Here is a 57,295-nt window from a genome sequence, read left to right as displayed (position 1 = left end):
CCGCGGGTACCGTTGCTCAGCGAATCCGCCATGTAGTAGATGAACTCTTCTTTCAGGGCATCGTTGTTCTGGGCAATCCAGCCGATGCCATCGATGTAGATACCGTCGCCACCCTGGTTGTAGAACTGGGGGTTGATCCAGTCGTAGTACCCTTCCAGATTGCGGATATAGGGGATGTAGGCGCCAGTCTGGGTCAGATAGGGGAACTCCGGCGCCATGGTGATGAGGAAGTTTTTCCCCTGGGCGCGGTAGTGATCCTTGACCAGACGCAGGGCTGCCGGGATCACGGTCTGGTTGTCGGCGGCGGTGATGGCGGCCTGTTCCAGATCGATATCCAGCCCGTCGAAGCCGTAGGTCTCCACCAGACGGATGATCTCGTCGGCAAAGGCCTGCTCCTGACCCTTGCGCAGCTCGATGTGTGCATCGGCACCGCCCAGCGCCAGCAGCACGGCTCGGCCCTGACGGTTCAGCTCGGCGATCTGCTCGATAAACTGGCTTTCGCTCATGCCGATGGCCGGGTCGAGTTTGAAGGTGGGGATGGGATCGCTGCCATAGACCTTCATGAAGGAGACATCGACCACGTTGTATTGCGGGTTGACCTGATCGAGCTTGACGCAGGGGGCGATACCGCCCTTGTAGCCCGAGCCGTCACACCAGTTGTGCCAGTAGCCGACCACTACGCCGGACTGGGGGTTAACCATCGCCTGACCGGCACTGGCGGCATATGCCATGGGGGTGCCCATGCCGAGCAGGCAGCCAAGCAGGGATAATTTGAGTTTGTTCATCGTCTCTCCGTACGGTGCAAATGGGGCGTCGGTTGTGACCGGACGTCCCCGGGGGCAGCCCCGCTGTCATAGGTGTTTTCCCTTAGACCGGTGGCTTTGCGTCGCGCCCTTTCGGGTCACTTTGCCTTTTTCACCCGATTTCTGTGCAGCACAGAGAATCAAGTGACCTGCATGGCAGGTTACCTATGATAGATGCTTGAAAATAAATTAATCAATAGTTGGTTTTGATTCTAATTGACTGAAAAATATTGATAATTTGTTACAGTTACCACATCTTGTCCGTTTCCATGATTGAGCATGACGGCACTTGGCTGGCAGCTGTGGCGCCGGTAAATGGCGGCTTTTTGCCCCTTGAAAGTAGCGATAAGAGCCAAAAAAGGCCCACAGATTCATCCTGTTACTGGCTGTTGATGGCAAAACTGCAGCAACGGCAGAGATCCGGGTCGCAATGGCTGGAAAAGTACAGGGTTGCGGCGGATTCCCGCTTGATTATTGCGTGGCTTGGCCACATGTTAGAAAGCCATACAGAGCTGCTAAAGCGGTCTGTTCAAGACCAAACAAGAGGTAACCGGGATGAATAACCCTTTGCTGACAATGGATTCACTGCCCCCTTTCAGCCAGATCAAGCCGGAGCAGGTTCAGCCTGCCGTGATTCAGGCGATTGCTGACTGCAAGCAGAAGATCAGCGATGTGCTGGCCCAGCGTGATCCCCATACCTGGGATAGCCTGATTGCCCCGCTGGAAGAGGTAAATGACCGCCTGTCACGGATCTGGTCACCGGTCAGCCACCTCAACTCCGTACTCAACAGCGAAGCGCTGCGCGAGGCCCATGACGCCTGCCTGCCGCTGCTCTCCGAATTCCAGACCTATGTCGGTCAACATGAAGGGCTCTATCAGGCCTATCTGGCCCTCTCCCAGAGCGATGATTTCCCGCTGCTCAGCGGCGCCCAGCGCAAGGAGATCCAGAATACCCTGCGTGACTTCCGCCTCTCCGGCATCGGTCTGCCTGCCGAGGCGCAGCAGCGCTACGGCGAAATTCAGGCCCGCCTCTCCGAGCTGGCCTCCCGTTTCAGCAACAACGTGCTGGATGCGACCCAGGGCTGGCACAAGCTGGTGGTTGATGAAGCCGAACTGGCTGGTCTGCCCGAGAGCGTGCGTGCCGCTGCCCGTCAGATGGCTGAACTTAAAGGCAAAGAGGGGTGGCTGTTCACGCTGGATATCCCTTCCTACCTGCCGGTGATGATGTACGCGGACAACCGCGAACTGCGCGCCGAGATGTATGAGGCCTTCACCACCCGCGCCTCCGATCAGGGCCCCAATGCGGGCAAGTGGGACAACTCCGCCATCATGAGCGAGCTGCTCACCCTGCGCCGCGAACTGGCCCAACTGCTGGGCTTTGCCAACTATGCCGAGCTCTCCCTGGCCACCAAGATGGCGGACAAGACCGAACAGGTGGTGAGCTTCCTCACCGATCTGGCGGCCAAATCCCTGCCGCAAGGCAAGGCCGAGCTGGAGGAGATCCGCGCCTTCGCCGCCGAGCAGCATGGTCAGAGCGAGCTGGCCGCCTGGGATCTCGCCTACTACGCCGAGAAGCTCAAACAGCACAAGTTCTCCATCTCCGATGAGCAGCTGCGCCCCTATTTCCCTGCCAACAAGGTGGTGAAAGGGTTGTTCGAAGTGGTCAAGCGGGTGTTCGGCATGAAGGTTCGCGAGCGCCTCGGCATCGACACCTGGCACCCTGACGTGCGCTTCTACGACATCTTCGATGCCGACGACGAGCTGCGCGGTAGCTTCTATCTCGACCTCTATGCCCGCGAGCACAAGCAGGGCGGGGCCTGGATGGATGTTTGTTTGGGTCGTCGCTACCGTCAGGATGGCTCGCTGCAAAAGCCGGTGGCCTACCTGACCTGCAACTTCAACGGTCCGGTGGATGGCAAACCTGCGCTGTTCACCCACAACGAAGTAGTTACCCTGTTCCACGAGTTCGGCCACGGCATTCACCACATGCTGACCCGGGTCGATGTGGCCGGCGTGGCCGGCATCAACGGCGTGGCCTGGGATGCGGTAGAGCTGCCGAGCCAGTTCCTCGAGAACTGGTGCTGGGAGTCCGAAGCACTGGCCTTTATCTCCGGCCACTACGAGACCGGCGAACCGCTGCCAGCCGATCTGCTGGAGAAGATGCTGACCGCCCGCAACTTCCAGGCTGCGATGCAGATGTTGCGCCAGCTGGAGTTCGCCCTGTTTGACTTCCGTCTGCACCAGGAGTTTGATCCGGCCAATCCGGCGCAGCTTCCGGCGCTGCTGGATGAGGTGCGCAGTCAGGTAGCAGTGATGACGCCACCGGCGTTCAACCGCTTCCAGCACAGCTTCTCCCACATCTTCGCGGGCGGCTATGCGGCGGGCTACTACAGCTACAAGTGGGCCGAGGTGCTCTCTGCCGATGCCTTTTCCCGCTTCGAGGAGGAGGGCATCTTCAACCCGGCCACCGGACAATCTTTCCTGAAGAATATTCTGGAGAAGGGGGGCTCGAAGGAGCCGATGGAGCTGTTCCGAGCCTTCCGTGGCCGTGAGCCCAAGGTGGATGCACTGCTGCGACACAGCGGGATCGCTGCCTGAGATTCCTGACCCGCCGCCTGTGTGAGCTTCAAGCAGGTACACTGTTTTGCGGCATAGTGGGATCGAGTCGTGATTTCTGCGACAAAAAGGGACCTTTTGGTCCCTTTTTTCAAGGCTTTTTAATATCTTGCTGATTGCATATTTGCACTGCCCACGGCTCTTCAGTAGAGTCGTGTTCTAACCTTCAAGGAGAGAAAGCCACTTGCCATGAGGCGAGCACTCGATTCCGTCTATCAAATCATCTCCAGTCTGGCTCATTCGAGCGGCCAGGGATATTTCGATACCTTTGTGAGTGAAATCGCCGCTGCTGTGATGGCTGATGTCGTCCTGATCGCCAGCAGGGAATCAAATGCTACCCACCTGACGGTTCAGACCGCCTATCCCTCCTCCCTTGACACCGATGCCCTGACGCTGCCACTGACTGACTCTCCCGATGCCATTACCTGGCAGGAGGGGGAAGCCTGGTTCAGCGATCGTCTGCTTCAGCTCTTTGCCAACGTTCCCCTTGCACAGGAGTGGCAACCTCAGGCCTATGCCGGGATTGTCCTCAGGAATGCAGATGGCGAGACCATAGGTATCTGCGCCCTGCTTTATCGTCAGCCGCAGGCCAATATGAGCAAGGTGATTGGGTTACTCCGGTTGCTGGCTCCGTTGGCGGGTCGTGAGCTGGCGCTGATGCTGCAACGACAGCTGCCCCCCCCTCTGCCTGAACCGTCCCATGCATTGCAGAGCATGCTGTTCCAGGCTCCGGTGGGGATCGGTAAGCTGGATCTGGCTGGCCGTATCCTCTGGGCCAACCCGGCCATCGAGCAGATGCTTGGCTATCCCCTCGACGAGTTGCTGCAGCGATCCATCTCCGACATCAACCATCCCGAGGATTGGCAGGGCAGCCTCGTTTGCTACGAAGAGATCCGCCGTGGCGAGCGCAGCAGTTTCACCCGGGAGAAGCGCTACTTCTGCAAGGGGGGGCAGATCCTGTGGGGGCGGGTAACCGTCACCCTGATCCGTGACAAGCAGCAGCAGCCGGACTACCTGATGGTGCTGCTGGAGAATATCGATCCTCTCAAGCGCCATGCGGAGCAGCTCAAGCTCTCCCACCGGGTCTATGACAATCTCTCCGAGGCGATCCTGGTCTGTGATGCCGATAGCCGCATCATCTCGGTCAATCCGGCCTTCGAGCAGATCACCGGCTACAGCAGTGACGAGGTGCGAGGCCAGCGCCCCAGCCTGCTCAAGTCGGGGCTGCACGATCAGACCTTCTATGCCGACATGTACCACGCGCTGGAGCGGGTGGGGGTATGGCGTGGTGAGGTGTGGAACAAGCGCAAGAATGGCAAGCTCTATCCACAGCAGTTGATGATTAGCACCCTGCGGGAAGGGGGCAGGATCAGCCAGTACATCGCCATCTTCAGCGACCTCTCCCAAACCAAACTGGCCGAGCAGAAGATCGCTGCACAGGCCAACTATGACAACCTCACCAGCCTGCCCAACCGCTGGCTGTTCAGTCGCTGTCTCAGCCGCTTCTGCGAGCGGGGCGAGCGCTTTGCGCTCATGGTGCTCGACCTCAACAACTTCAAGGCGGTCAACAACAGCATGGATCACCATGCCGGTGACGCCCTGTTGCGGGAGGTGTCGGACCGGCTGGTGAGCCGGGTGCGCACCGAGGACCTGGTGGCCCGCATCGGTGGTGACGAGTTCGCCTTTCTGGTGCCAGGCATCGTCACCCGTCGTCAGGCCGAGGTGTTTGCCAAGCAGGTTATCGGTAGCTTTACCCGTCCCTTTATGCTGGCCAACCAGCATCTCTATGTTACGGCAACCGTGGGGATGACCCTCTGCCCCGTCGATGGTAGCGAGAGTGACGAGCTGCTGCGAAACGCCGAACAAGCGTTGTTTGCCGCCAAGCGGCAGGGGCGGTTGATCGGTACCTACTGCTCCTCAATGCGGGAAGAGGTGCGTCAGCGCCACCAGATGCAACAGGATCTGGCGGAGGCGATCAAGCTGGAGCAGTTAACCATGGCCTACCAGCCGATCTGGGACAACCGCAGCGGTCGGGTCGCCAAGCTTGAGGCGCTGGTGCGCTGGTATCACCCCCAGTGGGGACAGGTGTCGCCAGCCGAGTTTATCCCGCTGGCGGAAGAGGCGGGGTTGATTCAGGGGCTGGGTGCGCTGGTGTTGTGGCAATCATGCCGGGATCTGGCTCGGTTGCAGCAGTCCGGCTTCCCTGATCTGCAGATGTCGATTAACCGCTCCACCATGGAGTTCCAGACTATCGACCCTGAGGCGAGCGAGTGGCTCAAGGTGATCCAGCACTTCGGGCTCGATCCTGCCGACATCGTCATCGAAATCACCGAATCTCTGCTGATGGAGAGCAGTGATCAGCACAGGGTGCGGATCGATGCCCTGCGCGAGGCGGGTTGCAAGCTGGCTATCGATGATTTCGGTACCGGCTACTCGGCCCTCAACTATCTGCGCTCTTTCCCGGTGGATCTGGTCAAGATCGACCGCTCTTTTGTGCGCCATATCCCCTTCAACGAGCAGGATCGGATGCTGCTGGACGGCATCATCAACATAGTGCACAACCTCGGTATGCAGGTGGTGATTGAGGGGGTAGAAACCCGCGAGCAACTCAACTTCCTCTGTCAGAAGGGATGTGCCTTCACCCAGGGTTATCTGCTCAGCCGCCCGCTGGCCTATGACGATCTCACCGAATATCTGCAGCTCAATGACAAGGGGATGTTTCTGCAGATCAGTTAGGGGGTTTACTCCTTCGATGTCATCTCTGCCTGCTTCGTTTGCAGTGTCCGGTAATTCTCGCCGAGATAGCGCAGATAGATGCGATCCAGTACCCCTTCATCCAGCATCTGTTGCAGCGCCTTGTTGTAGGCAGGCAACAGGTCTGCTTTCTGCTTGCCAAAACAGAGGTAGAGCGGTGTCGAGTCGATAAAGGGGGTGAGGGGGCGGATCTTGACGTCCTGCTCCCTGGAGAGGATGGGGGCCGAGAAGTAGTCGAGGATGATGAGGTCAACCCGGCTCTTTTCCAGCATCAGTAGCAGCTGTTTGTCGGAGTGAACCTTGATGGGCTCCCAGCCAGTGAAGTTCCTGATCTTGGCCGTGTAGTCATACCCCCTGACCATTCCTACTTTCAGCCCCTTGGCCATCTCCCACGAGAAGTTCTGTAGCGGACTGTCACTGCGCACATAGGCGGCCAGCGGATAGAAGGCGGTAGCAAGATCAGAGTGGTAGCAGCCGGGGAGGGGGGCATTGTCGAGGATGCCATCAGCCAGTTGGGTACTCACATACTGTTCGCAGCGCCCCCACGGCAGTTCGAGCAGGGTTAGGGTCATTCCGAGGCGTCTGGTTGCTTCCTGATGGATCTCCACCGATATCCCTTCCATCAGTTTGCCCTGTTCGGCGTAGGAGAAGGGGGGCCAGTCTACACCGCATACCTTGAGACTGGTGCTGCTCTGGGCGGCAAGCAACAGGGCTATCAGCAGCTGCATGGGATTCTCCGGGATATGAGGGGGGTTGTGGTACACTCGCTTCACTGAACTTAGAACGCATCCAGAGACCATGCAAATCCTCCTCGAAGACCCCGCCAAGGCCGCGCAGGCAGACGCGCTGGCCAGCCAGCTTGGCCAAATCGACCTTCCCCTGTTTGCTCTGGTGTTTACCCCGGAGCGGCTGGAGTTGCGCAAGCTGGATGAGCCCAAGCTGGGGGCCGTCTATGTGGATTTCGTCGAAGGGGCCGTCGCCCATCGCCGCAAATTTGGCGGCGGTCGTGGCCAGTCCATCGCCAAGGCAGTGGGGCTCAAGGCCGGCGCCACACCGACCGTAGTGGATGCCACTGCCGGACTGGGGCGTGATGCCTTCGTTCTGGCTTCTCTTGGTTGCAAGGTGACCCTGATCGAACGCAGCCCTGTGGTAGCCGCCCTGCTGCAGGATGGTCTGGCTCGAGCCGCCGAAGACCCGGAGATTGGCCCCTGGGTGCGCGAGCGGATGCAGTTGCTGCACGGCCCGGCGGTGGAGACCTTGCTAGGGCTAACCGAGCGGCCTGACGTCATCTACCTCGACCCCATGTTCCCCCACAAACAGAAGTCGGCGCTGGTGAAAAAAGAGATGCGGGTGTTTCAGTCGCTGGTGGGGCCGGATCTTGACGCCGATGCCCTGCTGCCGGCGGCGCTGAAGATGGCACAAAAGCGGGTAGTGGTGAAGCGACCGGACTATGCTGGCTGGCTCAATGAGCACAAACCCAGCATGGCTATCGAGACCAAGAGCAACCGCTTTGACGTCTATGTGATGGCGGCGCTGGCGGGATAACGCCGCACGCGAGGGGTAAAAGAAGAGGGCCAACCCGATGGGGTTGGCCCTCTTGCCATCTATTGGCCGTCGGCTGGGGCCGGCGGGGTAAAGCGGATCAGTTTTTCCTCCCCCTGCCAGCTGAGCACCATGGTGACCAGCTCCGCCAGACTGAGCCGTTCGCCACTGTGCAGCAGCAGGTACTCGATCCCTTCTCTGGCCTCGATGGTGCGGATCTTGTCCGCCCACTGACGTCCGTCCCGACTGGTCAGCGCGACCGGCAACTGCCAGCTGGCGGCGATCTCCAGCCAGTCGTAGAGATCGCAACTGATGGGTTGGTAGGTGTTCATGTGCGGGTTGCCCTCTTGTCGCCGGTTACTGGAAATTGATGATGGTGGCGGGCGCCACCACCGCCTGGGCTTTCTGCACCTGTTCCAGTTGCAGCGGGTCGCCAGCCAGCGCCGGATCGTCCTCGTGGCCATTGCAGACCAGCGCCAGATCGTAGCTACCGAGATTAACAAATCCCAACTCGTAACCAAAGCCGCCACCGCTTTGCGGCAACACGGGCGCGCTGGCATAGAAGCCGTTGTCGCTGTCCGCCATGTCGGGGTAGTTGTCGTCACTTCTGGGTTGGTAGAAGTAGACGAAAGCCTTGTCGGTCAGCAGGCCGCCACACAAGCCAGCTGCTACCGTGCCCCTGACGATGGTGACCTGGGTGTTATTCACCAGCCGCACCCCTCTGGGCTTGAGCTTGTAGTACTGCTCGTGGCCGGGCAGCACCATGGCCTGGCGCAGGTCGAACTCGGTGGTGAAGGCGCTGAGGCCGTTTGCTGCGATGGTGAAGGCATCCAGCTTGAGCTCGCTGCTTGGCACTTCCAGCGGCTTGATCCCCCCATCATCCCGTTTGACGTAGGAGTAGGGGGTGCCATTCAGAAATTGGTTGCTGACCTCCCGTCCATCCAGTATCCGCAACCTCATCTGGCTGTAGTCACCGGGCATCACGCTCTGACCGGACAGCAGGAGGCGACTGGCGGATCCTTGATAACTCAGCAGGTCGATGTAGGTGAACTGCGGCCGGTCTGCACTGTCGAGCGGTATCGTCTCGCCGCTCGGGGTGCAGCCATCGTCCTGGGCCGAGGTGAGAAAACTGGCGGTGGTCCAGATCTGTTCGTTGCCGGCGACGGGGTGGATGCTGATGTTGGCGACGGCGATGCAGACCTTGCTGACCGCATCCACCGGGGCGTCGGAGAAGGCCAGCGAGAGCTGGGCTGGTTGTGGTTGGCTATTGCTGTCGCCACCACCGCCGCAGGCGGTGAGCAGGGTGGTCAGTCCGATCAGAGTCAAGGATTTCATGGCGTCCATTCCGGTTGGTTATGAAGACACCCCAACTCTAGTCGAACGTTGGTCATGAAGGGGAGGCTGGGCCCAGACGCAAGGGCGGGATCTGCCCGTCAGCCCAATAACATCAAGGTGCAGGCCTGAGTAGCACCAGTGTTGGCAGCGAAAGAGATTTTCGGAACGCCGGGGCACTGATTGGGCGTGGCCCAATCAGGCTTCCAGCAGGCGGGTGGGCCAGCCCATCTTCTGCTGGCGCTCTACCTCGAGGCGCAGCTCGCTGGCGCGCAGGTAGTGCTCGTCCAGCCACCCCTTGGGCAGGGTCAGGGTCAGTGACTCCTCTTCTGCCTGCAGGGTGAAGCTGGGCACTGTGCCCTGGGTACGGCGCATGCAGAGGATCAGCGCGATGCGCAGGATACGGGCCAGCCGGATCGCCTGACGACCGGTGACGGCACCCTGTTTCTCCAGTGGTTCCAGCTTGAATTCGTCCCGCTGGTTGAACAGCAGGGCCGACAACAGCTTCTTTTGCGCGGGAGTAAAGCCCGGCATGTCGATGTTGTCGATGATGTAGGCGGCGTGTTGCGGCGCCTTCTTGTATTCGATACAGAGGCCGATCTCATGCAGCAGGGCGGCATAACGCAAAATCGGGCGACCGTAGCGTTTGGAGAGTCGCCAGGCCGGTTGCAGCTGGTTGAACGCCTCGACGGCGGTATCGCGCACCCGTTCGGCGTGCTCTTTATCCAGCTGATAGCGGCTGATCAGGCTGTCGGCGGTGCGATCCCGGGCATCACAGTCGTGATTGTTGCCGAGCAGACCGTAGATCAGTCCTTCACGCAGGGCGCCCCCCGCGAGGGTCATGCTCTCGATATCGAGTGTTTCGAAGATGGCGATCAGGATGGCGAGGCCGGAGGGGAACACGGTCAGCCGCTCGGCCGCCAGCCCTTCCAGTTGCAGCCGGTCGAGCTTGCCGCAGGCGATGGCCTGACCCATCAGCTCCTGCAGTTTCGGCAGGGTGACCCGTTCGCTCTTCCCTTGCGCCAGCATGATCTCTTGCAGCGCCTGTACCGTGCCGGAGGCGCCGACACATGTGCGCCAGCCGAGGGCGCGGTAATCTTCTGCCACCTTCTCCAGCACCGCCTTGGCGGCAGCAATCGCCTGCTCGAAACGGGCTTCAGAGAGCTCGCCATCACCGAAGTGATTGTTGAGCCAGGTGACGCAGCCCATGTGCAGGCTGTTGAGCAGTTTTGCTTCGCTATGTTCGCCGATCACCAGTTCGGTACTGGCACCGCCGATGTCGATCACCAGTCGGTTGCCTTCCCCGGCAGAGGTCCAGGAGACCCCTTCATAGATGGTCTTGGCCTCTTCCTCGCCCGAGATGATCTCGATGCTGTGGTTGAGCACCCGTTCCGCTTCGCTGAGGAACTCGTCGACGTTGGTGGCAAGCCGCAAGGTTGCGGTGCCCACCACCCGGATGTTGTCGGCCGGAATGTCCTGCAACTGCTCGGAGAAGAGACGCAGGCAGTCCCAGCCCCGCTCCATGGCGGCACGGCTGAGACGAAATTCCGGATCGAGCCCGGCTGCGAGGCGAACCTTGCGCTTGACCTTGGCGACGGTGCGCAAGGCACCGGCGACCTCGCGCACCACCAGCATATGAAAGCTATTGGAGCCGAGGTCGATAGCGGCATAGAGAGGCGAGTTGTGCAACGGGCCTATCCTTTAGCTTTTGCGCGGCGGACGACGACGGTTGTTGCTGTTGCCACCGCCCTGGCGATCCCGCATGTTGCGGTTCACCGGCTGACGGTTGCGGAACACCCGTTTCGGCGGGGTAACGTCATCCAGCAGCGCTTCGCGATCATATTTGCTGACTGGAATGGCGTGGTGGATGTACTCCTCGATGGCCGGCAGGTTGAAGGCATAGTCTTCACAGGCCAGGCTGATGGAGTGACCGCTCTTGCCGGCACGACCGGTACGACCGATACGGTGTACATAGTCCTCTGCGTCGTCGGGCAGGTCATAGTTGAAGACGTGGGTCACGTCAGGGATGTGCAGACCACGGGCGGCCACGTCGGTGGCGACCAGAATATCGAGCGCACCCTTGGTGAAATCCTCGAGGATCTTCATCCGCTTCTTCTGCGGCACGTCACCGGTCAGCAGACCGACGCGGTGGCCGTCGTTTTCCAGCCAGGCGTGAACGTCTTCACAGACATGCTTGGTGTTGGCGAAGACGATCGCTTTTTCCGGCCACTCCTCTTCCATCAGGGAGAGCAGCAGCAACATCTTGTCTTCATTGGAGGGGTAGAACAGCTCCTCCTTGATCCGCACGCCGGTCATCTGCTCAGGCTCTACCTGCACATGTTCCGGATGGTTCATGTGTTCGTAGGCAAGCTCCTGCACGCGCAGGGAGAGGGTTGCGGAAAACAGCATGCTCAGACGCTCGGTCGCGGGCGGCATGCGGCGGAACAGGAAGCGGATGTCCTTGATGAAGCCCAGATCGAACATGCGATCCGCTTCGTCCAGTACCACGACCTGAATGTTGCTCAGATCGATCACCTTGGACTTGAAGTAGTCGATGATGCGGCCGGTGGTGCCGATCAGGATGTCGACGCCCTGCTCCAGCACGGCCAGCTGCTTGTCGTAACCTTCGCCACCGTAGGCGAGGCCGAGTTTCAGGCCGGTAGAAGCGGCGATGCTGTCGGCATCGTTATAGATCTGTACTGCCAGCTCCCGGGTGGGTGCCATGATGATGGCTCTGGGTTGATTTACCAGACGGGGTTTGGTCAGCGGGTGGGTAAGAAGATAGTTGAAGGTGGCGGCCAGAAAGGCGATGGTTTTGCCGGTGCCTGTCTGAGCCTGACCGGCGAGGTCATGACCTTCTACCAGCAGTGGCAGAGACAGTGCCTGGATGGGCGTGCAATAGTGAAATCCCTTTGATTCCAGACCAGCCAGAACTTCGGGTTCGAGGCCCATTTGGGCGAATTTGTCGGTCGTTAAGTGTGTTTTGCTCATGGCGGTAGGTTATCAGGTTAGGCTTGCAATAATAAACAGGATCATTTCAAATAGGGCAACTATTGCCTTTGTTGATATGTCAATAAAGCCTTAATTACTGACTGGAGTTGGAGATGAGTGACAAGATTGTTCAGCTGAGCGATGCCAGCTTCGAGGCAGATGTAATCAAAGCCGATGGCGCCGTTCTGGTCGACTTCTGGGCCGAGTGGTGTGGTCCGTGCAAGATGATTGCCCCGATCCTGGAAGAAGTTGCCCAAGAGTACGAAGGTCGCGTGACCGTAGCCAAACTGAACATCGACCATAACTCTGATACTCCGCCCAAGTACGGCATTCGTGGTATCCCGACCCTCTTGCTGTTCAAGAATGGCGAAGTGGCAGCGACCAAGGTCGGTGCACTGTCCAAGACTCAGCTGAAAGAGTTCCTGGACGGCAACCTGTAATAATTAAAGAGGAGCGCATTGCAATAATGCGCTCCTTGTGTTTTATCACCTAGACGCTCATCCCGATTGGTGCTAGTTTATCGCTCGTTTGCTAACCTTTTTGCCTGACTCTTTGCTAACCACAGCCTGGCAATCAAATCCGATCAGCATCAATCCAGCAGACTGTCTCCTCATTTCAATCCTTGCTTACAGACTTTCACCACTATGAATCTGACTGAATTAAAGAACACTCCTGTGTCCGAGCTGGTCAAGCTTGGCGAATCCATGGGGTTGGAAAATCTGGCTCGGGCGCACAAGAAAGATATTATTTTTGCAATCCTCAAGGCGCACGCCAAGGGTGGTGAAGATATCTTTGGCGACGGTGTGCTGGAAATCCTGACCGATGGTTTCGGCTTCCTGCGCAGTGCAGACGGCTCCTATCTGGCAGGCCCTGACGATATCTACGTCTCCCCGAGCCAGATCCGCCGCTTCAACCTGCGTACCGGCGATACCATCTCCGGCAAGATCCGGCCACCGAAAGAGGGCGAACGCTACTTCGCACTGCTCAAGGTCAATGAGGTCAACTACGACCGTCCGGAAAACTCCCGCAACAAGATCCTGTTTGAAAACCTTACCCCCCTGCATGCCAACGAACGTCTGCGCATGGAACGGGGTAATGGCTCTACCGAAGATATCACCGCCCGTGTACTGGACCTGGCTTCCCCCATCGGTAAAGGCCAGCGTGGCCTGATCGTGGCGCCGCCCAAGGCCGGTAAGACCATGCTGCTGCAGAACATCGCCCAGAGCATCGCCTACAACCACCCGGACTGTGAACTGATCGTTCTGCTGATCGACGAGCGTCCGGAAGAGGTGACCGAGATGCAGCGGATGGTGAAAGGTGAAGTGATCGCTTCCACCTTTGACGAGCCTGCTTCCCGTCACGTTCAGGTTGCCGAAATGGTGATCGAGAAGGCCAAGCGTCTGGTCGAGCACAAGAAAGATGTGGTGATCCTGCTGGACTCCATCACCCGTCTGGCTCGCGCCTACAACACCGTTATCCCGTCATCCGGCAAGGTACTGACCGGTGGTGTGGACGCCAACGCCCTGCACCGTCCCAAGCGCTTCTTCGGCGCCGCGCGTAATGTTGAAGAGGGCGGCAGCCTGACCATCATCGCCACCGCGCTGATCGATACCGGCTCCAAGATGGATGAAGTCATCTACGAAGAGTTCAAGGGTACCGGCAACATGGAACTGCACCTCTCGCGCAAGATTGCCGAGAAGCGTGTCTACCCGGCCATCGACATCACCCGCTCCGGCACCCGCAAGGAAGAGCTGCTGACCACTGGTGACGAGCTGCAGAAGATGTGGATCCTGCGCAAGATTGTCCACCCGATGGGCGAGATCGACGGTATCGAGTTCCTCATCGACAAGCTGGCGATGACCAAGACCAACGACGAGTTCTTCGACGCCATGCGGCGCCAGCAGAAGTAAGTCCGGTCAGAAAATGACGAAACCGCGGCCCTGGTCGCGGTTTTTGTTTATCTGTTTTCCGGTCGCCCTAGTAGTATGAGATCCCGATGTCACATGGATGGAGACGTCATGAAGCCTGTTTTCTGGTTATTGCTGGGGTTGCTGAGTGCAATGCCAGCCTGCGCGCAGAGTGCTCCGATCGCGGTGACAGCCGAGACGTTGCAGACTCACCAACGCTATCTGGCGGGCCGTCTGCAGGAGGGGCAATTTGCAGCCATCGACTCTCTGCTGGCGACCCTGAGCCGCGAGCGGCGGGAGTTCCTGCTGTTGCAGCTGCTGCGGGATATTCCGGTTACCGCTCCTGCGTCCCCCGCGTTGCAACGCTGGGTCGAGGCACAGGCCGACAAGGCTCCAGAGTGGCTGCAGGAGCAGCAGGTAGACGGTTTTCTGGTGCAGCAACCTGTCTACGATTTTGCCGCGCAGGCCCGTCAGTTGCTGGGCGAATGGCAACTGCACTCATTGGTGCAGCGTTATCAGCAGCAACTTGCCCAGGGCAACTTCCAGCTAAAGTCCATCTACTACAGCAGTAACCCCGATATTGCCATGCAGCAGCAAGCTCTGTTGCTGGCCCTCGACGCCTTGCCGCAATCGATCTGGATGCGGGAGGCGCAAGCGCTGGCCAGCCGGAATATCTATCTGCCCGACAATCAGCTGTTGCTCCATCTGCTGCTGCGCACAGGTGAACCGGCGCTCTATGGCATGTTGTGGCGGCGGCCGGCAGATCAGGATGCGCTGCGCGCACTCGCCACCATCAACCGCTTCCATCATGGCAATACGGCCAGCTCCCTGCTGATTGCCGCCAGCGGCAATCCCGGTTTGAGAGAGCCGGCCCTGCGCCAGCTGAGCGCCCTCTCTCCTTTGCCGCCACAAGCCCAGAAATACCTGCTGGCCGAGCTCTCCAACCGCCAATACGGGGCGCTGGTGGCCGGTCTATTGATGGAGGTGGATGAACCCCAGTTGCTCTCCGGCCTTGCCAGACGCCTCGGCCAGCGTGATCTCCCCCCCGCAGCACCGAGTCTGCTGCCTGATTCGGGTACACCCGATGGGCAGCCAGGGTTATAATGCGTGACCTCCTGAACCCGGTTGGGAACTTGCATGAAATACAAGGATTTGCGTGATTTCATCGCGCAGCTGGAACAAAACGGACAACTCAAGCGCATCACCCGCGAGATAGACCCCTATCTGGAGATGACCGAGATCAGCGATCGCACCCTGCGTGCGGGTGGCCCGGCTCTGCTGTTCGAAAATCCCAAAGGCTACACCATGCCGGTGCTGACCAATTTGTTCGGCACCCCGGATCGGGTTGCCATGGGCATGGGGCAGCCCGATGTGGGCGCTCTGCGTCAGGTCGGGGTCTGGCTCTCCTATCTCAAGGAGCCCGAGCCGCCCAAGGGATTCAAGGAGCTGATGGAGAAGCTGCCAATCTTCAAGCAGGTGCTCAACATGCCGACCAAGCGCCTCTCTTCCGCCCCCTGCCAGCAGGTGGTGCAGGAGGGAGATGCGGTCGATCTCGACCAGATCCCGATCCAGCACTGCTGGCCCGGCGATGTGGCGCCGCTGGTCACCTGGGGCCTCACCATCACCCGCGGCCCCTACAAGAAGCGCCAGAACCTCGGCATCTATCGCCAGCAGAAGATCGCCAAAAACAAGCTGATCATGCGCTGGCTGGATCATCGTGGCGGTGCCATCGATTTTCGCGAGTGGCAGGAGGCCCACCCGGGCGAGCGATTCCCGGTGGTGGTGGCACTCGGTGCCGATCCGGCGACCATTCTCGGCGCGGTGACGCCGGTGCCGGATACTCTCTCCGAATATGCCTTTGCCGGTCTGCTGCGCGGCAGCCGTACCGAGGTGATCAAGGCCATCAGCTGCGATCTGGAGGTGCCCGCCAGCGCCGAGATCGTGCTGGAAGGCTATCTGGAGCCGGGTGAGATGGCGCCGGAAGGGCCCTATGGCGACCACACCGGTTACTACAACGAGGTGGACGAGTTCCCGGTCTTTACCATCACCCACATCACCAAGCGGCGCGATGCCATCTATCACAGCACCTACACCGGCCGTCCGCCCGATGAACCGGCGGTACTGGGTCTGGCGCTGAACGAGGTGTTCGTGCCGCTGCTGCAGAAGCAGTTCCCCGAGATTGTGGACTTCTATCTGCCGCCGGAGGGGTGCTCCTACCGGATGGCGGTGGTGACCATCAAGAAGCGTTACCCGGGCCACGCCAAGAGGGTGATGCTGGGAGTCTGGTCCTTCCTGCGCCAGTTTATGTACACCAAGTTCGTGGTGGTGTGTGACGATGACGTCAACGCCCGCGACTGGAAGGATGTGATCTGGGCCATCACCACCCGGATGGACCCGGCACGGGACACCACCTTGATCGAGCATACGCCGATCGACTATCTGGACTTCGCCTCGCCGGTCTCCGGCCTCGGCTCCAAAATGGGGCTGGATGCCACCAACAAGTGGCCGGGCGAGACCAATCGGGAGTGGGGTCAGCCCATAGTTCAGGATGAGGCGGTGAAGCAGAAGGTCGATGCCATCTGGGATGAGCTCAATATCCTCGGATGAGGCAAACATGACAGCTTTGCTGCAAAAAGTGATGCGATCCGCATTGATTTGAGTATTCTCGACTGACGGGGCCAGGGCTGCTGGTCGTCACTCCATAGTGAAACAATGAGCGAAGCGGGCCGAGCGAGCCCGCCACAAGGACAAGAATGCAACGTATCAAATGCCGCGTAGAGGAACTGCGCGAATATGTCGACACCATCTGGCATGTGGCTCTGACGCCGCAGCAAGCGATCAGCTTCAAGCCGGGCCAGTATCTGCTGGTGGTGATGAGCGATTCGGACAAGCGCCCCTTCTCCATCGCCAACTCGCCGACCCGCCCGGGTGTGCTGGAGCTGCAAATTGGTGCCACTCCCGAGAACGCCTATGCCGGTCAGGTGCTGGCCCGCATGCGCGAGCAGGGGGAGATCGAGGTCGAATTGCCGGCTGGCAAGGCGTTCCTGCGCGATGAGTCTCCCCGTCCGCTGATCCTGATGGCGGGCGGCACCGGCTTCTCTTACGCCCGCTCCATTCTGGAATATCTGATCGACACAGGCAGCAAGCGCCCGGTGTTCTTCTACTGGGGGGTGCGTCAGGCTCACTGGCTCTACGAACTGGAGCAGATGCAGCAGTGGGAGCGTGACTATGCGCCGCTCACCTTTATCCCGGTGGTGCAGGAGCCGGATGCTGACTGGACCGGCAAGAGCGGACTGGTGCACAAGGCGATCATGGATGACTTCGTCAGCCTCCACGACTACGACATCTATGTCGCCGGTCGCTTCGAGATGGCGGGGGCCGCGCGTGAGGAGTTCAAGATCCTCGGCGCCGAGCCGGAGCGCATCTTCGGTGACGCCTACGAATTTATCTGACGGGATCCCCGCTTGGATGACGCAGCCCCCGGTTTTGCCGGGGGCTTTTGTTTTTGTGGTTGCCGCAGTACCTGATCGTACCGAATGGTTGGATTATCGCGGCGTTATCCCATTATTTTTCAATATATTGGCTATGAATGGCTACTAATCTGGCGTGGCTGGTGGCATCTTTGTTTGGATTGACAAGAGTATCCATAGAGCAAGCACAAGGAGGCGCAGTGTTAAGCAAAGAGGCAAGGGGGCAACCCGGGTATGATCGGGAGGCACCCTGCGCGACTGAGCTGGCCGCCATGCCGGAACCCTCCTCCGGTGGTGATGCGTTTGCCCGTTTGCAGGCAGAGATCGCCGCTTTGCAGCATGAAAACGGCCTGTTGCAGGAGAAGCTCAATGCCGCCCTCGATGGCACCGGCATCTGTCTCTGGCAGGGCACCATTCCCACCGGCGAACTGCGGGTCTTCAATCTGCAGAACTTTCAGGCTGGCGATATGGCTCCTCATTTCGATCAGTGGAGCGCCAAGCTCCATCCCGACGATCGCGCCCATGCCATGGGCAGCTACTTTGCCCACCTTGAGAGGAAAACGCCCTTCTACGAAGCTGAATACCGCACCATCAGCCCGGCCGGGGAGATCACCTGGCTGTGGGATCGTGGTCGCGTAGTGGAGTGGGATGATGAGGGCAGGCCATTGCGGATCATGGGCTCCCATATCGATATCACCCAGCGCAAGGCTTATGAGCAGCGGCTGGCAGAGCGTGCCAACTGCGATGCGCTCACCGGCCTGCTCAACCGGCAGGGATTTGGCAAGGCGTTCGCTCTACAGCCGCCACAAGGGACGGGGGCACTGCTCTTTATCGATCTGGATGACTTCAAGGGGATCAATGACCAGTTGGGCCACGCTTGTGGTGATCAGGTACTGCAGCAGATGGCGGAGTGGTTGCGTCTCATTATGCCGGGCTCTGCCCTGTGCGGCCGTTACGGCGGTGACGAGTTTGTGGTTTATCTGCATCGTGATGTATCAAACCATGCTCTGGCTCATCTGGCCGATGCCCTGATCTGCCGGATGCATGGTTACGTGCCCAAACCCGGTTGCCCGCAGCGGGTGGGGCTGAGTATCGGCATCGCCCTGTGGGAGGAGCAACCATTGAGCTTCCGACAGGCATTGGAGGTGGCCGACCGGGCCATGTACGAGGCCAAGGCGCGCGGCAAGCGGGCCTGGTATCTGCTTCAGGTGTGATGCTTTTTACAGGTTCAATACAAAGCAAAAACCCCAGCTGAGCTGGGGTTTTCGTTATTCGCCTTTGGCGCCGAGCTGCTGCTCGAGCTGAGCCAGCTTGCTTTCGAGGGCGGCCAGTTTTTCCCGGGTACGCAGCAGCACCTTGGTCTGCACGTCGAACTCTTCACGGCTGACCAGATCCAGCTTGCCCAGCTGCGCTTGCAGTACCTGACGCATCTTCTTCTCGGCCTCTTCACCCATGCTGCGAATGCCGGGTGGCAGGGAGTTGTGCACCTGCTTGGCGATCTCTTCCAGTTTCTTCGGGTCGATCATGATGTCCTCCTTAAGCGTTGGCGGACATTCTACCGACAATTCCCTCACTTTGCCGAGATCGCGGCGGCTTTTTAGTCGTGATGGTGCCCGCTGGCTGGTCGGGTCTGGTTAATCACTCACTGTTGTTACCCTTGCGCCCCTTTGTTGACGTAAAACCTTGATTCTCGCCACAAACCTGAGCAGAAGATGACCAACATGAGTCTCGTTGGTTGTTGGTTTTATGTTAACGTCTTGCAGTCGCGGTCGTGATGGCCTCGTTGGCTGGTGATGGATAACAACCCTATAAAAAGAGAATAAAAAATGAAGAAGAAGCTAATTTATGCAGCTGTTGTCAGCGCTCTGCTGAGCGGATGTGGTGGAGATGACAACAAGGGAGATACTACCAGCTCCCTGGACTATGCCCTGAGTGGAGCCAATGGACTTCGCCCGAGTGTGCTGGCCCCCCGCGCCAGCGATGGTACCCTGAAGTTTTCGACAGAAACTGCTGATCTGTCGAACCCGGTATCGGCCCTCTCCACCCTTGATGGCTGGTCAACCACCCAACCCGTCCAGCTGGTACCGGCGACCGTGACCGGTGTCTCTGTGCCGGCCCCGGCGGCCAGCGAGTATGTCTCTGCCGTTGCGCCCCTCTACCTGCTGGAGCTGGTACTGGATCCGGTGACTCAGCGACCCGTTGGAGTGAAGAACAATAAGACTCTGACCTATGGCACTGACTTTGTGGTGAGTGATGGTGGCGGCAAACTCAATCTGGTTCCGCTCAAGCCGCTCAATCCCTCTTCCTACTACATGATCGTGGCGACCGACTCCCTCAAGGACAGTCGTGGTACGCCGCTCAAGGCCGGCGGTGATTACAGCAACTTCAAATCGACGGCTGGTGCAACCGCGCAGGAGCAGACCATCAGCAGCCTGATTGCGCTGCAGGAAGCGTTGTTCAAGGCCGCTACCGGGATTACCGGCGATCGGGTGATTTTCTCCGATTGGTTTGCCACCCAATCTGGCGCCGATGTGCTGCTGGCTGTGAAGGGAGCTGCGGCCACCGTGTTGCAGAGCCCGACCCTGGATGCCGCATCGTTGTGGAAGCAGGACGCCAAAGGCAACACCAGCCTGCCGGGGACCTATACGATTGATGCGCTCAATGGCGGGGTATCCTTCCTGACCCAGCTGGCGAACGAGCCATTCTTGCCTCAAGATGATCGGGATGCGATTGCTGCCGCTGTCGCTGCCAATGCCACATTGAACGGCATCGCGGCGGTGACCAAGGTGTATACCGGTGCCGTCAAGCTCCCTTACTTCCTCTCTACTCCAGCGATAGCCGGCTCCTGGGACAAGGCCAAGACCCAATCCTGGTATGGCGCCATTCCCAGCCTCTATACCATCGCCAATGCGTTGAAAGCGGGTGATACCGAGGTGATCGGTGGGCTGGTCGGGGCGGGTGTGGACCCAGTACTGCTGGGTGAGCTGATCGCCGATCCGAGCCGTCAGGCCGATCTGCTGAGGGAGGCGAGCAAGCTGATCGGGGTGACCCTCACCTCGGGTGGCAAGCCGCTGGATGCCGAGCGCAATATCGGTCGTTTCAACCCGCTGCCGACCCTGACCGAAGTACAATCTGTACCGCTGCGGATCTTTGCCCCCACCACTGACCTCAGCACTGTCACCGATGTGATCATCTATCAGCACGGGGTCACCTCCATCAAGGAGAACGCCTATGCGCTGGCGCTGAGCCAGATAGGTGCCGGGTTAGACCCATCAGTGAACAAGGTGGTCGCTGTGGTGGTGATCGATCACCCGCTGCACGGTGAGCGTGGCTATGCCCTGAGCGGCAGCATGGATACCGTCACCACCTCCGAGAACCCGACTCCCTATCTGAATTTGGGTTATCTGACGGTGGCGCGGGACAACCTGAAACAGAGCGTGGCCGATCTGCTTGGCCTTCGCCTGGCTGTCGGTCTGGCCAATGCCAAGGGGCTGGGTGGCCAATTGGGTGGTGCTGGTCTGAAGGTGCATTTCCTCGGTCACTCACTCGGTGCCATTACCGGGGCCAATCTGCTGGCTGTAGCCAACCAGACCACCGGCAGTGCTCAGGCTGATGCCCTGTTCAAGTTCGATACCGGCGGTCTTGCGATGCCGGGTGGCGGCATCGCCCCGCTGCTGCTCAACTCGCCGAGCTTCGGGCCGACCATCAAGATGAGCGTGCTCACCTCGGGCAGTCCTGAGTTGAAGGCCGGGTTTGAGGCTTATGCTCCCGGTTGCCAGACGGCGGTGCCGACCTGTTTCGTGAACGAGTTCCTGCCCAGTCTGGATGCGGCTACTCAGGCGGGGGCTGCGAGCACCTTGCAGAGCTATACCTTTGCCGCCCAGTCAGTGCTGGACTCTGCCGACCCGATCAATCTGGGCAGTGGCGTCGCCAAGAGCTTCCCGCTGTTCGCCACCGAAATTGTTGGTGATGGGGCGCTCAGCTTACCGGATCAGGTGATCCCCAACAGCATCGCCTCCGCGCCTTTGGGTGGTACCGAGCCGCTGTTCCGGGTACTGGGTTTGCAAGAGCTGAAGGGTTCCGGCGTGCTCCCGGCGGGTCACCATGCTGCGCGCTTCCTGAAAGGGGGCCATAGCTCGCTGCTGGCCCCTGACGAGAACTTTGATCCGACTGGCGCGGTCACCACCGAGAGCCAGACCCAGTTCGCCAGCTTCTTTATGAGTGGCGGTGCGGCGGTCAAGGTGACTGACGACACCCTGCTCAAGCAGTAACTGCGCAGACCATAAGCAAACGCCGCCCTTCTGGGCGGCTTTCTCGTTTCTGAAACTGCTGAATAATCAGGTCGGCTGGTGGTTGCGATCCAGCCAGCCTTGCAGCAGGCCGACCAGCAGGCCGGTCAGGTGGGCGATGTTGGCGGTGCTGGTTCCGAGCATGTCGAAGAAGCCGAGCACCATCCAGAACAGCATAAAGCCCATCAGCGCCGGTGGCAGAGTGAGGCCACAGGCCGGTTGCAGCTTGCTGCGCAGCCAGCAGTAGCCGAGCAGGGCATAGACCACGCCGGAGAGGCCGCCAAACAGCGGGCCGCTGGCGAAGAACTCGGCGATATTGGGCAGGGCGGCGCCCACCAGCAGCAGGATCAGCAGCTTGCCGCTGCCAAGGCGCTGCTCGATCTGACCGCCGAGATACCACCACCACAGCAAGTTGAACACCAGATGGAGTACCGAGAAGTGGATCAGGGCGGGGGTGAAATAGCGCCACGCCTGCCAGTCGGTGAACTGGGCCAGCGTCGGGTGGAATGCCAGTTCATCGTAGATGGGTAGGCCGATGGCCTCGATGCCGTAGATGGCGAGGCAGGCGATGATCACCACCAGCGTCAGTGGCCCCGCCTGATGGAGGAAATCGGTGATGGGATCCGTCATCCCCTTGCTGTAGTCGATGCGGGCATCGGCGCGGCCGGATTGCCAGGAGGCTTCCATATAGCGCGGGTGGCCCGGCTCGGCCAGAAAGCGCTTCACCTCCAGCTGGGCTTGGGCAAGGCGTAGCTCGTCCGCCAACCAGATGGTGACCCCCAGCTCGGACTGGGTCAGCTCGCAGGAGATCCCCAGGGTCGCCAGATAGTCCACCAGCGCTTGTGCCATGCGGGCGTTGTCGAGCACTAGCAGCTGGATCATGCCTCGCCAGCCTCGATGGGAAACTCCCGGCGCCACGCCTCGAAACCGCCATCCAGACTGTAGACCTCGTCATAACCCTGTTGCAGCAGGTATTGGGCGGCCCCCTGACTGCTGTTGCCGTGATAGCACATCACGATGACCGGGGTATCGAAATCCACTTCGTTCATAAAGCGCACCAGGGTGCCGTTGGTGAGGTGGAAGGCGCCGACCGCGTGGGCCGCTTCAAAGGATTGCGGGTCGCGAATATCCACCAGACGGGCTTCACCCGCGCTCAGTTTCTGGTGGGCATCATGGGCATTGATATGGGCAAACTGGTCCATCGGGATGTCCTGCGAATAGGTTGATTACGGGCCAGTGTACCGCAAGCTTGGGCGCAAACTAACCCCACAAAAGATAAGGGAGCCAGCGGCTCCCTTGTTGATATGGCATGCGGCTCAGTGGGTTAACCGCCCAGATAAGCCTGCCGCACCGCCGGGTTGGCCAGCAGGGCGGCGCCCGTGTCTTGCAGCACCACGTGGCCGTTCTCCAGCACATAACCGCGGTCGGCCAGCTTGAGCGCCTGGTTGGCGTTCTGCTCCACCAGAAAGATGGTCATCCCCTTCTGGCGCAACTGCTCAATGGTGTCGAAGATCTGCTGGATGACGATGGGGGCCAGCCCCAGCGAGGGTTCATCCAGCAGCAGCAGGCGTGGTTTGCTCATCAGGGCACGGCCGATGGCCAGCATCTGCTGCTCGCCGCCGGACATGGTGCCCGCCCGTTGTTGCAAGCGTTCGTGCAGGCGCGGGAACAGGGTGAACACCTGATCCAGCAGGCCATGCTGCTCGGCCTTGTCGACGAAGAAGGCGCCCATCAGCAGGTTCTCCTCCACCGTCAGGCGGGCGAAGATGCGGCGCCCCTCCGGCACCACGGCGATATCCTTGCGCATAATGCGGGCGGTGGTGAGGGAGCTGATCTGTTCCCCCTCAAACCAGATTGAGCCGCTGCTGGGCTTGGGCTCACCGCAGAGGGTCATCAGCAGGGTGGTCTTGCCCGCGCCGTTGGCGCCGATCAGGGTGACGATTTCACCCTCTTTCACCTCGACGCTGACATCGTGCAGCGCCTGAATTTTGCCGTAGTGGGTCGATACGTTGCGAAGTTCTAACATCGTGACTCCTTGGGTCCTACGATTCGCCCAGATAGGCCTTGATCACTGCCGGGTTGTTGCGGATCTCATCCGGCTTGCCGTGGGCCAGCGGGGTGCCCTGACTGACCACGAAGATGCGGTTGGAGATACCCATCACCAGCTTCATATCGTGTTCGATCAGCAGCACCGAGACCCCGAACTCGTCCCGCAGGCTCATGATGAGCTCGTCCAGTTCGTCGGTCTCCTTCGGGTTGAGGCCGGCAGCCGGTTCATCCAGCATCAGCAGCTCGGGACGGGTCGCCATGCAGCGGGCGATCTCGAGGCGGCGCTGCTGACCGTAGGCCAGGTTGCCGGCGGCGCGGTTGGCGAGATCCTTGAGCCCCACTTTATCCAGCCAGAAGGCGGCCCGCTCCAGCCCCTCCTGCTCGGCACGGCGGAAGGCCGGGGTCTTGAACAGGCCGGCGATAAAGCTGGTGTTGAGGTGCTGGTGCTGGGCAACCAGCAGGTTCTCCACCGCTGTCATCTCCTTGAACAGCCGCACGTGCTGGAAGGTACGCACAATCCCCTTGCGGGCGATGAGGTGGCCGGGCAGCCCCTGGATCTCCTCACCCTTGTAACGGATGATGCCGCCGCTCGGGCAGTAGAAGCCGGTCAGGCAGTTGAAGATGGTGGTCTTGCCCGCGCCGTTGGGGCCGATGATGGAGATCACCTCGCCCTTGTCGATATCCAGCTTGACCCCGTTGACGGCCAGCAGGCCCCCGAAGCGCATCGACAAATCAGAGACTTCCATTAACTTCTGATGTGTACTCATTTCTTCAACTCCAGATGCGGACGGGTCATCGGCAGCAATCCCTGTGGCCGCCAGATCATCATGAACACCATCAAGAGGCCGAACATCAGCATGCGGTACTCGTTGAATTCGCGGGCCAGCTCCGGCAGCACCGTCATCACGATGGCTGCCAGCACCACCCCGATCTGGGAGCCCATGCCACCCAGCACCACAATCGCCAGCACAATGGCCGATTCGATAAAGACGAAGGATTCCGGGCTGATAAAGCCCTGCCGCGAGGCAAAGAAACTACCCGCAAAACCGGCGAAGGTAGCGCCTATGGTGAAGGCGGTTAGCTTGATGATGGTGGGGTTGAGCCCCAGCGATTTGCAGGCGATCTCGTCCTCCCGCAGCGCTTCCCAGGCTCGGCCAAGGGGCATGCGCAGCAGGCGGTTGATGACAAACAGGGTCACCACCACCAACACCAGCGCCATCAGGTAGAGGAAGATCACCTTGTGGTTGGCGTTGTAGGTAATGCCGAAGAAGTTGTGGAAGGTATCAAAGCCCCCATCCTTGACGGTGCGGTTGAACTCCAGACCCCCCAGCGTCGGCTTGGGGATGCCGGAGATCCCGTTCGGGCCGCCGGTCAGGGTAGTCATGTTGTTGAGCAGGATGCGGATGATCTCGCCAAAACCCAGGGTGACGATGGCCAGATAGTCCCCCCGGAGCCGCAGCACCGGGAAACCGAGCAGGAAGCCGAAGGTAGCGGCCATCAGCCCGGCGATGGGCAGGCACTCCCAGAAGCTCAGTCCGAAGTAGGTGTTGAGCAGGGCATAGCTGTAGGCACCGACCGCGTAGAAGCCGACATAGCCGAGATCGAGCAGACCGGCGAGGCCGACCACCACGTTCAGCCCCAGCCCCAGCATGATGTAAATCAGGGTGAGGGTGGCGAGATCGATGGCGCCGCGAGAAGCCATAAAGGGCCAGCTCACCGCAAACAGCAGCACCAGCACGGCGGTGAGGTTATAGAGCTTGGGCGCCTCTTCCGGGCTCGGCAGCACCAGCTTGGTGAAGCCGACCGAGAAGCCGCTGATGGAGGCCTGAAACAGCTTGGCAATCTGGCCGCGCAGCATCTGGAACCAGAAAACAATGGTGGCGCCCCCCAGTAGCCAGGCCAGCGACACATCGAGGCGGCTCACTACCTGCAGGCTGGAGCCATCGGTCTCCAGCTTGAAGCCGAGCAGCCAGAAAGAGAGCACCAGCAGCACCAGGCTGGCGATACAGGCGTGGATCAATTGATGTTTCATCACACTTTCTCCACTTCCGGACGACCCAGAATGCCGGTCGGCATAAAGAGCAGCACAAAGATGAGCAGGGCAAACGCCATCACATCTTTGTACTCGGTGCTGAGATAACCGGCGGTGAGCGCTTCAACCACCCCCAGCAGCAGGCCGCCCAGTACAGCGCCCGGAATGCTGCCGATACCGCCCAATACTGCGGCAGTGAAGGCCTTCAGACCGGCCATAAAGCCGAGGTAGGGGTTGATGACGCCGTAATACATGCCGAGCAGCACCCCGGCCACGGCGGCCAGTGCAGCCCCCAGCACGAAGGTGATGGAGATGACCACGTGGGTGTCGATGCCCAGCAGATTGGCCATCTTGATATCTTCCGAACAGGCGCGGCAGGCGCGGCCCATGCGGGAGCGGCCGATGAACTGGGTCAGCGCCAGCATGGTGATGAAAGTCACCACGAAAATGATCAGCTGCATATAGGAGAGGCTGGCCTGAAAACCATCCTCACCCCCCAGGGTCCAGCCACCTGAGATCAGGCTGGGCATGGCGATATCCCGCGAGCCCTGAGCCATGCGCATCATGTTCTGCAAGAAGATCGACATGCCGATGGCGGAGATGAGGGGGATCAGCCGGTTGCCACCGCGCAGTGGCCGGTAGGCGACTCGCTCGATGCTCCAGCCATAGGTGCCGGTGATGATGATACTGACCAGGAAGGCGCCCCCCAGCAGTAGAAAGGTGCTGTCGATGCCCATCATCATGAGCCCCGCCATCACCATGAAAGCGACATAGGAGCCGATCATGTAAACCTCGCCGTGGGCGAAGTTGATCATGCCGATGATGCCATAGACCATGGTGTAGCCAATGGCGATCAACGCATAGGTGCTGCCTATGGTTAATCCGTTCAGCAGTTGCTGAACGAGATAAAGGAGGTGTTCGGACATACTGCGTTCCCTGTACTTGCCCGCAAAGAGAGGAGGGGGTGAGCGTACTCACCCCCGATCGGCAGATTATTTGACTTGGCTGGAAGTACCGTCAGCGTGCCACTGGAACACACCGAATTCGAAGCCTTTCAGGTCACCGTTAGGTGCCCAGGTCAGGGGGCCCATCACGGTATCGATCGGTGCGGCCTTGATGGCGGCGGCAACGGCGGCCGGGTCATCTTCACCCGCCTTGGCGATACCGGCAGCCAGGCTCTGCACCGCGGCATAGGTGGTCCAGACGAACGGGCCGGAGGAGTCCTGACCCTTGGCCTTGAACGCTGCGACCAGCGGGGCGTTGGCAGGTACCAGATCGTATTTGTTCGGCAGGGTCACCAGCAGGCCTTCGGAAGCCGGGCCGCCGATGGCGGAGATATCCTTGTTACCCACCCCTTCCGGGCCCATGAACTTGGCTTTCAGCCCCTTCTCGCCAGCCTGACGCAGGATCAGGCCCAGCTCAGGGTGATAGCCGCCGTAGTAGACGAAATCGACGTTCTCTTTCTGCAGCTTGGCGATCAGGGCGGAGAAGTCCTTGTCACCGGCGGTGATCCCTTCATAGGCCACCACCTTCACGCCAGCCTTGTCGAGTGCGGCTTTGACGCTGGAGGCGATACCTTCACCGTACTGCTTCTTGTCGTGGATAACGGCCACGCGCTGGGGTTTGACCTGCTCGATGATGTACTTGGCGGCAGTCGGGCCCTGATCGCTATCCAGGCCGATGGTGCGCAGGGTCAGCTGGTAACCGCGCTCGGTGATCTTGGGGTTGGTGGAGGCGGGGGTGACCATCAGGATCCCCTCGTCTTCATAGATGTCGGAGGCGGGCAGGGTGTTGTCGGAGCAGAGGTGACCGACCACGAACTTGACGCCATCATTTACCACCTTGTTGGCGATGGCTACCGCCTGCTTGGGATCACAGGCGTCGTCATAGATGACGGCTTCGATCTGCTTGCCATTGATGCCGCCAGCCTTGTTGATCTGCTCGACCGCCATCTTGCCGCCGGTGAACTGCATGTCCCCGTACTGGGCAACCGGGCCGGTGAGCGGGCCTGCGATACCTATCTTGATGGTGTCTGCCGCGTGTGCGATGGAGATCGATCCAAACAGAGCCAAAGAAACCGCTGCGCTTACTGTAATTTTGCTCAACTTATGCATTGATTCGTCCCTTAATCAGTGGATTGTTTCATTTACGAGTGCCATTCCGGATCGACATCCCGTGCATCCGGCTATAGGTATGGTTCTATCATTCCTCACGGGGCAATAACAAGCTGTTAAAGATACTAACCAGAGGGGGTGGGGTGGGCTTATTTTGAAATAAATGACCTGTCATTTGTGTTTAATTGGAATTTAGTATCGATTCTTCGCCTTAACATCTTGGTAACCAGAGGTGATTATGATGAAGCACAGAGGATTAGTCTGGTGATATTTTACTCTGATGGTGCTCCCATTTTGACCATTAATCGTTTGCGCAAACAGAAATGAGCGCCTAAATTAGCCGGCATTGACAATTCCGTGGCAGAGCCCGTTAAAACCAAGCCTTTATTCGGGAAATCTGCTAATGTTCCGCCTTTGACAGTCAGGAGACAGAGATGGCCACTATCAAGGATGTCGCCTCGCGCGCAGGCGTATCCATCTCCACCGTCTCACATGTGCTCAACCACACTCGGCGGGTCAGCGAAGACGCGACCCAGAAAGTGATTGAGGCGGTGGCAGAACTCAACTACGCGCCCAACTCGGTAGCGCGCAGTCTTAAGATAAATTCGACCAAGACCATTGGCATGCTGGTCACCACCAGCGTAAACCCCTTCTTCGCGGAAGTGGTGCAAGGGGTTGAAGCGTACTGCTTCGAACAGGGCTACAGCCTGATCCTCTGCAACACCGAAAACCAGCCGCCTCGCCAACAGCATTACCTGAGAATGCTGATGGAAAAACGGGTGGATGGTCTGCTGGTATTGGGGACCGATATCGACACTCCGTTGCGCGACATGCTGCGCATCCACAAGAACGTGCCGCAGGTGGTACTGGATTGGGGGACGGAGTGCGATTTCGCCAACGTCATCAACGACAACGCCCGCATCGGCGCCCGCATGGCCGTACGCCATCTGCTGGAGCTGGGGCACCGTGACATCGTCTGCATCACTGGCCAGCTCTCCAAGCCGACCACCCAGCAGCGACTGGACGGGGTGCGTGATGCGCTGGGCGAGCACGGTCTGACCCTTAAAGATGAACAGGTCTTTGAAGGGGACTACGAGAGCCAGAGCGGCTTCGATGCCATGCAGCGCATCCTGGCCCTGCAGCCTCGTCCGACCGCGGTCTTTGCCTTCGACGATCCCATGGCGATCGGCGCGATTTGCGCTGCCTGGGAAGCCGGAGTCAAGGTGCCGGATGATATCTCCATCATCGGCTACGACGATGTGGAGATGGCGCGCTTCTCCAGCCCGCCGCTGACCACCATCCGCCATCCGAAGGCCGAACTGGGCCAGCTGGCGGTGAAGCATCTGGTCAGCCGGATCCGCAACAAGGAGCTGGAAGTGGAATCGATGACGGTACAGCCAGAGCTGATCGTCCGCCGCTCGGTCAAACCGCTGCGTTAATCCGCACCCGTTGCCAACACGAAAAACCCCCTCTGTCACGAGGGGGTTTTTGTTTATGGGCGGTTTATTTCAGTTCCGGCCAGTAGGCTTTGTTGGCCTCTATCAAGTCATCGAGAATGGACTTGGCCACCGAGGCGCTAGGTACTGTCTTGGAGAGGGTGATGGCTTGCCACAGCTTCTGGTAAGAGTGCTCAACCCAGGCTTCGACCACCAGTTTCTCGACCGCGACCTGTTGGCCCATCATGCCCTGCTGGAACAGCGGAATGCTGCCCACCTGCAACGGCTCTGGCCCGCTGCTGCCGACCAGGCAGGGGATCTCGACCATGGCTTCCGGGTCAAAGTTGGGGATGGCGCCGCGATTGGGAACGATCAGCAGCATCCGCTCCTGGGTGTTGAAGGCAATGGCGGTTGCCAGGTCAACGATATAGGAGGCGTGTTCATCGATCTCCAGCTCGCCCGCTGCTGAATTGCCTGCCTTGACGATGTCGGTACAGGCGGTGAAGACCTGCTTCTCGCGGTGCTCCATCACCTCGTTGGCGCGGGTGTGTTCCGGGTTGGAGTGGGCCACCACATAGTCCGGGTAGAGGTAGTACTTCAGATAGGTGTTGGGCAGGGTATCCGGGTCGAGCGCCCATACATCCTTTGCCTTGGCGAAGGTATCGTTCCAGCTGGCTTCGGCATGACTGGCGCTGTTGGGCACATAGCCGTGGCGGGCAACGTGCCCCTTGATCTTCGGCATCAGGTCGTTGCCTTCCAGATCCTCGATGCGGGTCCACCAGCCAAAGTGGTTGAGGCCGTAGTAGCGTACCCGCATCTCTTTGCGGGATTTGAGACCGGCAATCTGGGCCATGCGCCCCTCGATCCCGATCGGCATGTCGCAGATGTTGAGAATTTTGGCGTTGGGACGCAGGCGACGGGTCGCTTCGGCGACGATGGCGGCCGGGTTGGAGTAGTTGAGCATCCAGGCATTGGGTGAGTACTGCTCCATATAGTCGACCAGCTCCAGCACCCCGCCGATGGAGCGCATGCCGTAGGCGATACCGCCCGGGCCGCAGGTCTCCTGACCGACCACCCCATGACGCAGCGGGATCTTCTCGTCCAGCTCGCGCATCGGATATTTGCCAACCCGGATATGGGCCATGACGAAATCTACATCGCTAAACGCTGCTTTGGGGTCGGTGCCATAGCTGAAGGCGATCTCGGGAGCCTTCTCTTTCAGCAAGATTTTGCAGGCTTCGGCAATGATCTCCTGACGGGCACCATCGTTGTCGTAGAATTTGATCTCCTTGAGCGGGAAGCGATGCTGATTTTCCAGCAACATCAGAACGATACCAGGAGTAAAAGTGCTGCCACCACCGGCAATGACTACAGAGAATTTTTTCATGATCATGACTCCATTACTAAAGACGATTGTTGATGACTGTTGTTCATAATCGATTCCATATTTTCACGTACCTGAGGTACATGCAGACCGATAATTACCTGGATACTATCGCCATGGCGGACGACACCATGGGCCCCCAATTTAATAAACTCCTCATCTGCAGCGGCTAGCTTGCTGTTAACCAGCGATATTCTTAAGCGGGTGGCACAATTATTCAGACTGCGTATATTTTTGACTCCACCAAGTGCTTCGATAATTTGTGTTGCACTATCACTGCCACGCTGGTTTTTGGCTGCCTGATAATCTGACTTGGAATAAAGCTTTATTTCACTGTCTTCCCGGCCCGGTGTTTTAAGATTGAGCCTGATAATCAGCGCGCGGAATATCAGAAACCAGATTCCGGTAAAGACCAATCCGATAGCGATCTGGGTGAACATCATTCCCGCATGGTTGTGGAACATGGGTATCCAGTTCTGCGGCAGGAACTGGTCGAGCAGACCTCCACCCATGTTGCCGACCACACCAAACAGGTACATCACAGTCGACATGGTGGCTGCCAGCAGGGCGTGGATGGCAAACAGCAGCGGCGAGATGAAGAGGAAGGTGAACTCCAGCGGCTCGGTGATACCGACCAGAATGGCGGTCAGGGTGGCCGGGATCAGCAGGCCTGCCACCTTGGCCTTGTTCTCTTTGGCTGCCGTGGCATAGATGGCCAGAGCAATCCCCATGGCACCGAAAATCTTCGAGTTGCCGTGCAGGGCAAAGCCACCCTGAGGGAACTGTTCAATCAGCGGGCGAGAGCTCTGGCTGAACTCCAGCATGTGCTGCGCCCAGTAGAGCTGAATGCCCCCCTCTACTGCCGCTGGGCCGAAGATGAAGGGGCCGTAGATAAAGTGATGCAGGCCGGTCGGGATCAAAATCCGCTCTAGGAAGGTGTATACCCATACCCCGACCGGACCCGAGACCAGCATGAAACTCTGCAGGGAGGCGATGCCCATCTGGACTTTTGGCCAGCCGATCAGGGTCAGCCAGGCGCAGGGGATCATCACGAAGAAGGCGACAATGGTGACAAAAGAGCTGCCCTGAAAGATGCCGAGAAAGACCGGCAGTTGGCGATCAAACAGGCGGTTGTGCAGTGCCGTCACGATACCGGAGATGACGATGGCCCCTATGATGCTGGTATCCAGGGTCTTGATCCCCGCCACCATGGCGAGGCCACTTTCACCCCCCACATCCTGACTGAAGTCGACCCCGAAATAACTGCCCCAGGTCATTCCCATGGCGTTGATAAAATAGTTCCAGGTCATGAAACTGACCAATACAGCCAGACAGGCTCTGGCTTGAGCCTTATTTGCCAGACCGATTGGCAGGCCAATGGCAAATATCAGCGGCATATTCCTGAATACTGTCCAGCCACCCTCTTCAATAATATGGATGATCTGGAAGAATAATCCTTGTGGGTTTGCCAGTGATTCACCGACAAACATCGGGTTTTTCAGCATAATTGCAATGCCTACTACCATACCTGCAAAAGGAAAAAGCAGTACAGGAGTGAACATTGCTCCGCCAAAACGTTGAATTTGACTGAGCATATATTGTCCCTTGGTTGAAATAGCTAATCGAATCCTTGCCGGTGTTGCCAGATGCAAATTAGCAACGATAAAAAGAGACCTCATGAAATATCTTGGAATAATGTGATCTGACGCATGCAGTTATTTAGACAAAGATGTCTAACTTTTGCGATATTGTTGTACCTCTTGGTTTTGTGATGTTCTTGCAGCTTTAGTTGAAAGTTAAGTTATTGTTTTTAAGCAATTTAGCCACTTCATTGAGAATAAGATGGTTGGCGTTGTGACCACAGGAGATGTCTAGCAGTGATCTATAAATCGGTGGCTGATCGACTCAGGATCAGGGTAAACGGTGCCGAGTGCCGGGTGGGAGATGTGTTGCCGGGCGAAAAAGCGCTGGCAGAACAGTATGGTGTCTCCCGCATGACCATTCGCAAAGCGGTAGACATGTTGATCGAGTGGGGATTGGTCGAGCGGCGCCACGGCAGCGGCACCTATGTGACGAAAAAGGATGTCCAGCATGAGACCAAAGGGCTGAGCGGGTTTACCGAACTGATGCGCGAGCAGGGGCGCACTTTGACCAGCCAGGTGTTGGAATTTCGCACCATGCCTGCGCCACCGGCCATCGCCAGTCAGCTGCGGGTGAAGGTGAATGAACCTGTCTACTACTCCAGCCGGATCCGCTCGGTGGATGGTCGGGCTCTGCTGCTGGAAGAGAGCTATATGCCGGTCAGACTGTTTCGCAATCTGTCGGTCGCCCATCTGGAAGGGTCCAAATTCGACTACATCGAACGGGAGTGCGGCATCGCGATTGCGGGTAACTATGAGTGCTTCAGTGCCGTGCTGGCGGATCGGGTTACTGCCGAGCTGCTCCATATCGAGCAGGGGGCCCCTATCCTGCGGCTCACCTCACTCTCATACAGCGAGAGCGGAGAGTTCCTCAACTACTCCATCATGTTCCGTAATGCCAACGACTATCACGTTGACTACCACCTCCACCGTGCCCGCGGCTAGTGCCTGGCTGATGAGGCAGCGTGTCGTTGAAAGAGGGGAGAGCCTGCGAGGGAGGCATTGGCCATAACTCCTCCCTCGGCCCATGCAGATCAAAATAATCAACTCAAATGTTAGTTATCCTTGCTGCCGGATCCGGATGTAGGCAGTGGGGGATGCATGAGCGTGATTGAAGCGATAACCATGGTGGCCGGTATGGTTTATCTGGTGTTGTTGGCGTGGCAGGTGCGCACCGGCTGGCCGGGGCGTCTTGCGCTCGGCCTGCTGGGGCTGGTCTGGTTGCTGGCGGCGGACAGCCTGCTCTGGCTCGCACTGGGGACGGTCACCGCCGTGCTTGCCCTCCGGCATCAGAGGCGGCCGCTGCCCGAGTTCGGGGCGATCGACAGTCAGCAGTTGCGGGCAGGCACTCGCCATCTGCTGCTGCTCTGCTGGGGGCTGGTCACAGTGCAATACAGCCTGCATATCTGGCAGTTGGGACAGGGGATGAGCCCCTGGCTGGTGCGCCCGGACGTGGTGGATGCCTTCCTGCCCATCGCCGGTGGCCTCGGGCTGCGGGCCTGGTTCGCGCAGGGGTTGGTGGATCCCCACCATCCGGCGGCCACCGTCACCGTACTGGTACTCTCCCTGTTGGCCCTGCTGCTGGGGCGGGCGTTCTGTGCCTGGTTCTGTCCGCTCGGGCTGGTGGGGGAATGGCTGTATGGCCTGCGCTACCGGTTGCTGCCGGGGGAGTGGAGCCCGCCGCGCTGGCTGGATCTTGCCCTGCGCACCCAGAAATTTCTGGTGCTCGGCTTTCTGCTCTTCATCATCCTGCTGGCGGTGCCGGCTGCAGCCCTGCCCGGCTACTTCACCAGCCCCTACCATCAGGCGGCGGATATGAAGATGGGGGCTTTCTTCTTCAACCTGACCCTGATCTCGGGTCTGTGCCTCGGCTGGGTGTTGCTGCTTACCGCGACCTTTCGTCAGGGATTCTGCCGCTACCTTTGCCCCTATGGCGCCTGGCTCGCCCTGCTGGGGCTACTGACGCCGCTGCGCATTCGCCGCGACCCGGCCCGCTGCCTGCGAAGCCAGGGTCACGGCTGTGACAAGTGCAGCCGGGCCTGTCCATCGCGCATTGCGGTGCACCAGCTTATCGCGGTACGCAGCCTGGAGTGCACCGGCTGCCTGAGCTGCGTGGCCGCCTGCCCCAAGCGGGTCGAGGCCCTGCACCTTGGCAGCAAGGTGCATCGGCTCGCACCAAGCCGTTTGCTGGGGCTGCTCTGCTTGTTGCTGCTGGTGCTGCCGTTGCTTGCGCATGGCCTGTTGGATATCTGGGTCAGCCAGACGCCGCTGGCGATACGGGCTCACCTGTTGCAACTGTTGCCACAGCTGAGCCATTAACTGGGGAAGGTGACAGTGTGACCATGGTGCAAGATCACAGGGTACGCACACGGACACCCTCGGGTGTCCGTTTTCATATTCAGGCGGGAGTGGGTTGAGGGGGCAAGGCCGATATGGCTTACCAGTTGGCGAAATCCACCTCGGGCAGGGTTTCAAAGCCGGGGCGGGCAAACAGATAGCCCTGCATCAGGCTGACGCCCATCTCCCGCAGACAGGCCATCTCTTCGCGGGTCTCGATCCCCTCCGCCAGCGGGGTGATCTTCAGCTCCGCAAACAGTGCCAGACAGTGGCGCACTATGGCTTGTCGGGTCGGGTCATGGTCAATGCCGCGCAGCAGGTGCATATCGAGCTTGACGATGTTGGGGTGAAAATCGGCCAGCAGGTTGAGGCCCGAGTAACCGGCGCCAAAGTCATCGATCGCCGTTTTGAAGCCGAGCGCCTGATAGTGATCGACGATGCCGCGAAGATGCTGGCTGTCTTGCACCTGCTCCACCTCGGTCAGCTCGAACATGATCTGCTCGATGGGGAAGTGGTGCTCGCGGGCCGCCTGCAGGGTGGTGCGGATGCAGCGCTCCGGGCGGTAGACCGCATTGGGCAGAAAGTTGATGCTCAGCATCCCCTTCATCCCGAGCCGTGCCGCCAGCGCGATGGCCTTGATCCGGCACAGCTGATCGAAGCGGTAGCGATTGCCATCGTTGACCCGGGCAATCACGCTCTGCGCCGGTTCGTTGTTGAGCCCCCGCACCAGCGCCTCGTAGCCGAAGATGGTGCGCTGGCTGCAATCGACGATGGGCTGGAAGGCCATGGTGAAGTCGAAGTCGAGATCTGCTTTCTCCTGACACAGCTGGCAGATGGCGGGGGACGGGGCGGCAGGTATATCCATGACTATCCTCTCGGGGCGTGGCTGCGCTGGGGACTGACTCAAATGATAACAGCTCGGCTCCGCCAGCACGGTAATTTCCCGGTAATACGCAGCCGCTCCCCCTGAGGTACCAAACGTTACCCCGTTTTCTGCAAGATATGCGGCAAGGGCGGGTGAGGGTTGTTCCGCTTGTTTGCCAGAGATCGGGCGATGCCCCGCTGGCACCCGTTAGCGCCGCTGGTGGTCGCCACATCAGCCAAGGCAGTAGGTATAAACATAATTTATGGGTTTTCGGATAATGACCCAATTTTTACTTATGTGTGTTTGCTGTGTGCCCTGAGGCCGCTGATTGGCCCATCCACGGCTCGCAAAGGGCAATGGCCGATCTTGATCAACCGGCATAGAGCGCCAGCCGGAGGGAGGAAATTCGGCTGGTCGTTATGGCGGGAGAATCTATTTACGCGAACGCCCGATTACGCCGGATGGCTACTATAACCTACAGTGCAGGGGCTATCCCCCTGCTTTTCTATATTTTTACATTAAGATATTTTCTCAATAATACTTAACCCAAAATAATCTAGAAAGAATAGTGGAAAGCTTGATACAACCGATACTTTAGCACTTGGCAATATAAAATCTTCCATTTGTTTTGCGAATAGATTTTCTTGTGAAATTAACGACCTGGGAAGGATATAGTTATTTTCCACAATGTGATTTGCTTTACATAGATGCATACGCATAATTAAATTCCAGTTGAGCTCTGTTATTAACTTGAATGAACAGAGCTCTGAAGAACACTCATCACCAACAATCTTTTTATATTTTATGTTATTTTTTGCGGAGACAATTTTCTCTTTAAATATTTCATCTGGATTATCAATGCTTATATTTATATGTTTTAGTGATTCAACCATTGGGTAGTTTATATAAATTTTCCCTTTCTCTGTTTCCTCGCAGAAAAAATCTATAAGTTCTTTTAGTTTTTTGTCATCAGCTGCCGTTGCATGGCCATCATAATCAAAAAATAAGTATATTTCAGAAATCTCACGTCTTTTTATACTCCGGAGATGTTGGTTCTTTGGTGTTTCTTTTAAAAAAGAAAAAATATCCAGATCATCATCTCTTTGCAGTTTAGAGTACAAACTATATACATCACCACAGAATGAAGAAATTATTTTCTCTTTACCTCCTGGTGGGAAATATCTATGAAATAAATTTTCAGCTATTTCGCATTCTGTTTTTTCACCCTCGAAAACGAATAATATTTTATTGCTCATCAAAAGCTCCTGATTTAAACATTTTTTCTATGTTATGAGCCTCTCGCAATTCTTTTGATGTTAAGTTAGATAGTGACTTTATACTTCCTTTACCAAGAATGTAGTAGCAGTCTGGTCTTAGAAGGTCATTGGAAATCACAGAGGTATTATGTGTAGTTATTATTACTTGAGCATTAGCTGCTAGCAGGTGTTCTACAACCAACTCTGCTAGCTCATAGTGGTAATATGCGTCATACTCATCAACAAATATTAATGAAACATCGTTTGGGCTTTCTCTGAAACGTTGAAACCAGTAATAGAATAGGGCAAGTGATTTTGTACCTTGCGAAGCTATGCTGTAAAATGGAATAGTTTTTCCGTTAAAATCAAAACCTATAGTATCATCTTCGAGTTGAGTCAACTTGCAATCAATGCCTGCTACGTTAAGAAAACTTTGAAAATCCTCGAGATGACCTTTTTTTATAATGTCCTCCATTATTCCAGTGCTACCTTGCTCATAGCCAATATAGCTATTTTTATCTAAAGATCTAAAGAAGAGCATGCCATTTACAAAATCTACAAAACTTGAAAAGCATGTATTCATATCATCTTTGACAAGGACGGTATTTTTTTTGATATAAGACACGAGAGAGATCATGCTTTCCCCGATATCTCTTTCTAGAGTTTCAGCCCCTTTTGCATTTATTATCGCGATTGAACTTTTACTTCTGTCAATGTAGGCGAAAATATTTCCATTTATTTTTATATTTTCACACACTATATTTTCTAAGTTTTTTTTACTATAGCTATAGTTTACAATTCCACAGTCAAATTTGAATTCAAACTCAAAATGAGCTAATTCATCTGAACTCATTGCATTTATATAGTTTTTATAGTTATCTGAATCAATGTTTTTGTCTGTGATATGTTTTACTATATCAAAAATAGCAAATCCTAAATTTGATTTTCCAATGCCGTTTTTACCATACACAATGGCCTTATTTACCGCACCATTTAATATATATTTGTCATTAAATGAATATCCTTTATGGTTTGTAAAGTCTAAGGTTATCTTATCTTTAAAGTTCTTGAATCCAGAAACAGAGAACTTTATAAGCATGTTATTACCCCTTCTTGTTTGTACCTTAAAAAATAATATTATAACACAAATAAAAAATTGTCCCGTAAAAAAATTACGGACATAAGCATTTGTTTTTAAACATAAAACAAAAAAAGGGGGCTGAGCCCCCTTTTACTAACATAATAGTGTTTACTGCAGCAGGGAGATATCGGCGACTTGCAGGAACAGGTTGCGCAGATTGTTCAGCAGCGCCAGACGGTTGGCCTTGAGGGCCTCGTCATCGGCCATCACCATCACTTCGTTGAAGAAGGTGTCGACCGGCTCGCGCAGGGCGGCCAGACGGGTGAGGGCAGCCTGATAGTCACCGGCGGCGAACAGCGGGGCCAGTTCGGCTTGCAGTTCGGCAACCTGGGTGGCCAGCGCCTTCTCGGCGGCATCGACCAGCAGTTCCGGTTTGACGGCAGTCGGCAGTTCGCCTTCGACCTTGGCCAGAATGTTGCTCACGCGCTTGTTGGCGGCAGCCAGTGCCAGTGCGGCATCCAGCGTGCGGAAGTGGCTGACGGCCTTGACGCGACGATCGAAGTCGAGCGGACGGGTCGGGCGGCGGGCCAGCACGGCCAGCACCACGTCGGCACCGATGCCTTCGTCCTGATAGGCGGCGCGGAAGCGGCCCAGCATAAAGTCGACCACGTCGGTAACGACGGTTTTGTTGGTCAGCTTGTCGCCGTAGACGCGTACCGCTTCTTCAACCAGTTCAACCAGATCCAGATCCAGCTGCTTCTCGGTCATGATGCGCAGGGCACCGATGGCGGCGCGACGCAGGGCGAACGGGTCCTTGTCACCTTTCGGCAGCATGCCGATGCCGAAGATACCGGCCAGGGTGTCGAACTTGTCGGCCAGCGCGACGGCGCAGGCAACCAGACCGGACGGCAGGGCATCACCGGCAAAGCGCGGCATGTACTGCTCGTTGAGGGCCACGGCAACCGCTTCGTCTTCACCATCGTGACGGGCGTAGTGCATCCCCATGACACCCTGGGTGTCGGTGAACTCGCCGACCATGTTGGTCATCAGGTCACACTTGGAGAGCAGACCGGCACGCTTGGCCTGAGCCACGTCGGCACCGATACGCTCGGCGATAAAGCCGGCGACGGTCTCGATGCGCTCGACCTTGGCCTTGACGGTGCCCAGCTGTTGCTGGAACAGCACGGTTTCAAGGCGCGGCAGGCGGGAGGCAAGGGTCTGCTTGAGGTCGGTCTTGAAGAAGAACTCGGCGTCAGAGAGACGGGGACGAACCACCTTCTCGTTGCCGCTGATGATCTGGCTCGGGTCTTTCGACTCGATGTTGGTGACGAAGATGAACTTCGGCAGCAGCTTGCCGTTCTTGTCGTAGACCGGGAAGTACTTCTGGTCACCCTTCATGGTGTGCACCAGCGCTTCAGCCGGCACGGCCAGGAACTTCTCTTCGAAGTTGGCGGTCAGCACCACCGGCCACTCGACCAGTGCGGTCACTTCTTCCAGCAGGGCGTCGTCCAGATCGGCCACGCCACCGAAGGCGGCTGCGGCCGCTTCGACGTCAGCCTTGATCTTGGCCTTGCGCGCCATGAAGTCGGCAATCACCATGCCGCGCTCCTGCAGGATCTGCGGGTACTGGCTGGCGTTGTCGATGGTGAACTCGCTCTCGCCCATAAAGCGGTGGCCGCGAAGGATGCGGGCAGAGTCGATACCCAGAATGTGGGCGGGAACCAGCTCGCCATCCAGCAGCAGGGTCACGGTGAAGACCGGACGCACGAACTGGATGGCCTTGTCGCCCCAGCGCATCATTTTCGGGATCGGCAGTTTGGCCAGTGCGGAGGCGACCAGTTCGCCCAGCAGATCGACGGCCGGACGGCCTTCAACCTTGGCGGTGTGAACCAGCCACTCGCCCTTGTCGGTGACCAGACGCTCGGCCTGCTCAACGGTGATGCCGTTGCCGCGGGCCCAGCCTTCGGCAGCCTTGGTCGGCTTGCCTTCGGCATCGAACGCCTGAGCCACGGCCGGACCGCGCTTCTCGACGCTCTTGCTCGGCTGTTCGCCAGCCAGCTCGCTTACCTTCAGCGCCAGACGGCGCGGTGAGGCAAACCACTCGACGTCGCCGAAGGCCAGATCGGCCTTGGTCAGTTCGGCTTTGAAGTTGTCGGCAAAGGCTTCGGCCAGGGAGCGCAGGGCTTTGGGCGGCAGCTCAGCAGTACCGATCTCTACCAGAAATGTATGTTGTGCCATGTCCGTTCCTTAACCTTGCTTGTTCTCACTGCGCTGACACATAGGGAAGCCCAGCGCTTCGCGGGAGGCGTAGTAGGCTTCCGCCACCGCCTTGGTCAGGGTGCGAATGCGCAGGATGTAGCGCTGACGCTCGGTGACCGAGATGGCCTTGCGGGCATCCAGCAGGTTGAAGGAGTGAGCGGCTTTGAGGATGCGCTCGTAGGCAGGCAGCGGCAGCGGTTTTTCCAGTGCCAGCAGATTCTGGGCTTCCTTCTCGTACTGCTCGAAGCAGTGGAACAGGAACTCCACATCGGCGTGTTCGAAGTTGTAGGTGGATTGCTCCACTTCGTTCTGGTGGAACACGTCGCCGTAGGTGGTCTTGCCCAGCGGGCCGTCAGACCAGACCAGATCGTAGACGCTGTCCACGCCCTGGATGTACATGGCCAGACGCTCGAGACCGTAGGTGATCTCGCCGGTGACCGGCTTGCACTCGAGGCCGCCCACTTGCTGGAAGTAGGTGAACTGGGTCACTTCCATGCCGTTCAGCCACACTTCCCAACCCAGACCCCAGGCACCCAGAGTCGGGTTTTCCCAGTTGTCTTCCACGAAGCGGATGTCGTGGATCTCGGGATCCATGCCCAGCTCTTTCAGGGAGCCCAGATAGAGTTCCTGAATGTTGTCGGGGGAAGGCTTGATGATCACCTGGAACTGGTAGTAGTGCTGCAGGCGGTTCGGGTTTTCACCGTAGCGGCCGTCGGTCGGACGGCGGGACGGTTGCACGTAGGCGCAGGCGATGGGCTCCGGGCCCAGGGCACGCAGACAGGTCATGGGGTGGGAAGTACCGGCACCCACTTCCATATCCAGCGGCTGAATGATGGTACAGCCCTGGCGGGACCAATAGTCCTGCAGCTGCAGGATCAGGCCCTGAAAGGTTTTGACATCGAATTTTTGCATAATTTTTTTCGCGCGAAGTGAAAATCAGAGCAAGATTTGCTGAATGTGAACCGAGGGAGTATACCGTCTGGCATGGTCGGATAATAGGCGAAATTGCAGCGGATTCGCGGGATGGTGCTGCGCCCTGGCTGGTCAGGCGGGATGTCCGGTATATGATGTGAGCAGTGCCGCCTGCAGAGTGGGCAGGGTCGGGCAAACCGCTGAAATAACGAGGGAGAGGAAATGGAACTGCGCTGCGCCTGGGTGACCAAGGACCCGGAATACATTGAATACCATGACAAACAGTGGGGCAGGCCGGTCTATGACGCCCGCGAGCTGTTTGCCAAGCTCTGCCTCGACGGCCAGCAGGCGGGGCTGTCGTGGATCACCATCCTCAAGCGCACCGATAGCTATTACCGCGCCTATGCCGACTTTGATCCGGTGCAGATTGCCCGCTTCGACGAGCAGGATGTAGAGCGGTTGATGCAGGACACCGGTATTATCCGCAATCGGCTCAAGGTGCAGTCGATCATCAGAAATGCCCGCGCTTATCTGGCGTTGCAGGAGCAGGGGATCGACTTCGCCGACTACCTGTGGGGCTTTGTTGGCGGCGCCCCCATCGTCAACCAGCGCCAGGGCAACGGCGATATTCCGGCGACCTCACCGGAGTCGGATGCCATGTCCAAAGCGCTCAAGAAGCTCGGCTTCAACTTCGTTGGCAGCACCATCTGTTATGCCTTTATGCAGGCGGTGGGAATGGTGAACGATCATCTGGTCAGCTGTCCTTGCCACGCCGAGTGTCAGTTACCGCGCTGACAACCCGTCGATTGCCCAAAAAAACATCACTCTCGCCGTCGATTCAGGCTTGCGTCAGACAATGGCGTGCCAGCGCGTTACAATCCGGCCCCCGGCATGGTGCCGGATTGTTTTCACAGAGGTTTTTTCATGCGAGCCAAGATCCTGGTGCCAGCTCTGGCACTGACCGTTGCCCTGAGCGGCTGTACCACCAACCCCTACACAGGTGAATCCCAGACCTCCAAAGGTGCCTGGGGCGCGCTGGCTGGCGCCGCTGCCGGTGCGGCAGTAGGTGCGCTCTCCTCCAGCAAGGGTGACCGCAAGAAGGGCATCCTGACCGGCGTTGCTGCCGGCGCGGCGCTGGGTGGCGGTATCGGCTACTACATGGACGTGCAGGAGGCCAAGCTGCGCGAGAAGCTGCAGGGCACCGGTGTCAGCGTGACCCGTAATGGCAATGAGCTGATCCTCAACATGCCGAACAACGTGACCTTCGACAGCTCCAGCTCCCAGCTGAAAGCGGCCGGTGCCAACACCCTCTCCGGCGTGGCCATGGTGGTTGCCGAGTTCGACAAGACCCGCCTGAACGTGGTCGGTCACACCGACAGCACAGGTTCCCGCGATCTGAACATGAAGCTTTCCCGCGATCGTGCCGATGCCGTTGCCGCTCAACTGATTGGTCAGGGCGTAGCAGGCAGCCGCATCTCCACCACCGGCGTGGGCCCGGATCAGCCGGTTGCTACCAACAGCACCGCCGCTGGCAAAGCTCAGAACCGCCGCGTGACCATTACCCTGACCCCGACCGCCTAAGTCGTTCAGGTTTCGGTAACGAAAAGGCCCCGCCAGTGATGGCGGGGCCTTTTGCTATCCAGCTGTCGGTATGACTGTTTAGACAGCCGCAGTCAGCTGCACTTCCACCTTGTAACCTTCGTGGGCCAAGCGGGCCTGTACGCAGGCGCGAACCGGGGCGGTGCCAGCCGGGATCCAGGCATCCCACTGCTCGTTGAAGGCGGCGATGTCCTGAATGTCTTTCAGATAGATGTTGGCCATCAGGATCTTGTCGACGCCGGAGCCGTTGGCTTCCAGCAGGCGTTGCAGGCTTGCCAGCACTTCGCGGGTCTGCTGGTGGATGTCGGCCTCTTCACTGACGGGCACTTCCACCACGTAGAGGGTGCCATTGTGGATGACCACGTCTGACCAACGCTGGGTGGTGCCGATTCGGGTAATGGTTGTCATGGAGTGCTCCGGTACGGGGGCTTATTGACCCTTGCGGATCAGATAGCGGTAGGGGGCCTGCTCTGTCTCGCTGGCGACCAGGGTGTGATCCATAAAGCGACAGAAACTGGGGATGTCGCGGGTGGTTGAAGGATCGTCGGCACTGACCAGCAGGGTCTCGCCATCAGCCATCAGCCTCACTTTCTTGCGAACCATCATAACGGGTTCCGGGCAACGAAGCCCGATTGCGTCCAACTCGTGGGTCGCATCGCAGAATAAATCACTCATCTATTATCAACCTTCAACCTATTCGGCTGCCAATGATACTCAGGGCTAAAAAATAATCAAACAAACGACCCATCAACCAGCATATGTAACCGAAATGTTATTCGGCCCTATCCAGCTTGCGCCGGACGAGTAATATAAAAATTGAACCATATTCAACAAGGAGGTGAATATGCAGGTCTCCTACGGCAGATTACAGGCCTATGCAGGCATGGGGTTCTTGTCCTTCGCCATGATAGTGATGGGCAGCCCGATCGGGAATACCGGTACCTGGTTCGGCTCCATGGTGATGGTCGGGTTGGGGCTCTGGATCGAGCTCAGCGATTACTATGACGAGGATGAGGACGAGAACGATCAATCCTGAATCGGATGACGATTCAACAACAAAGGCGGAGCAATTCCGCCTTTGTCATTTCTGCCGTTTGGCAATGTACCCGGATCAGCGGGTCGAGCGCATGGCCCGCTCCAGATGCAGCGCCGTCTGCTCCGGGTTGGCCTTGGGGTCGTTGAAGAAGTTGCTCAGCACATCGAGGATCGCCTGCCGCATATTGGTCGGCGTTGCCATCCCTTCCGCCATGCTGGGCAGCAGGTTGTCCTGCTTTTCCGCCAGCAGGAAATCCTGATAGGAACGGACGGCGCAGCGGTCGAACTTGCTCATGTCGGGGTTGGTCAGCGCCGGGATCGACCCCTTCACCCGATTGAACTCTTCCTGGAATTGCGGCGTCATCAGCAGCTGGGCCAGATCCCCCTGCGCCTGCAGCTGGGCCGGATCCCGCTGTTTGAACATGGCGATGGAGTCGAGGTTGTAGCTGAACAGTCCGGCGCTGCCCGGGCTCGGCAGGCAGGCGATATCCTCACCCGGCCGGTAGTTGCCGGCGCTCAGTTCACCCTTCACCCAATCGCCCATCACCTGCATGGCGGCGCCACCGCTCTCCAGCAGGTTGGTGGCCTGATGCCACTTCAGACCGGCGTATTTTTGCGGCACATAGGCGCGCAGCTGCTGGAAGCGGGTCAGCACCCGCACCATGTCGGGGCCGGTCAGGGTGGCGCTGTCCTGCTCGAGGAACGCCTTGCGATAGAATTCTTTTCCGCCCTCACCGAGTGCCACCGTTTCAAACAACACTGCCAGCTGCCAGGGCTCGTTGCCAATGGCGAGCGGGGTGATGCCCCGTTTTTTAAGCTGGTCGGCGACGGTGACAAACTGGGCCCAGTCGGTGGGCGGAGTCAGCTTGTTGCGCTCGAAGATCTTGCGGTTGAGCCACAGCCAGTTGACCCGGTGGATACCGGTGGGCACCGCCATCAGGGCGCCATTCTGGCTGAGGGTGGCACGCACCATGGGCGGCATCTGACTGTACCAGCCGAGGTGTTCGGCCATCGGGCTGAGATCGCGCAAAAAGCCGAGTCCGGCCCACTCCTTGAGCTCGTAACCCTTGAGGTGGGCCGCTTCGGGCGGGTTGGCGGCCAGTGCCCGGCTTTTCAATACCGTCATGGCGCTCTTGCCGCCGCCGCCCTGCACTGCAAAGTCGTTCCACTGGTTGCCCTGTTTGGTCCACTCGGATTTGAGCACTTCGACCGCTTTCGCTTCGCCGCCGGACGTCCACCAGTGCAGCACTTCCACCTGGGAGGCGGCAACGGGAGCAGAGAGCAGGGCGATGACAGAAAAAGACAACCACTTCATAAGGTTACTGCCTTGGTAGGGAGAGCGTGGCCTGCAGGCCACCTTGCGGACGGTTTTCCAGCACCAGATCGCCGCCGTGGGCGTGGGCGATGTTGCGGGCGATGCCAAGACCGAGGCCGGTGCCGGTCTGATCCGTGCTGAGCCGGTAATAGGGTTCGAAAATGCGCTCGAACTGATCGTCCGGCAGGCCGGGGCCCTCATCCATGATGAAGAGGATCAGCATCTCCTCGTCATCCATGATGATGATGCGCACCTTCTGGCCGTACTTGATGCCGTTGTCCACCAGATTGCCGATGCAGCGCTTGAGCGCCAGCAGCTTGCCGCGGTAGGGCCACTTGCAGTGCCCTTCGATGGTCAGCCGCTCGTCGTGCAGGTTCATCGATTCCGCCATCTGCTCAAGCAGGGCGTTGATGTCGATCTCCTCGATATTCTCGTGAATGTCGGTCTCTTTGACCGTCTGCAGCGCCCCTTTCACCATCAGCTCCAGCTCGTCGAGATCCTTGTTGAACTTGGCGATCTGTACCTCGTCATCGAGCAGTTCGACCCGCAGCCGCAGCCGGGTGATGGGGGTCTTGAGGTCGTGGGAAATCGAGCTGAACAGCCGCTCTCTATCGTCGATATAGCGACGAATGCGGTGTTGCATGATGTTGAAGGCGCGGGTCGCAGCCACGATTTCCGACGCTCCTTCCTCCTTGAGCGAAGGCTGATCGATATCCTTGCCGAGATTCACCGCCGCCTTGGCGAGGCGGCGCAGCGGGCGGGTCTGCCAGCGCACCAGCATAAAGGTGAAGAAGCAGAGGAACACCGTCATCAGAGCGATGAAACGCACCTGGTTGCTCGGCATCACGGTATCGTCGAGGGTCATGTAGGGGGCGGGCAGCAGGGCCGCCAGATAGAGCCACTCCCCCTTTTCAATCTCGATCTGGGTCACCAGCACCGGCGGATTGAGCGGCTCCAGCGACAGGGTGTAACGGGCCCAGGAGGAGGGGAGATCCGCCAGCAGGGTGTCGTTGTTGAAGACGTGGAGGTCATCAGGGCGGGAGAAGTCCACCTTGATCGCCATGGCATCGGAGAGCTTGCGGGTCAGCACGCCCTGTACCTCCTCCAGCACCTGCGTCTTGCGTTCGCTGTCGGGGATGGCGTTGATGTGGATCTCTTCCTCATTGAGCGAGACGAAGAAGCGGCTGCCCCCCATGTTGCGCAGCTGGTCCAGCGCGATATGGCGATACTGCAGCGGCAGGGATTTGAAGAAATTGACGGTGGAGGCGGCAGACATGGCGAGGTTGCGGGTGGTGCTGAGCATCCCCTCCAGCTCCCGCTTCTGGATCTGCTGCATCCAGATGCCGGTCAGAATGGTCTGGGAGAGCAGGATGGCCAGCAACAGCAGCAGGATCATCCGTGACAACAGGGAGCGGGGCACCAGCGCCCCCCAGGACCACTTGTTGCTCATGGCAGCTCGTGCACTTCGGCGATCAGCATGTAGCCGCTACCGCGGATGGTCTTGATGATGCGCGGGCTCTTGCCGTTGTCGCCCAGCTTCTGGCGCAGACGGCTGATTTGTACGTCGATGCCGCGCTCCATCGGCAGGCTTTCGCGGCCGCGGGTGGCATCCGAGATGGTGTCCCGATCCAGCACCACGCCGGGCTGTTGCAGGAACATGCCGAGCAGCATGGCATCGCTGCCGGAGAGATCCAGCAGGCTGCCATCATCATGGGTCAGCTGGTGGCTCAGGGTGTCGAGGGTCCACTCGGCAAAACGCAGGCGGCGGCTTGGTTCTTTCTCTTTTTCCGGCTGGCGGAATTCGGCGCGGCGCAGCAGCGCCTTGATGCGGGCCTGCAGTTCGCGGGGGCTGAACGGCTTGGCGATATAGTCGTCGGCACCGAGTTCCAGACCGATCACCCGATCCGCTTCGTCGGAGGCGGCGGTCAGCATGATGATGGGCACCTGGGAGTCACGACGGATCTGCTGGCAGAGGGTAAAACCGTCCTCGCCGGGCATCATGATGTCCAGAATAATCAGGTCCGGGCTGTGCTGGGCGAGTTGCTGGCGCATCTCGTTGCCCTCCGCCGCCGTCAATACCTGAAAGCCCGCCCGGGTCAGGTACTCATTGAGCAGCTCGCGGATCTCTTGGTCGTCATCGACGATCAGCAGTTGTTTGCTCATTGACATATGTATGTGCATCCACCCATTTTTTTGTGCAGATTGAACCTGTCGGGGGAGTAAAAAGCAAGCAAGCCCCCTATCTAATGTGAGGTTTAAGGCAATAACAGCCTATTGATAAGATTAAAACGAAAAAAGGCCGACCCAAACGGGACGGCCAACAGACAGCTTCTGACCACTGACGAGCACCCCGTGTGGCGTTCGTCACAGACTTGAAAAGGGGCCAGTCAGACTGGCCCCGAAAAGGGACAACTCTCAGTAGTGCATCCCGTCGATCCGGTTGGTTATCACACCCGTTCAAACACGGTGGCGATGCCCTGACCCAGACCGATACACATGGTGGCAACCCCCAGGGTGGCATCCTTCTCCTCCATCAGATTGATGAGGGTGGTGGAGATGCGGGCGCCGGAGCAGCCGAGCGGGTGGCCCAGCGCAATGGCGCCGCCGTTCAGGTTCACCTTCTCGTCCACCTGATCCTGCAGACCCAGATCCTTCACGCAGGGCAGGGACTGGGCGGCAAACGCCTCGTTCAGCTCGAACAGGTCGATATCACCGACAGTCAGACCGGCACGCTTGAGCGCCTTCTGGGTCGCCGGCACCGGGCCGTAACCCATGATGGCGGCGTCACAGCCGGCGATGGCCATGGCGCGCACCTTGGCGCGCGGCGTGAGGCCGAGGGCCTTGGCGCGATCCGCGCTCATCACCAGCATGGCGGCGGCGCCATCTGACAGGGCCGAGGAGCTGCCGGCGGTGACGGTGCCGTTGACCGGGTCAAACACCGGGCGCAGCTGGCTCAGGGTTTCGACCGTGGTCTCCGGGCGAATCACCTCGTCGTAGTCGTAGAAGAAGCGGGCGCCGCTGGCGTCATGGCCTTCCAGCCCGACGATCTCCTTGGCAAAGCGCCCTTCCACGGTGGCGGCGTGAGCGCGGCGATGGGAGCGGGCGGCAAACTCGTCCTGCTGCTGGCGGCTGATGCCGTGCAGCTTGCCTAGCATCTCGGCGGTCAACCCCATCATGCCGGAGGCTTTCGCCACCGACTTGGCCATGCCGGGGTGGAAGTCGACGCCGTGGCTCATCGGTACGTGACCCATGTGCTCGACGCCGCCGATGATGAAGATATCCCCATCACCTACCTGAATGGCGCGGGAGGCGTCGTGCAGCGCCTGCATACTTGAGCCGCACAGGCGGTTGACGGTGACCGCCCCCACCTGCTTCGGAATACCGGCCAGCAGCGCGGCGTTGCGGGCGATGTTGAAGCCCTGCTCCAGGGTCTGCTGCACGCAGCCCCAGTAGATATCCTCGATCTCGTTCGGGTCGAGGTTGGGGTTGCGCAGCAGGATGGATTTCATCAGGTGCGCGGACAGATCTTCTGCACGCACGTTGCGGAAGGCGCCGCCCTTGGACCGGCCCATCGGGGTCCGGATACAGTCGACAATGACTACGTCTTTCATGAATGGATCTCCTTTCCGCAATCAGTAGAAGGTTTTGCCCTGGGCGGCCATCTCGCGCAGCTTGTCGCTGACGCGGTAGAGCGGGCCCAAGTCGGCATACTGGTCGGCCATGGCCACGTAGCGATCCAGACCGATAGTGTCCAGATAGCGGAACACGCCGCCGCGGAAGGGAGGGAAGCCCAGACCGTAGACCAGTGCGATGTCGGCTTCGGCTGGCGTGGCGACAATGCCCTCTTCCAGACAGAGCACCACCTCGTTGATCATCGGGATCATCATGCGGGCGATGATGGCGTCCTTGTCGAAATCCTGTTTCGGCTTGGCAATGGGAGCCAGCAGCTCGTAGCTGGCGGCGTCGGCCACCTTCTTCGGCTTGCCCTTCTTGTCCTGCTCGTAGGCGTAGAAGCCCTTGCCGTTCTTCTGACCGAAGCGGTTCACTTCGTACATCACGTCGATGGCGGTGCGGCTTTCCTTGCTCATCCGCGCCGGGAAGCCTTGCGCCATCACGTCACCGGCATGGTGACCGGTGTCGATACCGACTACGTCCAGCAGGTAGGCGGGGCCCATCGGCCAGCCGAACTCTTTCTCCATCACCTTGTCGACGGCGGCGAAGTCGGCGCCATCGGCGACCAGCTTGTTGAAGCCGAAGAAGTAGGGGAACAGCACGCGGTTGACGAAGAAGCCCGGGCAGTCGTTGACCACCACCGGGGACTTGCCCATGGCGGCGGCGTAGGCCACCACGCGGTTGATGGTTTCATCGGAGGTCTGTTCGCCGCGGATGATTTCCACCAATGGCATGCGGTGCACCGGGTTGAAGAAGTGCATGCCGCAGAAGTTCTGCGGGCGCTTCAGCCCCTTGGCCAGCAGGGAGATGGGAATGGTGGAGGTGTTGCTGGCGAGCACGGCGTCTTCGCCGATGATCCCTTCCACTTCGCCCAGTACGGCGGCTTTCACCTTGGGATTCTCGACCACGGCTTCGACCACGACGTCCACATGCTTGACGTTGTCATAGCTGAGGGTCGGAGTGATGGCAGAGAGCACCTGGCCCATCTTGATGCCATCGATGCGGCCCTTTTCGAGCTGGCCGTTGAGCAGCTTGGTGGCTTCACCCATGCCAAGTGCCAGCGCCTTCTCGTTGATGTCCTTCATCACCGCCGGAATGCCCTTGCTGGCAGATTGGTAGGCGATGCCGCCCCCCATGATGCCGGCACCCAGTACGGCGGCGTGGCCAGTGGCCTTGCTTGCCTGCTTGGCCGCCTTCTTGGCCAGCGCCTTGATGTGCTGATCGTTGAGGAAGATACCGACCAGTGCCTTGGCGACATCGGTCTTGGCCAGCTTGATAAAGCCCTGTGCTTCAACGACCAGAGCTTCGTCACGGCCCATACCTGCGGCGGCCTCGACGGTTTTCACCGTAGTCATCGGTGCCGGATAGTGTTTGCCCGCCACGGCGGCAACCATGCCGGCGGCGGTGGTGAAGCTCATCATGGCTTCCAGTTTGGAGAGGCGCAGCGGCGCTTTTTTGGCGGCGCGACGGCTCTGCCAGTCCAGCTTGCCCGCGATGGCGTCCTTGATCATCTGCAGCGCAGCGCTCTGCAGTGCGCCCGGGGCGACCACGGCATCGATGGCACCGACCTTGAGGGCGTCATCGGCACGGTAATCCTTACCGGTGGTGATCCACTCCAGCGCGTTGTCGGCACCGATCACTCGTGGCAGACGAACTGTGCCGCCAAAGCCCGGCATGATGCCGAGTTTGGTCTCGGGCAAGCCAATCTTGGCGGTGGTGTCGGCCAGACGGAAGTCGGTGGAGAGAATGGTCTCGCAGCCGCCGCCCAGAGCGTGGCCCTTGATGGCTGAGAGGGTTGGAACGGGCAGATCTTCGATGGCGTTGAAGATGTCGTTGGCCTTTTTCAGCCAACCGAGCAGATCTTCTTGCGGCAGATCGAACAGTTCCAGGAATTCGGTAATGTCGGCACCGACGATAAAGGCGTCTTTGCCGGAGGTGAGGATCAGACCTTTTAGTTCACGTTCTTGTTGTAATGCGGCGATCGCTTCGCTCAGGGAGAGCAGGGTAGCGCGATCCAGCTTGTTGACTGAACCCGGGGCATCAAACCTCAGCTCGGCAATGCCGTTTTCGAGGTAGCTGACCGACAGGGTTTCGCCTTGGTAGATCATGAGAGTGTCTCCTTGTTCCCACTCAGTGGGGAGTGGTGCTCCTTAATCCCCAGCAGGGGGCGAGGCTCACTATTGATCCAAAAGGAGACATTTTCAACACCTATTTAAAACATTTGTTTAACAGTTCTCGAGTAAAAGCTCCTCATCACAAAACGGGCAAAAAAGAGGAGCCTTGTGGCGCCTCGGATAGATGTGAGTTTGTCATCAGCTGGCCAGTTCAGGTCGGTTGCGATACTGGTTAAGCACCTCGGGATCGGCGAGGGCATGGGTGTTGTTGACCGGCCGGTTGTGTACCACTTCCCGCACTGCAAGTTCGACAATCTTGCCTGACTTGGTGCGGGGGATGGCATCCACCTGCAGGATGCGGGCGGGCACGTGGCGGGCGGTGCAGTGCTGCTTTATTTGCTGGCGGATCCGCTCGCGCAGCGGCTCATCCAGCTTGCAACCCACCTTGAGCTTGACGAACAGCACCACCCGCTCGTCTTGCTGCCACTGCTGGCCGATGACGATGCTCTCCTCCACCTCGTCCAGCTGTTCGACATAGCGGTAGATCTCGCTGGTGCCGATGCGCACGCCGCCCGGATTGAGGGTGGCGTCGGAGCGGCCGTAGAACAGAATGCCGCCGGTCGGGGTCAGTTCGATCCAGTCGCCGTGGCACCAGATGTTGTCAAAGCGCTCGAAGTAGGCTGCGTGGTACTTGTCGCCGCTCTCATCCCCCCAGAAATAGATGGGCTGGGCCGGGAACGGCTTGGTGCAGACCAGCTCGCCCTTCTCCCCCTGCACCGGCTGGCCCGCTTCGTTGAATACCTGCACCGCGAGACCGAGGCCGCGTCCCTGACTCTCGCCGCGATAGACAGGGCTGAGCGGGTTGCCGATGACGAAGCAGGAGCAGATATCTGTGCCGCCTGATATGGAACTGAGCTGCACATCCTGCTTGATCTGCTGGTAGACGTAGTCAAATCCCTCCGGCGACAGCACAGAGCCGGTGCTGCAGATCAGCCGCAAGTGCGGCAAGTCGTGGCTCTTGATGGGGGCATAACCCTGCTTGTGCAGTGCATCGAGATACTTGGCCGAGGTGCCGAACAAGCTGACCTGCTCGTCGCGGGCCAGATCCCACAGCACATTGCCATCCGGGTAAAACGGCGAGCCGTCATAGAGCACCAGGGTGGCGCCGGAGGCGAGGGCGCTCACCAGCCAGTTCCACATCATCCAGCCGCAGGTGGTGAAGTAGAAGATCCGCTCCCCCGGCTTGATGTCGCAGTGCAGCTGGTGCTCTTTCAGGTGTTGCAGCAGGGTGCCGCCGATGCCGTGCACGATGCACTTGGGTTTGCCGGTGGTGCCGGAGGAGTAGAGGATGTAGAGCGGGTCGTTGAAAGCCATGGACTCGAACTGGAGGCTGGCGTCCGGCTGGCTCGCTAGCACTTGTTGCCAGTCGTGGCCAAGCTGCAACGGGTTGCCGAGCAGCGGGATCATCACCGTCTGCTCTATGCAGCCTAACTGGCTCACCACGCTGGCGACTTTCTGTTGAATGTCGATAGCCTTGCCGTTGTAGCGATAGCCATCCACCGCAAACAGCACTCGCGGCTGGGTCTGGCCGAAGCGCTCTACCACGCTAGCCTCGCCAAAGTCGGGGCTGGTGGAGGTCCAGATCGCCCCGAGGCTGGTGGTTGCCAGCATGGCAACCACGGTTTCCGGAATATTGGGCAGATAGGCGGCAACCACATCGCCACGACCAATCCCCTGATTGCGCAGCCATTGAGCCAGCCGGGCAACCTGTTCCCCCAGCTCACGCCAGCTCAGGGTGCGGCTTGGGCTCCCTTCGATGCGGGAGATGATGGCCGGGCTCTCGTCTTGGCGGCGCAGCAGGTTTTCGGCGAAGTTGAGGCGGCTATCGGGGAACCAGCGGGTGCGCTGCATATCCTGACGGTTTTCCGCCACTATGTTGCCGAGCTCGCCCTTGACGCCGCAGTGCTGCCATACCAGCGGCCAGAAACGGGTGGTCTTCTCCACCGACCATTGGTAAAGCTGCGGATAGTTCTGCAACTGCAAGCCGTGGAAACGGTTCACCTCCGCCATAAAACGGTAGAGGTTGGATTGCTGCATCCCGAGCGGATCCGGTTGCCACAGGCAGAGGTTGTCCATGAGTAATCCCTGACTTCATGTATCTACCGGCAGTGTATTGAATTGTTTTTGATTTGTTAATAATTGGTTTTCTGTTGATAACAAACACGTTTGTAACGTATGCGTTACCTCACGAAGCGGCAGCTTGACGGGTCGAGCCGCCAAGCGCTTGATGTTATGCTGCAATCACATTCACCTCGGAGCAGGACGCCATGAGCAGCTACAGCCAACTTTTTGCCCAGCACCTCGATACCTTGCAGCAGCGCACCCGCGATATTCTGCAACAACAGGGGCTCAGCGGACTGGCCATCCACTCCGGCCAGACTCACCGCATCTTCCTCGATGATCAGGATTACCCGTTCAAGGTAAACCCGCATTTCAAAGCCTGGTTGCCGGTGCTGGACAATCCCCACTGCTGGCTGCTGGTGGACGGGGTGAACAAACCGGTATTGCTGTTCTACCGCCCGGTGGATTTCTGGCACAAGGTGGCGGATCTGCCCAATGCCTTCTGGGTCGAGTTCTTCGATATTCGTTTCCTGACCCGGCCGGAACAGGTGGCCGACCATCTACCTGCCAACAAGCAGGAGTGGGCCTATCTGGGGGGCCATCTGGAAGTGGCCGAGCTGCTGGGGCTGACCCAGCCCAATCCGGAGGCGGTGCTCAACTACCTGCACTATCACCGCGCCTACAAGACCCCCTACGAGCTGGAGTGTCTGCGCGAGGCGAACCGGATCGGGGTTCGCGGCCATATCGCCGCCAAGGACTCTTTTATGGCGGGGGCGAGCGAGTTCGAGATTAATCTGGCCTACATGAAGGCGGTCGGGCAGGGGGCCAATGAGGCGCCCTACGGCAATATCGTCGCCATCAACCGCAATGCGGCCATCCTTCACTACACTCATTTGTCTGCCGTGCGGGTGCCGGATGCGGAGCGCCACTCCTTCCTGATCGATGCGGGCGTCGATTTCCACGGTTATGCCTCCGACATCACCCGTACCTGGGCGTGGCGTCGTGGCGAGTTTGCCGATCTGATTGCAGCCCTCGACGAGCAGCAGCAGGAGATCATCAAGGAGATCAAACCGGGTCGCCGCTACAGCGAGCTGCATCTGCAGATGCACCACAAGCTGGCGCGCCTGCTGCAAGCGACCGAGCTGGTGGATATGTCGGTAGACGAGATGATCAACACCGGGGTGACCAACGTCTTCTTCCCTCACGGCCTCGGCCACTTCCTCGGTTTGCAGGTGCACGATGCGGGTGGTTTCATGCAGGATGAGCGCGGCACCCATCTGGCGGCGCCAGAGCTGTTCCCCTATCTGCGCTGCACCCGGGTGATGGAGGTGGGTCAGGTGTTCACCATCGAGCCGGGGCTCTACTTCATCGACAGTTTGCTGGAGCCGCTGCGTCAGGGCGAACAGGGCAAGCGGGTCAACTGGAACAAGGTGGAAGCGCTGCGTCCGTTCGGCGGCATCCGCATCGAAGACAACGTGGTGCTGCACGCCAACGGGGTGGAGAACATGACCAGACAAGCAGGGCTCTGATGGCGGCTGCGTACTCCATTCCGGCTGCCCCGCTGGAGTTGACCGAAGAGATAAAGAAGAGCCGCTTCATTACCCTGATCGCCCACACCCCGACCGTCGAGGTGGCCAAGGGGTGGGTCAACGAGATCAAACGCCAACATCCGGCCGCTCGCCACCACTGCTGGGCGTTTGTGGCTGGTGCGCCACAAGATAGTCAGGTTTATGGCTTCAGCGATGACGGCGAACCTTCCGGTACGGCGGGCAAGCCGATCCTGGCCCAGTTGATGGGCTCGGGGCTCGGTGAAATCTGCGCCGTGGTAGTGCGTTACTACGGCGGCATCCAGCTTGGCACCGGTGGACTGGTCAAAGCCTATGGGGGCGGCGTCGGTGCCGCCCTCAAGCAACTGCCCACCCTGCTCAAGGTGCCACGCACTCCCTCTCTCATTCACTGCGATTACGGTGACATGGGGACTGTCGAGTCGCTGATCAGCAGCCATAATGGCGAATTGCTGGCGGCCGATTACGGTCAGCAGGTCACCTTGCAGGTGGCGTGGGAGTCCTCGGTTTGGGCTCAGGTGGACCGTGAATTGACCGACCGGACTCATGGGCGGGTATCCCTCAGCCCCTTAGATGGCTAGAATCCATCGCTCTTTAATTGGGGAAAGGGAGCTGTAATGCACATTCTGAGCATTATTCGCATTGTTGGCCTGCTGGTTGCGCTGTTCAGCTCGACCATGCTGTTGCCTGCACTGGTGGCCTTTGGCTATCGGGATGGTGGTGGTGCCGAGTTCGTCAGCTCTTTTCTGATCGCCCTGCTGCTCGGTGTGGTGCTCTGGTTTCCCAATCGCTATCACAAGAAGGAGATGCGCTCGAAAGAGGGTTTCCTCATCGTGGTGCTGTTCTGGACCGTGCTGGGCAGTGTGGGGGCGGTGCCCTTCATCATGAGCGATGTGCCGGATATGTCGGTCTCGGAGGCCTTCTTCGAATCTTTTTCCGGCCTGACCACCACTGGCGCAACGGTACTGACCGGGCTCGATAATCTGCCCAAGGCGTTTCTGTTCTATCGCCAGCTGCTGCAGTGGCTGGGGGGCATGGGGATCATCGTACTGGCAGTGGCCATTCTGCCGCTGCTGGGGATCGGGGGCATGCAGCTCTATCGCGCCGAGATCCCGGGGCCGGTTAAGGATACCAAGGTGACGCCGCGCATCGCCGAAACGGCCAAGGCGCTCTGGTTCATCTATCTGCTGCTCACCGCGCTCTGTGCCTTGGCATACTGGCTCGCCGGAATGACGCTGTTCGATGCGGTCTGCCATTCGTTCTCGACCCTGTCGGTCGGTGGCTTCTCCACTCACGACGCCAGCATCGGTTTCTTCAACAGTCCGGTCATCAACCTGATTACCGTGGTGTTCCTGCTGCTGGCCAGCGTGAACTTTGCGCTCCACTTTACCGTCTTCTCTCACCGCCCGGTGCGGCTCGGTCGCTACCTTTACGATTCTGAACTCAAGGTGTTTCTGGCCATCCAGGCGACTCTGGTGATGATCTGCTTTGTCGCCTTGCTGACCCACGGACACTACGCCACCTGGCAAGAGGCGCTCAACCACGGGTTGTTTCAGGCGGTCTCTCTGGGTACCACCACCGGCTACAGCACCACTACCTATGCCGACTGGCCCTCGTTCCTGCCCATGCTGCTGATGTTTTCCGCCTTTATCGGCTGTTGTGCGGGCAGTACCGGCGGTGGCATCAAGGTGATGCGTTTTATGATCCTGTTCATGCAGGGGATGCGCGAGTTGAAGCGGCTGGTTCACCCCAGAGCCATCTATACCTTGAAGCTGGGGAATCGGGCGGTGCCCGAGCGCATCGTCGAGGCGGTGTGGGGCTACTTCGCCACCTATATTATTCTCTTCTTTATGTTCATGTTGCTTTTGCTGATGACGGGACTGAACGAAGTGACCGCATTCACCGCTGTGGCTGCGGCTTTCACCAACGTAGGCCCGGGTTTGGGAGAGGTATCAGCCAACTTCGGCAATATCTCGCCGGCGGCCCAGTGGGTACTGGTGTTGGCTATGTTGTTTGGTCGATTGGAAATTTTTACGCTTCTGGTACTGTTTACTCCTGCATTCTGGCGTAGTTGAGGTTGTTATGGACAAGATTCTGGTGCTTTATTCCTCTCGGGATGGCCAAACCCGCAAAATAGTCGATGTCATGCTGGAGCAGATGCCGGGATGCGAAGTGGTGATGCATGACCTGCATACCTTGCCGATGTGCAACCTCAGCAAGTATGCCAAGGTCTTGATCGGCGCCTCCATTCGTTATGGCAACTTCCACCCCAGCTTGTTCAGCTTTATTCACGCTCATCAGGAGCAGCTGGAGGTGGCCAATGCGGCCTTCTTCTGTGTCAACCTGACGGCCCGCAAGCCAGAGAAGCAGACGCCGCAAACCAATGCTTATATGAAGAAGTTCCTGCGCCTCTCCCCCTGGAAGCCGAAAACCCTGGGGGTGTTTGCCGGTGCGCTGCAATATTCCCGCTATAACTGGTGGCAGACGCGCATCATCCAGCTGATCATGAAGATTACCGGTGGCAGTACAGACACCAGTAAGGACATTGAATTTACCGATTGGGAAAAGGTGCGCAGCTTTGCACGCGAATTCTGGTCAAAAAGGTAGCTGTGTGATGTGAATTAAGGTTTTTTTGCCCGAAACAGCCCCGCCGATGCGGGGCTTTTGTTTAATAAAACAACGGTTAAACCTGAAAGTTGTAAAAAATGCCATTTTTTGCAGTTTTCCTCTTGTCATCCCGGCGCGGCTCCCTATAATGCGCCCCTACCAGCACGGCGGAACACGCCGGACTGATGAGCCAGCTTC

General features: G+C 58.7%; 49 protein-coding genes and 1 riboswitch (1 of these 50 cut by a window edge). Of the genes, 20 read left to right on the top strand and 29 right to left on the bottom strand.

The window, feature by feature from the left end; all coding sequences use genetic code 11:
• Positions 1–785 carry the 5' portion of an immunoglobulin-like domain-containing protein gene (locus G5306_RS19360; protein WP_216952443.1) on the bottom strand. It extends 1,405 nt beyond the left edge of the window, so only the first 785 of its 2,190 coding nucleotides appear in the window; its start codon is at positions 783–785; the stop codon falls past the left edge of the window.
• Between the two features lie 50 nt (positions 786–835).
• Positions 836–921: riboswitch (cyclic di-GMP riboswitch) on the bottom strand.
• A gap of 437 nt (positions 922–1,358) precedes the next feature.
• Here G5306_RS19360 and prlC point away from each other — a divergent pair.
• Both prlC and G5306_RS19350 read left to right on the top strand, forming a co-directional pair.
• Positions 1,359–3,401 (top strand): oligopeptidase A, encoded by a 2,043-nt coding sequence (prlC, locus tag G5306_RS19355; protein WP_216952442.1) that lies wholly within the window; start codon positions 1,359–1,361, stop codon positions 3,399–3,401.
• Positions 3,402–3,608: 207 nt separating this feature from the next.
• Positions 3,609–6,155 (top strand): putative bifunctional diguanylate cyclase/phosphodiesterase, encoded by a 2,547-nt coding sequence (locus G5306_RS19350; RefSeq protein ID WP_216952439.1) that lies wholly within the window; start codon positions 3,609–3,611, stop codon positions 6,153–6,155.
• Between the two features lie 5 nt (positions 6,156–6,160).
• Here G5306_RS19350 and G5306_RS19345 read toward each other — a convergent pair whose 3' ends face one another.
• On the bottom strand, positions 6,161–6,901 hold the full coding sequence (locus tag G5306_RS19345; RefSeq protein WP_216952438.1) for a substrate-binding periplasmic protein: 741 nt from the start codon (positions 6,899–6,901) through the stop codon (positions 6,161–6,163).
• Positions 6,902–6,971: 70 nt separating this feature from the next.
• Between G5306_RS19345 and G5306_RS19340 the strand changes: the two genes are divergently transcribed.
• On the top strand, positions 6,972–7,718 hold the full coding sequence (locus tag G5306_RS19340; protein WP_216952437.1) for a class I SAM-dependent methyltransferase: 747 nt from the start codon (positions 6,972–6,974) through the stop codon (positions 7,716–7,718).
• Between the two features lie 59 nt (positions 7,719–7,777).
• Here G5306_RS19340 and G5306_RS19335 read toward each other — a convergent pair whose 3' ends face one another.
• From G5306_RS19335 to rhlB, 4 genes are all read right to left on the bottom strand, one after another.
• The gene (locus G5306_RS19335; RefSeq protein ID WP_216952436.1) at positions 7,778–8,047 is read right to left on the bottom strand and encodes a Rho-binding antiterminator; all 270 of its coding nucleotides are present in this window, start codon (positions 8,045–8,047) and stop codon (positions 7,778–7,780) included.
• 25 nt (positions 8,048–8,072) lie between these two features.
• Positions 8,073–9,050, bottom strand: a complete 978-nt coding sequence (locus tag G5306_RS19330) for a DUF4382 domain-containing protein (RefSeq protein ID WP_216952434.1) — start codon at positions 9,048–9,050, stop codon at positions 8,073–8,075.
• A 195-nt stretch (positions 9,051–9,245) separates the two neighbouring features.
• Complete coding sequence (gene gppA, locus G5306_RS19325; RefSeq protein ID WP_064339043.1) at positions 9,246–10,736, bottom strand: guanosine-5'-triphosphate,3'-diphosphate diphosphatase; 1,491 nt, start codon at positions 10,734–10,736, stop codon at positions 9,246–9,248.
• A 12-nt stretch (positions 10,737–10,748) separates the two neighbouring features.
• Positions 10,749–12,038 (bottom strand): ATP-dependent RNA helicase RhlB, encoded by a 1,290-nt coding sequence (gene rhlB / locus G5306_RS19320; protein ID WP_005339414.1) that lies wholly within the window; start codon positions 12,036–12,038, stop codon positions 10,749–10,751.
• A 113-nt stretch (positions 12,039–12,151) separates the two neighbouring features.
• On the opposite strand from rhlB, the gene trxA reads away from it, so the two are divergent.
• The 6 genes from trxA to G5306_RS19290 all read left to right on the top strand — a co-directional run bounded on the left by trxA (position 12,152) and on the right by G5306_RS19290 (position 18,629).
• A complete protein-coding gene (trxA, locus tag G5306_RS19315; RefSeq protein WP_005339416.1) occupies positions 12,152–12,478 on the top strand; it encodes a thioredoxin TrxA in 327 nt (108 codons plus the stop codon).
• 204 nt (positions 12,479–12,682) lie between these two features.
• Complete coding sequence (gene rho, locus G5306_RS19310) at positions 12,683–13,948, top strand: transcription termination factor Rho (protein ID WP_005342418.1); 1,266 nt, start codon at positions 12,683–12,685, stop codon at positions 13,946–13,948.
• A 108-nt stretch (positions 13,949–14,056) separates the two neighbouring features.
• Positions 14,057–15,049: a hypothetical protein gene (locus G5306_RS19305; RefSeq protein ID WP_421313503.1), complete on the top strand. Its 993-nt coding sequence runs from the start codon at positions 14,057–14,059 to the stop codon at positions 15,047–15,049.
• Between the two features lie 33 nt (positions 15,050–15,082).
• A complete protein-coding gene (gene ubiD / locus G5306_RS19300) occupies positions 15,083–16,552 on the top strand; it encodes a 4-hydroxy-3-polyprenylbenzoate decarboxylase (RefSeq protein ID WP_005339421.1) in 1,470 nt (489 codons plus the stop codon).
• A 146-nt stretch (positions 16,553–16,698) separates the two neighbouring features.
• Positions 16,699–17,397 carry an NAD(P)H-flavin reductase gene (gene fre / locus G5306_RS19295; protein WP_042054686.1) on the top strand — a complete coding sequence of 233 codons (699 nt, stop codon included), beginning with the start codon at positions 16,699–16,701 and terminating at the stop codon, positions 17,395–17,397.
• A 218-nt stretch (positions 17,398–17,615) separates the two neighbouring features.
• The gene (locus G5306_RS19290; RefSeq protein ID WP_227341660.1) at positions 17,616–18,629 is read left to right on the top strand and encodes a sensor domain-containing diguanylate cyclase; all 1,014 of its coding nucleotides are present in this window, start codon (positions 17,616–17,618) and stop codon (positions 18,627–18,629) included.
• Between the two features lie 54 nt (positions 18,630–18,683).
• On the opposite strand, the gene ubiK is transcribed toward G5306_RS19290, so the two are convergent.
• Entirely contained in the window at positions 18,684–18,941 is a 258-nt protein-coding gene (gene ubiK, locus G5306_RS19285; RefSeq protein ID WP_005339429.1) for a ubiquinone biosynthesis accessory factor UbiK, read from the bottom strand.
• A 300-nt stretch (positions 18,942–19,241) separates the two neighbouring features.
• Here ubiK and G5306_RS19280 point away from each other — a divergent pair, with 300 nt between their 5' ends.
• A complete protein-coding gene (locus G5306_RS19280; RefSeq protein ID WP_421313501.1) occupies positions 19,242–21,686 on the top strand; it encodes a VolA/Pla-1 family phospholipase in 2,445 nt (814 codons plus the stop codon).
• Between the two features lie 66 nt (positions 21,687–21,752).
• Here G5306_RS19280 and glpG read toward each other — a convergent pair whose 3' ends face one another.
• The 7 genes from glpG to G5306_RS19245 form a co-directional block, all read right to left on the bottom strand.
• On the bottom strand, positions 21,753–22,586 hold the full coding sequence (gene glpG / locus G5306_RS19275; RefSeq protein ID WP_265774920.1) for a rhomboid family intramembrane serine protease GlpG: 834 nt from the start codon (positions 22,584–22,586) through the stop codon (positions 21,753–21,755).
• Entirely contained in the window at positions 22,583–22,906 is a 324-nt protein-coding gene (gene glpE / locus G5306_RS19270) for a thiosulfate sulfurtransferase GlpE (protein ID WP_005355913.1), read from the bottom strand. Before glpE ends, glpG begins: the two co-directional genes overlap by 4 nt.
• 122 nt (positions 22,907–23,028) lie before the next feature.
• Positions 23,029–23,730, bottom strand: a complete 702-nt coding sequence (locus G5306_RS19265) for an ABC transporter ATP-binding protein (RefSeq protein ID WP_005342433.1) — start codon at positions 23,728–23,730, stop codon at positions 23,029–23,031.
• Between the two features lie 16 nt (positions 23,731–23,746).
• The gene (gene livG / locus G5306_RS19260) at positions 23,747–24,520 is read right to left on the bottom strand and encodes a high-affinity branched-chain amino acid ABC transporter ATP-binding protein LivG (protein WP_219296971.1); all 774 of its coding nucleotides are present in this window, start codon (positions 24,518–24,520) and stop codon (positions 23,747–23,749) included.
• A complete protein-coding gene (locus G5306_RS19255) occupies positions 24,517–25,785 on the bottom strand; it encodes a high-affinity branched-chain amino acid ABC transporter permease LivM (RefSeq protein ID WP_216952426.1) in 1,269 nt (422 codons plus the stop codon). The genes livG and G5306_RS19255 overlap by 4 nt, the downstream gene beginning before the upstream one ends.
• Positions 25,785–26,711, bottom strand: coding sequence for a high-affinity branched-chain amino acid ABC transporter permease LivH (gene livH, locus G5306_RS19250; RefSeq protein WP_005339439.1), 927 nt, complete (start codon positions 26,709–26,711; stop codon positions 25,785–25,787). The genes G5306_RS19255 and livH overlap by 1 nt, the downstream gene beginning before the upstream one ends.
• A gap of 66 nt (positions 26,712–26,777) precedes the next feature.
• Positions 26,778–27,899 (bottom strand): branched-chain amino acid ABC transporter substrate-binding protein, encoded by a 1,122-nt coding sequence (locus G5306_RS19245; protein WP_005342436.1) that lies wholly within the window; start codon positions 27,897–27,899, stop codon positions 26,778–26,780.
• Between the two features lie 434 nt (positions 27,900–28,333).
• Between G5306_RS19245 and G5306_RS19240 the strand changes: the two genes are divergently transcribed.
• A complete protein-coding gene (locus tag G5306_RS19240; protein ID WP_005355925.1) occupies positions 28,334–29,338 on the top strand; it encodes a substrate-binding domain-containing protein in 1,005 nt (334 codons plus the stop codon).
• A 64-nt stretch (positions 29,339–29,402) separates the two neighbouring features.
• Here G5306_RS19240 and G5306_RS19235 read toward each other — a convergent pair whose 3' ends face one another.
• Both G5306_RS19235 and G5306_RS19230 read right to left on the bottom strand, forming a co-directional pair.
• On the bottom strand, positions 29,403–30,728 hold the full coding sequence (locus G5306_RS19235) for a 6-phospho-alpha-glucosidase (protein ID WP_421276800.1): 1,326 nt from the start codon (positions 30,726–30,728) through the stop codon (positions 29,403–29,405).
• The gene (locus G5306_RS19230) at positions 30,725–32,314 is read right to left on the bottom strand and encodes an alpha-glucoside-specific PTS transporter subunit IIBC (RefSeq protein ID WP_323913222.1); all 1,590 of its coding nucleotides are present in this window, start codon (positions 32,312–32,314) and stop codon (positions 30,725–30,727) included. Before G5306_RS19230 ends, G5306_RS19235 begins: the two co-directional genes overlap by 4 nt.
• Before the next feature lie 282 nt (positions 32,315–32,596).
• Here G5306_RS19230 and G5306_RS19225 point away from each other — a divergent pair, with 282 nt between their 5' ends.
• Together G5306_RS19225 and G5306_RS19220 are read left to right on the top strand one after the other, a co-directional pair.
• Positions 32,597–33,304, top strand: coding sequence for a GntR family transcriptional regulator (locus tag G5306_RS19225; RefSeq protein WP_421313497.1), 708 nt, complete (start codon positions 32,597–32,599; stop codon positions 33,302–33,304).
• Positions 33,305–33,460: 156 nt separating this feature from the next.
• A complete protein-coding gene (locus G5306_RS19220; protein WP_421313495.1) occupies positions 33,461–34,678 on the top strand; it encodes a 4Fe-4S binding protein in 1,218 nt (405 codons plus the stop codon).
• A gap of 118 nt (positions 34,679–34,796) precedes the next feature.
• Here the strand turns inward: G5306_RS19220 and G5306_RS19215 are convergent, their stop codons facing one another.
• The 5 genes from G5306_RS19215 to glyQ all read right to left on the bottom strand — a co-directional run bounded on the left by G5306_RS19215 (position 34,797) and on the right by glyQ (position 41,069).
• Positions 34,797–35,561 carry an EAL domain-containing protein gene (locus G5306_RS19215; protein WP_421313493.1) on the bottom strand — a complete coding sequence of 255 codons (765 nt, stop codon included), beginning with the start codon at positions 35,559–35,561 and terminating at the stop codon, positions 34,797–34,799.
• A 518-nt stretch (positions 35,562–36,079) separates the two neighbouring features.
• Positions 36,080–36,817 (bottom strand): hypothetical protein, encoded by a 738-nt coding sequence (locus tag G5306_RS19210; RefSeq protein ID WP_421313491.1) that lies wholly within the window; start codon positions 36,815–36,817, stop codon positions 36,080–36,082.
• A complete protein-coding gene (locus G5306_RS19205) occupies positions 36,807–37,916 on the bottom strand; it encodes an AAA family ATPase (protein ID WP_421313489.1) in 1,110 nt (369 codons plus the stop codon). The genes G5306_RS19210 and G5306_RS19205 overlap by 11 nt, the downstream gene beginning before the upstream one ends.
• 150 nt (positions 37,917–38,066) lie before the next feature.
• The gene (glyS, locus tag G5306_RS19200; protein WP_421313487.1) at positions 38,067–40,136 is read right to left on the bottom strand and encodes a glycine--tRNA ligase subunit beta; all 2,070 of its coding nucleotides are present in this window, start codon (positions 40,134–40,136) and stop codon (positions 38,067–38,069) included.
• A gap of 9 nt (positions 40,137–40,145) precedes the next feature.
• The gene (gene glyQ, locus G5306_RS19195; protein WP_005339464.1) at positions 40,146–41,069 is read right to left on the bottom strand and encodes a glycine--tRNA ligase subunit alpha; all 924 of its coding nucleotides are present in this window, start codon (positions 41,067–41,069) and stop codon (positions 40,146–40,148) included.
• A gap of 222 nt (positions 41,070–41,291) precedes the next feature.
• Here glyQ and G5306_RS19190 point away from each other — a divergent pair, with 222 nt between their 5' ends.
• Together G5306_RS19190 and G5306_RS19185 are read left to right on the top strand one after the other, a co-directional pair.
• A complete protein-coding gene (locus G5306_RS19190) occupies positions 41,292–41,864 on the top strand; it encodes a DNA-3-methyladenine glycosylase I (protein ID WP_118854430.1) in 573 nt (190 codons plus the stop codon).
• A gap of 129 nt (positions 41,865–41,993) precedes the next feature.
• Positions 41,994–42,650: an OmpA family lipoprotein gene (locus tag G5306_RS19185; RefSeq protein WP_005339468.1), complete on the top strand. Its 657-nt coding sequence runs from the start codon at positions 41,994–41,996 to the stop codon at positions 42,648–42,650.
• Positions 42,651–42,728: 78 nt separating this feature from the next.
• Here the strand turns inward: G5306_RS19185 and G5306_RS19180 are convergent, their stop codons facing one another.
• Positions 42,729–43,076, bottom strand: coding sequence for a RidA family protein (locus G5306_RS19180; RefSeq protein ID WP_005355943.1), 348 nt, complete (start codon positions 43,074–43,076; stop codon positions 42,729–42,731).
• A gap of 21 nt (positions 43,077–43,097) precedes the next feature.
• On the bottom strand, positions 43,098–43,343 hold the full coding sequence (tusA, locus tag G5306_RS19175) for a sulfurtransferase TusA (protein ID WP_005342448.1): 246 nt from the start codon (positions 43,341–43,343) through the stop codon (positions 43,098–43,100).
• Between the two features lie 169 nt (positions 43,344–43,512).
• On the opposite strand from tusA, the gene G5306_RS19170 reads away from it, so the two are divergent.
• The gene (locus tag G5306_RS19170) at positions 43,513–43,704 is read left to right on the top strand and encodes a hypothetical protein (RefSeq protein ID WP_005339471.1); all 192 of its coding nucleotides are present in this window, start codon (positions 43,513–43,515) and stop codon (positions 43,702–43,704) included.
• A 75-nt stretch (positions 43,705–43,779) separates the two neighbouring features.
• On the opposite strand, the gene G5306_RS19165 is transcribed toward G5306_RS19170, so the two are convergent.
• The 6 genes from G5306_RS19165 to G5306_RS19140 all read right to left on the bottom strand — a co-directional run bounded on the left by G5306_RS19165 (position 43,780) and on the right by G5306_RS19140 (position 52,940).
• Positions 43,780–45,018 (bottom strand): ABC transporter substrate-binding protein, encoded by a 1,239-nt coding sequence (locus G5306_RS19165; RefSeq protein WP_118854431.1) that lies wholly within the window; start codon positions 45,016–45,018, stop codon positions 43,780–43,782.
• 4 nt (positions 45,019–45,022) lie between these two features.
• The gene (locus G5306_RS19160; RefSeq protein WP_206876510.1) at positions 45,023–46,468 is read right to left on the bottom strand and encodes an ATP-binding protein; all 1,446 of its coding nucleotides are present in this window, start codon (positions 46,466–46,468) and stop codon (positions 45,023–45,025) included.
• Entirely contained in the window at positions 46,465–47,187 is a 723-nt protein-coding gene (locus tag G5306_RS19155; RefSeq protein WP_005339475.1) for a response regulator, read from the bottom strand. Before G5306_RS19155 ends, G5306_RS19160 begins: the two co-directional genes overlap by 4 nt.
• 278 nt (positions 47,188–47,465) lie before the next feature.
• The gene (gene fadA, locus G5306_RS19150; RefSeq protein WP_005355952.1) at positions 47,466–48,629 is read right to left on the bottom strand and encodes an acetyl-CoA C-acyltransferase FadA; all 1,164 of its coding nucleotides are present in this window, start codon (positions 48,627–48,629) and stop codon (positions 47,466–47,468) included.
• Positions 48,630–48,650: 21 nt separating this feature from the next.
• On the bottom strand, positions 48,651–50,798 hold the full coding sequence (fadB, locus tag G5306_RS19145) for a fatty acid oxidation complex subunit alpha FadB (protein ID WP_421313484.1): 2,148 nt from the start codon (positions 50,796–50,798) through the stop codon (positions 48,651–48,653).
• 204 nt (positions 50,799–51,002) lie between these two features.
• Complete coding sequence (locus tag G5306_RS19140; protein ID WP_421313482.1) at positions 51,003–52,940, bottom strand: acetoacetate--CoA ligase; 1,938 nt, start codon at positions 52,938–52,940, stop codon at positions 51,003–51,005.
• 191 nt (positions 52,941–53,131) lie between these two features.
• Here G5306_RS19140 and pepQ point away from each other — a divergent pair, with 191 nt between their 5' ends.
• The 4 genes from pepQ to hemG are packed head-to-tail and all read left to right on the top strand — an operon-like array spanning position 53,132 to position 57,097.
• On the top strand, positions 53,132–54,454 hold the full coding sequence (pepQ, locus tag G5306_RS19135) for a Xaa-Pro dipeptidase (protein WP_129504971.1): 1,323 nt from the start codon (positions 53,132–53,134) through the stop codon (positions 54,452–54,454).
• Entirely contained in the window at positions 54,454–55,071 is a 618-nt protein-coding gene (locus G5306_RS19130; RefSeq protein ID WP_151285710.1) for a YigZ family protein, read from the top strand. The genes pepQ and G5306_RS19130 overlap by 1 nt, the downstream gene beginning before the upstream one ends.
• Positions 55,072–55,107: 36 nt before the next feature.
• On the top strand, positions 55,108–56,565 hold the full coding sequence (locus G5306_RS19125) for a TrkH family potassium uptake protein (RefSeq protein ID WP_005339482.1): 1,458 nt from the start codon (positions 55,108–55,110) through the stop codon (positions 56,563–56,565).
• A gap of 7 nt (positions 56,566–56,572) precedes the next feature.
• Positions 56,573–57,097, top strand: coding sequence for a menaquinone-dependent protoporphyrinogen IX dehydrogenase (gene hemG / locus G5306_RS19120; RefSeq protein WP_005339483.1), 525 nt, complete (start codon positions 56,573–56,575; stop codon positions 57,095–57,097).
• Positions 57,098–57,295: the final 198 nt, after the last annotated feature.

Source organism: Aeromonas sp. 603404 (assembly GCF_049171775.1).
GTDB lineage: Bacteria > Pseudomonadota > Gammaproteobacteria > Enterobacterales > Aeromonadaceae > Aeromonas > Aeromonas veronii_A.
Note: the sequence above shows the minus strand (reverse complement) of the source record. Positions and strands in the feature narration are given on the sequence as shown.

What these genes read in the sequence shown, in the direction of transcription:
- prlC (WP_216952442.1), top strand. Translation starts at nt 1,359, where the DNA reads ATGAATAACCCTTTGCTGACAATGGATTCACTGCCCCCTTTCAGCCAG.
- G5306_RS19350 (WP_216952439.1), top strand. Translation starts at nt 3,609, where the DNA reads ATGAGGCGAGCACTCGATTCCGTCTATCAAATCATCTCCAGTCTGGCT.
- G5306_RS19345 (WP_216952438.1), bottom strand. Translation starts at nt 6,901, where the DNA reads ATGCAGCTGCTGATAGCCCTGTTGCTTGCCGCCCAGAGCAGCACCAGT.
- G5306_RS19340 (WP_216952437.1), top strand. Translation starts at nt 6,972, where the DNA reads ATGCAAATCCTCCTCGAAGACCCCGCCAAGGCCGCGCAGGCAGACGCG.
- G5306_RS19335 (WP_216952436.1), bottom strand. Translation starts at nt 8,047, where the DNA reads ATGAACACCTACCAACCCATCAGTTGCGATCTCTACGACTGGCTGGAG.
- G5306_RS19330 (WP_216952434.1), bottom strand. Translation starts at nt 9,050, where the DNA reads ATGAAATCCTTGACTCTGATCGGACTGACCACCCTGCTCACCGCCTGC.
- rhlB (WP_005339414.1), bottom strand. Translation starts at nt 12,038, where the DNA reads ATGAGCAAAACACACTTAACGACCGACAAATTCGCCCAAATGGGCCTC.
- trxA (WP_005339416.1), top strand. Translation starts at nt 12,152, where the DNA reads ATGAGTGACAAGATTGTTCAGCTGAGCGATGCCAGCTTCGAGGCAGAT.
- rho (WP_005342418.1), top strand. Translation starts at nt 12,683, where the DNA reads ATGAATCTGACTGAATTAAAGAACACTCCTGTGTCCGAGCTGGTCAAG.
- G5306_RS19305 (WP_421313503.1), top strand. Translation starts at nt 14,057, where the DNA reads ATGAAGCCTGTTTTCTGGTTATTGCTGGGGTTGCTGAGTGCAATGCCA.
- ubiD (WP_005339421.1), top strand. Translation starts at nt 15,083, where the DNA reads ATGAAATACAAGGATTTGCGTGATTTCATCGCGCAGCTGGAACAAAAC.
- fre (WP_042054686.1), top strand. Translation starts at nt 16,699, where the DNA reads ATGCAACGTATCAAATGCCGCGTAGAGGAACTGCGCGAATATGTCGAC.
- ubiK (WP_005339429.1), bottom strand. Translation starts at nt 18,941, where the DNA reads ATGATCGACCCGAAGAAACTGGAAGAGATCGCCAAGCAGGTGCACAAC.
- G5306_RS19280 (WP_421313501.1), top strand. Translation starts at nt 19,242, where the DNA reads ATGAAGAAGAAGCTAATTTATGCAGCTGTTGTCAGCGCTCTGCTGAGC.
- glpG (WP_265774920.1), bottom strand. Translation starts at nt 22,586, where the DNA reads ATGATCCAGCTGCTAGTGCTCGACAACGCCCGCATGGCACAAGCGCTG.
- glpE (WP_005355913.1), bottom strand. Translation starts at nt 22,906, where the DNA reads ATGGACCAGTTTGCCCATATCAATGCCCATGATGCCCACCAGAAACTG.
- G5306_RS19265 (WP_005342433.1), bottom strand. Translation starts at nt 23,730, where the DNA reads ATGTTAGAACTTCGCAACGTATCGACCCACTACGGCAAAATTCAGGCG.
- livG (WP_219296971.1), bottom strand. Translation starts at nt 24,520, where the DNA reads ATGAGTACACATCAGAAGTTAATGGAAGTCTCTGATTTGTCGATGCGC.
- G5306_RS19255 (WP_216952426.1), bottom strand. Translation starts at nt 25,785, where the DNA reads ATGAAACATCAATTGATCCACGCCTGTATCGCCAGCCTGGTGCTGCTG.
- livH (WP_005339439.1), bottom strand. Translation starts at nt 26,711, where the DNA reads ATGTCCGAACACCTCCTTTATCTCGTTCAGCAACTGCTGAACGGATTA.
- G5306_RS19245 (WP_005342436.1), bottom strand. Translation starts at nt 27,899, where the DNA reads ATGCATAAGTTGAGCAAAATTACAGTAAGCGCAGCGGTTTCTTTGGCT.
- G5306_RS19240 (WP_005355925.1), top strand. Translation starts at nt 28,334, where the DNA reads ATGGCCACTATCAAGGATGTCGCCTCGCGCGCAGGCGTATCCATCTCC.
- G5306_RS19235 (WP_421276800.1), bottom strand. Translation starts at nt 30,728, where the DNA reads ATGATCATGAAAAAATTCTCTGTAGTCATTGCCGGTGGTGGCAGCACT.
- G5306_RS19230 (WP_323913222.1), bottom strand. Translation starts at nt 32,314, where the DNA reads ATGCTCAGTCAAATTCAACGTTTTGGCGGAGCAATGTTCACTCCTGTA.
- G5306_RS19220 (WP_421313495.1), top strand. Translation starts at nt 33,461, where the DNA reads ATGAGCGTGATTGAAGCGATAACCATGGTGGCCGGTATGGTTTATCTG.
- G5306_RS19215 (WP_421313493.1), bottom strand. Translation starts at nt 35,561, where the DNA reads ATGGATATACCTGCCGCCCCGTCCCCCGCCATCTGCCAGCTGTGTCAG.
- G5306_RS19210 (WP_421313491.1), bottom strand. Translation starts at nt 36,817, where the DNA reads ATGAGCAATAAAATATTATTCGTTTTCGAGGGTGAAAAAACAGAATGC.
- G5306_RS19205 (WP_421313489.1), bottom strand. Translation starts at nt 37,916, where the DNA reads ATGCTTATAAAGTTCTCTGTTTCTGGATTCAAGAACTTTAAAGATAAG.
- glyS (WP_421313487.1), bottom strand. Translation starts at nt 40,136, where the DNA reads ATGGCACAACATACATTTCTGGTAGAGATCGGTACTGCTGAGCTGCCG.
- glyQ (WP_005339464.1), bottom strand. Translation starts at nt 41,069, where the DNA reads ATGCAAAAATTCGATGTCAAAACCTTTCAGGGCCTGATCCTGCAGCTG.
- G5306_RS19190 (WP_118854430.1), top strand. Translation starts at nt 41,292, where the DNA reads ATGGAACTGCGCTGCGCCTGGGTGACCAAGGACCCGGAATACATTGAA.
- G5306_RS19185 (WP_005339468.1), top strand. Translation starts at nt 41,994, where the DNA reads ATGCGAGCCAAGATCCTGGTGCCAGCTCTGGCACTGACCGTTGCCCTG.
- G5306_RS19180 (WP_005355943.1), bottom strand. Translation starts at nt 43,076, where the DNA reads ATGACAACCATTACCCGAATCGGCACCACCCAGCGTTGGTCAGACGTG.
- tusA (WP_005342448.1), bottom strand. Translation starts at nt 43,343, where the DNA reads ATGAGTGATTTATTCTGCGATGCGACCCACGAGTTGGACGCAATCGGG.
- G5306_RS19170 (WP_005339471.1), top strand. Translation starts at nt 43,513, where the DNA reads ATGCAGGTCTCCTACGGCAGATTACAGGCCTATGCAGGCATGGGGTTC.
- G5306_RS19165 (WP_118854431.1), bottom strand. Translation starts at nt 45,018, where the DNA reads ATGAAGTGGTTGTCTTTTTCTGTCATCGCCCTGCTCTCTGCTCCCGTT.
- G5306_RS19160 (WP_206876510.1), bottom strand. Translation starts at nt 46,468, where the DNA reads ATGAGCAACAAGTGGTCCTGGGGGGCGCTGGTGCCCCGCTCCCTGTTG.
- G5306_RS19155 (WP_005339475.1), bottom strand. Translation starts at nt 47,187, where the DNA reads ATGTCAATGAGCAAACAACTGCTGATCGTCGATGACGACCAAGAGATC.
- fadA (WP_005355952.1), bottom strand. Translation starts at nt 48,629, where the DNA reads ATGAAAGACGTAGTCATTGTCGACTGTATCCGGACCCCGATGGGCCGG.
- fadB (WP_421313484.1), bottom strand. Translation starts at nt 50,798, where the DNA reads ATGATCTACCAAGGCGAAACCCTGTCGGTCAGCTACCTCGAAAACGGC.
- G5306_RS19140 (WP_421313482.1), bottom strand. Translation starts at nt 52,940, where the DNA reads ATGGACAACCTCTGCCTGTGGCAACCGGATCCGCTCGGGATGCAGCAA.
- pepQ (WP_129504971.1), top strand. Translation starts at nt 53,132, where the DNA reads ATGAGCAGCTACAGCCAACTTTTTGCCCAGCACCTCGATACCTTGCAG.
- G5306_RS19130 (WP_151285710.1), top strand. Translation starts at nt 54,454, where the DNA reads ATGGCGGCTGCGTACTCCATTCCGGCTGCCCCGCTGGAGTTGACCGAA.
- G5306_RS19125 (WP_005339482.1), top strand. Translation starts at nt 55,108, where the DNA reads ATGCACATTCTGAGCATTATTCGCATTGTTGGCCTGCTGGTTGCGCTG.
- hemG (WP_005339483.1), top strand. Translation starts at nt 56,573, where the DNA reads ATGGACAAGATTCTGGTGCTTTATTCCTCTCGGGATGGCCAAACCCGC.